Here is a 57488-nt window from a genome sequence, read left to right on the forward strand (position 1 = left end):
AGCGCCACTGGAGTGGGTGAAGGAGAAGGAGGGCGAACCACAGGCGCTGCCATCGATGGCCCCACAGCCGGTGGTGCTCCGCTGGACCTCGCCACCACGGGCCTGGCTGTCCCGGCTGGAGGGACCACGGGGTTGCTGGGCTGGTCGGAGGCCTCCAGCAACACCTGGCGGGGGCTGCCCAGGGCCTGGTCCAGCGCCGTTTCCAGCAGAGGCAGGCGGCTCTGCACCATGGCGATCCACTTGCTGCTCACCCGCACCACCGCCCGCTGATCATCGAGGCGCAGCAGGGAGGCCTGCTGGGAGAGCAGCATGCGGGTGGAGGGCAACTCCAGGCTGGAGAGGATCTGCTGCCAGAGCTCGCCGAGATCCTGAGGCTCCTGTCCGGGTGCCGGGCTGGCTGAGCTGCCGACTGGGACTGGGATCGGGACTGGGACCGGGGCAGGCGCTGGGACCGTGGCTTCGACGGCCCTTGGCGCTTCTGCCGGCTGGGGGACTGCCGGGGCCGGCGCGCGCGGTCGTGCCGCCGCCGTCGCCGAAACAGTCGCCGCCGTGGCTGCCGCCGCCGGCTCCGCCAGCAGTCCCAGCAGCAGCACCTCCAGCCACAGCCTGGGTTGGGCGCTCTGGCGCAGCTGCTGTTCACTGCCCTTGAGCTGGGCCTGCCAGTTCAGCAGCCGCGCTTTGCCGATGCGGCGGGCCTGCTCGGGCAACAGCGGTTGCAGCTGGACGCTGACCGCGGTCAGTTCCAGCCGGTCCGGGGCCACACCGGCCAGCACCAGATCCCGCAGCAGGCTGGCGAGCCCTTGCAGTACGGCTCCGGGCTCGCGGCCTCGCTCCAGCAGGCGCCGGCAGGTCTCGAGAAGGCCCAGGGGATCGCCCTCCCCCATGGCGGCCACCAGTTCGAGCAGCTCCTGCTCCGGTACAGCGCCCAGCAGCTCCCACACCGCCGCGGCCTCGATCGGCGCGCTCAGCAGGCTGAGCTGATCCAGCAGGCTCTCGGCATCGCGCAGCCCCCCCTGGGCCCGCAGGGCCACCACGTGCAGGGCTTCGGGGGTGATGCCGATCTCCTCTTCGCTGGCGATGAAGCGCAGATGACCCTCCAGAGCCTCCAGGGGAATGCGGCGGAAGTCGAAGCGCTGGCAGCGGGAGAGGATCGTGGGCAGCACCCGCTGGGGATCGGTGGTGGCCAGCACGAACACCACCCGTGGCGGTGGTTCCTCCAGGGTCTTGAGCAGGGCGTTGAAGGCGGCGGTCGAGAGCATGTGGCACTCATCGATCACGTAGACCTTCCAGCGGGCCTGAACCGGCGCGAAGCGGGAGCGCTCGATCAGTTCGCGGATGTTGTCGACGCCGGTGTTGGAGGCGGCATCGATTTCGATCACATCGAGGGCGTTGCCGGCGGTGATCGAGCGGCAGAGCTCACAGCTGCCGCAGGGCTCGGGGGTGGGCCCCGTGGCCGAGAGGCAATTGAGCGAACGGGCCAGGATCCGGGCGCTGGAGGTCTTGCCCGTGCCCCGGGGACCGCTGAAGAGGTAGGCCGGCGCGATCCGGTTCTGGCGCAGGGCACTGCTGAGGGTGGAGGCGACGGCCTCCTGGCCCACCAGCTGGTCGAAGCGCTGGGGTCTGTACTTCTGGGGCAGGGGCAGGTAGGCCCGGGTCTGGGTCATGGAGGCTGCTCCCCGGACGGCCTGGCCCCTGAGGCTACTCAGCGGGTTTGGGCGCCAGCAGCCGCTCCAGGCGTGCCTCCATCTCCTCCACCTCCTCGAGCTGGTCGGCCAGGTTCTGGGCCGCCAGGCGCAGCTGACTGAATGGCTCCGAAGGGCCGTCCTGGCCCTCCCCCCAGCGAGCTTCCGCCCGGGCCAGCTCTGCTTCCAGCTTCTGCTGCAGCTTCAGGCGCAGGCCATCGAGCTGCTCCAGGCTCTGCAGGGCCAGGGTCCGGCCCTTCTCCAGCTGCTCCCCATCCAGGTTGAGGCCCTGCCGAAGCAGCAGGCGCACGCCGGTGATCAGGGCCGCCGGCACCAGCTGGCCGAGCATCAGGGCCCCGAGGCTGCCGGTGTGCAGCCAGCCCTCCACCTGGGCGCTGCGGTGCCGGCCCGTCTTGCACCAGATGGCGAAGTGTTCGCAGTTGTTGAAGATCAGGTTGTAGCGCTGCTCCCCCAGCCGGCCCATGGCTCGGCGCAGGGTCATGCCCGGCGCCGAGATCTCGGCGGGGTCGTAGGCCACCACCGTCAGGGGCTCACCGCGGCTGAACTCCAGCAGCGGCGAACGCAGAATCGCCCGACCCTCCAGGTAATGGGCCACGCTGCCGTCGCCCAGGTCGATGCCGTGGTGGTTGAACAGCCCATGCTGCCTGGGCACCTGGAGATGGTCGGCGGCTGCCATGGGCCGTGATTGCGGAACAGGACCGTTTCAGCCTGCCGCCGGGCCTGTGGGCAGAGCAAGGACGGTCGAGGGGGGATTGCCGCTCAGGCCGATTCCTGCTGCGTGACCACGCTGGGATAGGGCAGCACCTTGGCTTTGCTGCGCTGCTCCACCAGCTCACGGGTGATCGTGTAGGTGCTGACCTCACTGTTGGAGGGGAGCTCGTACATCAGATCCAGCATCAGCTCCTCGACGATGCCGCGCAGGGCCCGGGCACCGGTGCGGCGGCGGTGGGCTTCGTGGGCAATGGCTTCGATGGCGCCGGGTTCGAACTCCAGGCGCACGCTGTCCATGCTCATCAGCGTCTGGAACTGCTTGACAAGGGCGTCGCGGGGTTCGGTGAGGATCGACTCCAGCGAGCGCACATCCAGGGGCTCGAGCACGGCGCTCACGGGCAGCCGGCCGGTGAACTCTGGAATCAGGCCGTAGCGCACCAGATCGTCGGGTTCCAGGTGACGCAGCACCTGGCTGGCCTTGATTTCGCGATGGCCCCGGCCGCGGCCGTCGGCAGGCAGGAAGCCGATCGAATTACGGCCCAGGCGCCGCTGCACCACATCTTCGAGGCCCACAAAGGCGCCGCCGCAGATGAACAGGATCTGGCTGGTGTCGATCTGGATGCAGTCCTGGTAGGGATGCTTGCGGCCCCCCTGGGGCGGCACGTTGGCCACGGTGCCCTCCAGCATCTTCAGCAGGGCCTGCTGCACCCCTTCCCCCGACACATCACGGGTGATCGAAGGGTTCTCGCTCTTGCGGGCGATCTTGTCGATCTCATCGATGTAGATGATGCCGCGCTGGGCCTGCTCCACATCGAGATCGGCCTTCTGCAGCAGGCGCAGCAGGATGTTCTCCACGTCTTCCCCCACATAGCCCGCCTCGGTGAGGGTGGTGGCGTCGGCCACGGCGAAGGGCACGTCGAGCAGTTCGGCCAGCGTCTGGGCCAGCAGGGTCTTGCCGCAGCCGGTGGGGCCGATCAGCAGGATGTTCGACTTGTGCAGGCGGGTGGCACTGCGGTCGGTTTCGCCCTTGCCGTCGCCCTGCCAGGCCAGGCGCTTGTAGTGGTTGTAGACGGCCACGGAGAGCACCTTCTTGGCCTCGTCCTGGCCCACCACCTGTTGATCCAGGAAGGACTTGATCTCCTGGGGCCTGGGGATGTTCGCCAGGGTGGGGGCAGGCTTGCTGCTCTTCTTGACGGCTGGCTTACGCCCGTGGTCGTTGTGGGGCCTGGCGCTGCCATGGCTCTCCACCAGTTCTTCATCGAGGATCTCGTTGCAGAGATCGATGCACTCGTCGCAGATGTAGACCCCTGGGCCAGCGATCAGCTTGCGCACCTGCTCCTGAGATTTGCCGCAGAACGAGCACTTGAGGTGGGCGTCGAACTTGGGCATCGGGCTGGGGCGTCCTGGTCAGGGGGTTGGGGCTTGGATCGGCCGTCCAGGATTGGCCGGTACCCGGAGTGTCTCAGCAGAACCTAGGGATCAGAGCGGAGTCGTGTCATCCACGACACGATCGATCAATCCGTAGCTGACGGCCTCGGGCGGAGACAAAAAGTAGTCCCGGTCGGTGTCTTCTGCAATCTTCTCGAGGGGCTGACCGGTGTGCTCCGCCATCAGACCGTTGAGGGTGTCCTTGAGGAACAGGATCTCCTTGGCCTGAATCTCGATGTCGACCGCCTGGCCCTGGGCGCCGCCCAGGGGCTGGTGGATCATGATCCGCGCGCTGGGCAGGGCCATGCGCTTGCCCTTGGCGCCACTGCAGAGCAGAAAAGCCCCCATGCTGGCCGCCAGGCCGTAACAGATGGTCACCACATCCGGTGCCACCTGCTGCATGGTGTCGTAGATCGCCAGCCCTGCCGTGACGGAGCCGCCCGGTGAGTTGACGTAGATCTGGATGTCCTTCTCAGGATCCTCGGCTTCGAGGAACAGGAGCTGGGCCACCAGGGAATCGGCCACCTGATCGTCGATGCCGGTGCCCAGGAAGATGATCCGCTCCCGCAGCAAGCGGGAGTAGATGTCAAACGCCCGTTCACCGCGTCCGGACTGCTCCACCACCGTGGGCAACACCCCTGGCGAGGCCTGCCAGCTGTTGTGGATCGGATGGGAGCGAAGGGCTTCGATCACGCGGCCGGGGCAGGGGAAACGGTGCAGGCGTTCAATCTATGGCGGCTTCAGGCCTGGTCGTCGGCGTCGGCCGCCGCCGCTTCGGCCTCTAGGGCCTTCTCGGTGAGGGTGCTGTGGGCCTCAAGCCACTCCAGCAGCTTCTCGCGCAGGAGGTCTTCGGCCACGGCTTCGCGCAGGCGCAGCGGATCGATCGAACTGGTGTCGCTCAGACCCTGACTCACCTCCTGCATCTTGGCCTCGATCGCGGCGTCCTCCGGGCGGATGTCTTCGGCTTCGGCCAGGGCCTTGAGGGCGAAGCTGCGCCGCAGGCGCTGCTCGGCCTCGGGACGGGAGCTGTCCACCAGGCTGCGCACCAGATCGGGGGTGAACAGCTTCTTGACATCCATTCCCTGCTGGGCGATCTGGGAGGCGGTCTGCTCGATCAGCGAGCGAACCTCCTGCTGGATCAGGGTCTCGGGTAGGTCCACCTCCAGCTGCTCCACCAGGGCCGCCAGCAGGGCGTCGTGGCGACCGCTGCGGGCCCGCCGTTCGGCGTCCTCGCGCAGGCGGGTCTCCAGGTCGGCTCTGAGTTCCTCGAGGGTCTCCTTGTCACTGGCCTCCTTGGCGAAGGCGTCATCGAGGGCCGGCAGTTCGCGTGCCTTGAGTTCCTTGAGGGTGATGCTGAAGCTGGCCTCGCGGCCCTGGGCTTCCTCCTGGGGGTAGTCGTCGGGGAAGCGGCAGCTCACCTCGCGCTCCTCGCCCACGGCCATGCCGAGGATCCCCGCCACGAAGCCGGGGATCATGCGCTGCTCCTCGAGCTCCACCTCCATGGCATCGGAACTGCCCCCTTCAATGGCCACGCCGGTGTCCACGAAAGAGCCGCTGAAGGACACCACCGCCACGTCGCCCGTGGCGGCCGGCCGATCTTCCACAGGCACCAGGGTGGCCAGCTGGCGACGCGATTGCTCCAGCATCTCCTCGACCCGTGCGGGGTCGTAGCTGATCAGCTCGGCTTCGGCTGTCAGCCCCTTGGTGGCCTTGAGGCTGGGGGTGGGCTGCACGTCCAGCTCAAGGGTGAGTGTGAGGTCTTCGCCGGGGTTGAAGCGCTCCAGCAGAGCCTCAAAGCCCTCGCTCAACTCGGGGCTGCTGAGGGCCTCGATCTTCTCCTGCTCCAGGGCGTCCCGCCAGACGCTGTCCACCAGGTCCTCCAGGGCGGTGGCCCGGATCCGCAGTGGTCCGATCTGCTGGAGCAGCACCGGACGGGGCACCTTGCCCTGGCGGAACCCGGGCAGGCGCACACTGCGGCTCAGTTTCACCACGGCGGCCTCATAGCTGGCCTGGGAGCGGCCGCCGGGGACGGCCACCTCCAGCGCCAGGCGGCTGCCGGGGCGGGGGCTGGTCTTGACCTTCAGGGCGGAGCTCATGGCGAAACGGTCGGGCCGCGGCGATGCAGCCCCGAATCCTATGAACTCGCCCTCCGGCCGATCCGCAGGACCCGTCGGCAGCCCAGGCAGCGTATTGTGTGCACAACGACATGTGGTCGTTGATAGCCACCAGGACCACAGGGTTCCCTTCCGAGCCTCAGGTCCAGCGCGCACAGCCTCCTCCGCTCCACGGAGCGTGACGCTGGCCCAGGCTCTCCCCAGATCTTCCCGTTCCTCTGCAAGCCTCCCGCCCTTTCCATCCAGCCCTTTTCTCCAGGGCACATCCCTCCCTAAGGGTCCCTCCGGCCCCAGCTGATTCAGCTTCCCTGCGGCCATGGCGTCCGCTTCCAGCCGAGCTCACGTCGTAGTCCTGGGCGTGCTCCTGGACCAGCCATCACCACCAGCGCTTTCACCCTTTTCCGCCGTTGTCAAACACCGCTCCTCTCCCACCTCTCCCCAGTCGTCCCCTGACGGTGGCGGTGCTCGGTGCGACCGGAGCTGTGGGAGAGGAGTTGCTCGCCCTGCTGGCGGAGCGCCGCTTCCCTGTGGGTGAACTGCGGCTGCTGGCCTCGGAGCGCTCCGCCGGCCGCCAGGTGGCGTGGCAGGGCCGTGAGCTGACGATCCAGGTCGTCGATGCCGCGTCTTTTGAGGGGGTGGATCTGGTGCTGGCCTCCGCTGGTGGCTCGATCTCACGGCGCTGGGCGCCGGTGGCGGTGGCGGCGGGCGCGGTGGTCATCGACAACTCCAGTGCCTTCCGCCTTGATCCCGAGGTGCCGCTGGTGGTGCCGGAGGTCAATCCCCAGGCGGCTCTGGGCCATCGGGGCATCATCGCCAACCCCAACTGCACCACGATCCTGCTCACCCTGGCCCTGGCGCCCCTTCAGGCCCGCCGTCCGATCCGCCGCGTGGTCGTGAGCACCTACCAGTCGGCCAGTGGTGCCGGTGCCCGGGCGATGGAGGAACTGCGCACGCTCACTCGCACCGTGCTGGATGGCGGCGAGCCGCTGAGTGAGGTGCTGCCCCATTCCCTGGCGTTCAATCTTTTCCTGCACAACTCCCCCCTGCAGCCCAGCGGCTACTGCGAAGAGGAGCTCAAGATGCTGCATGAAACCCGCAAAATCATGGCTCTGTCGGAGTTGCGGCTCTCGGCCACCTGTGTGCGGGTGCCGGTGCTGCGGGCCCACTCCGAGGCGGTGAACATTGAGTTCGAGCAACCCTTCCCGGTCGAGGAGGCCAGGGCGCTGCTGGCGGTGGCCCCAGGGGTGGAGCTGCTGGAGGATTTCGCCGCCAACCGCTTCCCGATGCCCACCGATGTCACCGGTCGCGATCCGGTGGCCATCGGGCGCATTCGCCAGGACCTCAGCGACCCCAATGCCCTGGAGCTCTGGCTCTGTGGCGACCAGATCCGCAAGGGGGCGGCCCTCAATGCCGTCCAGATCGCCGAAGTGCTGCTGGAGTCGGCCCAACTGGCGCAGTCCCCAGTCACTTCAGCCGCCCGAGGTGCTGTTTGAGCACCACAGCAGCACAGTTCGGCGCGGCGCAGCCCAGCAGGGGCCAACCACAACCGCCCTTCGGCCGGATGCTGACCGCGATGGTCACCCCGTTCAGTCCGGATGGTGCGGTGGATCTCGATCTGGCCTCACGCCTGGCTGAGCATCTGGTGAACCACGGCTCCGACGGGCTGGTGCTCTGCGGGACCACCGGTGAGTCGCCCACCCTGAGCTGGCAGGAACAGCACGAGCTGTTTGAAGCGGTGAAGCGGGCCGTGGCGGGCCGGGCCCTGGTGCTCGCCGGCACGGGCAGCAATTGCACAGCCGAGGCCATCGAAGCGATCGGACGGGCGGCCGATGAAGGCGCCGATGGGGCCCTGGTGGTGGTTCCGTACTACAACAAGCCACCCCAGGAAGGCCTCGAAGCCCATTTCCGTGCCATTGCCCAGGCGGCCCCCAGGCTGCCGGTGATGCTCTACAACATCCCGGGCCGCACCGGCTGCAGCCTTGAGCCGGCCACCACGGCCCGCCTGCTTGATCTCCCCAACGTGGTCAGCTACAAGGCCGCCAGTGGCAGCACCGATGAGGTCAGCCAGCTGCGGTTGCTCTGCGGCGACCGCCTGGCGATCTACAGCGGCGATGATGCCCTGACCCTGCCGATGCTGGCGGTGGGTGCCGTCGGTGTGGTGAGCGTGGCCAGTCATCTGGTGGGACGCGAGATCCAGCGCATGATCTCCGCCTTTCTGGCCGGCGAGCTGGCCGCGGCCCTGGCCCTGCACGAACGCCTGCTGCCCCTCTGCCGGGCGCTGTTCGCCACCACCAATCCCATTCCCGTCAAAGCGGCCCTTGAGCTGGAGGGCTGGCCCGTGGGCGCCCCCCGTCTTCCCCTGGTCTCCGCCGACAGCGACGTCCGTGCCCGATTGACCTCCGCCCTGGCTGCCCTGCGTCCTACCTGACGCCATGGCTTAGCTCCAGCGCAGTGCGGCCTGGAGTTCTCGCAACAGCAACACTCTGTTTCCGCTCCGTTTCCGTTCAGTTTTTCTTCAATCCTTCGATTCCAACCCCATGAGCCCAAGCAACACCCGAAACGCCCCCACCAACAAACAGCCTGCCCTGCGGGTCATCCCCCTGGGTGGTCTGCATGAGATCGGCAAGAACACCTGCGTCTTTGAGTATGGCGATGAGCTGATGCTGGTGGATGCCGGCCTCGCCTTCCCCAGTGATGGCATGCACGGTGTCAACGTCGTGCTGCCGGACACCAGCTATCTGCGTGAAAACCAGAAGCGCATCCGCGGCATGATCGTGACCCATGGTCATGAAGATCACATCGGCGGGATTCCCCACCACCTCAAGAACTTCAGCATCCCTGTGATCTATGGCCCGAGGCTGGCCATGTCGATGCTTCAGGGCAAGATGGAGGAAGCTGCCGTCACCGACCGCACCATCATCCAGACGGTGAGCCCTCGGGATGTGGTCAAGGTGGGCCAGCACTTCCAGGTGGAGTTCATCCGCAACACCCACTCGATTGCCGATAGCTTCAGCCTGGCAATCACCACTCCCGTGGGTGTGGTGATCTTCACCGGCGACTTCAAGTTCGACCACACCCCTGTGGATGGCGAGTACTTCGACATCCAGCGGATGGCTCACTACGGCGAACAGGGTGTGCTCTGCCTGTTCAGTGACTCCACCAACGCCGAGGTGCCCGGCTTCACCCCGCCCGAGCGCTCGGTGTTCCCGAACCTCGACCGCCACTTCGCCAATTCCGAAGGTCGGGTGATCGTCACCACCTTCGCCAGTTCGGTGCACCGGGTTTCGATGATCCTGGAGCTGGCCATGAAGCACGGCCGCAAGGTGGGCCTGCTGGGTCGCTCCATGCTCAACGTGATCGCCAAGGCTCGCGAGCTTGGATACATCCGCTGCCCCGATGAATTGTTCGTGCCCATCAAGCAGATCCGCGATCTTCCCGATCGCGAAACCCTGCTGCTGATGACCGGCAGTCAGGGCGAACCCCTGGCGGCCCTCAGCCGCATCTCCCGCGGTGAGCACCCCCAGGTGCAGGTCAAACCCACCGACACAATCATCTTCTCCGCCAGCCCGATCCCCGGCAACACCATTTCAGTGGTGAACACCATCGATCGGCTGATGATGATGGGAGCCAAGGTGGTCTACGGCAAGGGCGAAGGCATCCACGTGTCGGGCCATGGTTGTCAGGAAGACCACAAGCTGATGCTGGCCCTCACCCGGCCGAAATTCTTCGTGCCGGTCCACGGCGAGCACCGCATGCTCGTGTGCCACTCACGCACGGCCCAGTCGATGGGAATTCCCGCCGACAACATGCTGATCATCGACAACGGTGATGTGGTGGAGCTCACCCCCACCACCATCCACAAGGGCGATCCGGTCAAGGCCGGCATCGAGCTGCTGGATGCCTCCCGCAACGGCATCGTCGACAACCGCGTTCTCAAGGAACGCCAGCAGCTGGCCGAAGACGGCGTGATCACCCTGCTGACCGTGATCAGCACCGATGGCGTCATGGGCGCTCCGCCGCGGGTCAACCTGCGTGGTGTGGTCACCACCGCCGATGCCCGCCGGCTCTCGGTCTGGGCTGAGCGGGAGATCGGCTGGGTGCTGGACAACCGCTGGAATCAGCTGGCCCGCAACACCGGTGGCACGGCCCCCGAGGTGGACTGGGTGGGTGTGCAACGGGAGATCGAAGTGGGTCTGCAGCGCCGCTTGCGGCGAGAGCTGCAGGTGGAGCCGCTGATCATCTGCCTGGTGCAGCCGGCTCCGGCCGGCACCCCGGCCTACAAGGGCCGTGCCGATGCCGAGCCCGACAGCCGTCCGGCGCCCCGCGGTGGTCGCCGCGAGAGCTCAGGTCGTGAGCCGGTGATCCGCAATCACGCGGCTCCCCAGCGGGTTGTGGGCTCCGGTGCTGTGGCTGTTGCGGCCCCGGCCCCGGCACCTGTGGCTGTGGCTGTCACCACCCCTGTCAGTGCACCCGCGGCCCAGGTGGCTCCGGTCAAGCAGGAAGAGCCGGAAATGCCCGCCAACCGCGTGCGTCGCCGCCGCTCCACCGCCGCCGGCTGAACGGCTGTGGGCTGGGCGGCCCCGCTGCCGCTCAGCCCAGCACCACCCGCAGCCGACCCTTGGCCAGCTCGGCTTCCTCCTCGGGGCTGAAGCGGCTGAGGCCTTCGCCATCGCGCCCGGAGCTGTGGAGCTCCTCCAGCACCTCCACCCGCACCTCGTCCAGGCCGCTGTCTGGAGGCGCTGGATCCAGGCCCGCCGCTGCGCTCTGCTGGCAGAGCGCCAGTCCCTCGCCAGCCAGATCGCTGAAGGTGCTCCCGCCGCTGGCCGCGTCCCGGACCTGGCGATAGAGGGCGCCAGCGGCGAGCGGTTGGTGCAACCCGTAGAAATGAATGTGCCCCAGCAGCAACTGCAGACGCAGGATCTGGGGATCACTGGCCTCCAGTGCTGTGCCCTCCAGCAGGGTCAGGCCCTCTTGAAGGGCCTCCGTGAAGCGCCCCTGGCTGTAGGTCAGTTCCACGCTTCTGTAGTCCTGATCGAAGCCGCTGGTGGTCATGGCTCGGGGGAGGTGGCTCCGGGTTCACCAGGGTCGGATCGGTCCGCGTGCTGGCTGGATTCCGGCTGCAGCCAGAGGCTTTGCCGGTCCCAGGAGAGGCTGTTCCCTCCGGGTAGGTCCAGGCTGCCAGGCCCCTGCTCCAGGGGCAAGCGGCGCCGCAGCGATTCCAGGCAGCGCCCCCCCAGTCGCAGCCCGGCGCTGCGCTCCAGCCAGAGATTGAGCAGCAGGCCCTGACTGCTGGCGGAGAGCTCATTCAGCCGTTGGCGCTGCAGGGTCGGCCTCTGCTGAGGCTGGCCTGTGGCCCCGGCAGCCGCGGGCGCCTGCAGGGCCGTGAGGGCCAGCAGCGCCAGTTCTTCGCTGAGCGCCTGGGTGCTCTCCAGGCGCTCGGCCAGGTCCCCCAGGCGCCGCCAGGCCCCGGGGTGGAGGTCTTCAAGCACCGGCAGCACCTCCTGGCGCAGACGGTTGCGGCTGAAGCGGGGATCATGGTTGCTGGGATCCAGCCACAGGGGCAGCTGCTGCTGCGCGCAGAAGGCCGCGGTTTCCGCCCGCGAGAAGTCCAGCAGGGGGCGCACCAGTTCGAGGCTGCCGCTGAGGGGTCGCCGCCTGCGCAGGCTGCTCAGCCCGCGCAGGCCGCAGCCCCGGGCCAGGTTGAACAGCAGGGTCTCGGCCCGGTCGCTGCCTGTGTGGCCGCTCACCACCCGCGAGCAGCCGAGGCTGAGGGCCCGCTGACTCAATCGCTCGTAGCGCCAGCGGCGCCCAGCCGCTTCACGGCCGCCAGCGCAGCCGGTGCCGGCTGCCCCAGCGGGGGCCTCCTCCAGCAGCACCGGCAGGCCCAGGCCGGTGGCCCAGGCTGCCAGCTCCCTGGCCTGATCAGCCGCTTCCGCGCGCCAGCCGTGGTTGCCGTGCCAGAGCTGCAGCTCCCAGCCGTGCAGGCGCCGCAGCTGCAGCAGCAGCACCGTCAGAGCCATCGAGTCCTGGCCACCGGAGACGGCCAGCAGCAGCCGCTCCCCCCTGGGCAGCAGCTGGGGGTCTGCCAGCAGGCGCCGATGCAGCCGCTGCTGCAGGGGACCCCATGGGAGGATCGCTAACACATGCCCTGTTCGCCGATGTCGCGCCTCACCAGCCTGCCCGCCCCCCTGCAAGCGGCGCTGCATTCCCGGCGGCTGCTGAAAGTGATCAGCGGCCTGGCCAACTTCGAGGCGTCCAGCGTGGAGCGCATCAGCCGGGCCGCCGGTGCCGCTGGCGCCGACCTGCTCGATGTGGCCTGCGATCCGGCCCTCGTTCGCCTGGCCGCGGGGGTCTCGGGCCTGCCGGTGTGCGTTTCGGCCGTGGATCCTGAGCTGTTCGCCGCCGCCGTGGACGCCGGTGCCGCGATGGTGGAGATCGGCAATTTCGATTCGTTCTATCCCGAAGGGCGGATCTTCGGCGCCGAGGAGGTGCTGGCCCTCACCCGTCGCACCCGGCAGCTGCTGCCGCAGGTGGTGCTCTCGGTCACGGTGCCCCATGTTCTTCCCCTCGATCAGCAGCAGCAGCTGGCCATCGATCTGGCCGCTGCCGGCGCCGATCTGATTCAGACCGAAGGAGGCACCAGTGCCCGTCCCTTCAGCCCCGGGCTCCTGGGCCTGATCGAGAAGGCCGCGCCCACCCTGGCCGCGGCCCATGCCATCAGCCGGGCGGTGGAGATTCCCGTGCTCTGCGCTTCCGGCCTCTCGGCGGTCACCCTGCCCATGGCCATCGCCGCCGGCGCCCATGGCGTCGGAGTGGGCTCGGCCGTGAACCGCCTCGACGACGAGCTGGCGATGGTGGCGGTGGTGCGCAGTCTGCGTGAGGCCCTGGCGGCTGTGCCGGTGGCGGTGGGCTGAGGCCACCTGCTGCCTGTGACGGTTCCGCACCCCTGCCTTGGCCAACTCAGGGGGCTTTGTTTAGTCTTGAACACCGGTTGTTTCCTTTCCCATGGGCGCGTTCATCTGGCTCCTGCAATGGCCGATCCGCGCTGTTGTGCTGTTGATCGTGGGCGCCTTGCCCCTCGGAGTGGAGTTCAGCAGTTTCGGCACCGCTCTGTTGTCCGCAGCCGTGATCGGGTTGCTGGGAACGCTGCTGCTCTGGCCACTGAAGCTGCTGCTGGCGCTCCCCTGGGCATTCACCAGCCTGGGCGGGATGATCACGCCGATCACCGCTGTCTACAACTGGGTGATCACGATCGTGCTGTTTGCCCTGGCGGCCTGGTTGATCCAGGGCTTCCGGCTCAAGAACGGCCTGATCAGTGCGGCCCTGGGCGCCATCGTCTACAGCGTGCTCAGCACCTTGATCCTGGGCTGGCTCGGTCTCGATGTGAGCTTCACCCGGGCGGCGGCCGCGCTCAGCGCGTCGATGGGTGTGGCCTGAGGGTTCGCCCTGGGGGCGCTGTAGTTGTTGCCTGCCTCAGGACCTTTCCTGCCGGGCAGCGAACGCAGACCATGGCTGATTCCTAGGATCAGGGCTGTGTCTGACCAGGGATCACCTGGATCCAGCAGCCCATGGCGCGCTTTGAGCTCCAGGCTCCCTATGAGCCCAAGGGCGATCAGCCCACGGCGATCGAGACCCTCGTGGAGGGTGTTGATGCCGGTGAGCGCTACCAGACCCTGCTGGGGGCCACAGGCACAGGCAAAACCTTCACCATCGCCAATGTGATTGCCCGCACCGGCCGCCCGGCCCTGGTGCTGGCCCACAACAAGACCCTTGCGGCGCAGCTCTGCAATGAGTTGCGGGAGTTCTTCCCGAACAACGCGGTCGAATATTTCATTTCCTATTACGACTACTACCAGCCGGAGGCCTATGTGCCGGTCTCCGATACCTACATCGCCAAAACAGCATCGATCAACGAAGAGATCGATATGCTGCGGCACTCCGCCACCCGCTCACTGTTCGAGCGGCAGGATGTGATCGTGGTGGCCTCGATCAGTTGCATCTATGGTCTTGGTATCCCTTCCGAATACCTGAAGGCAGCTGTGCGCTTTCAGGTGGGCGAGGCCCTCAACCTGCGCACTTCCCTGCGCGAGCTGGTTAATAACCAGTATGCCCGCAACGACATTGAAGTGGGCCGCGGCCGCTTCCGCGTCAAAGGGGATGTGCTCGAGATCGGCCCCGCCTATGAAGATCGGCTGGTGCGCATTGAACTGTTCGGAGATGAGGTGGAGGCGATTCGCTATGTCGATCCCACCACCGGCGAAATCCTCCAGAGCCTCGAAGCTATCAATATCTACCCGGCCAAACACTTCGTCACACCCAAGGATCGGCTAGAATCCGCGATCGCCGCCATCCGCGATGAACTGCATCAGCGCCTGGAGGTTCTCCATGGCCAGGGACGCCTGTTGGAAGCCCAGCGCCTGGAGCAGCGCACCACCTACGACCTGGAGATGCTGCAGCAGGTGGGCTACTGCAATGGCGTCGAGAATTATGCCCGCCACCTGGCGGGACGCCAGGCCGGCACACCACCGGAGTGCCTGATTGATTATTTCCCCGATGACTGGTTGCTGGTGGTGGATGAGAGCCACGTCACCTGCTCCCAGCTCCATGCCATGTACAACGGTGATCAGGCCCGCAAGCAGGTGCTGGTGGAGCATGGCTTCCGGCTGCCCAGCGCCGCCGACAACCGCCCGCTCAAGGCCGAGGAGTTCTGGTCGAAGGCCCATCAGACCATCTTCGTGTCAGCCACCCCCGGGACCTGGGAGATGGACCAGAGCCACGGCCATGTGGCCCAGCAGGTGATCCGCCCCACAGGGGTGCTGGATCCGGTGGTGGAGGTGCGCCCCAGCGAGGGGCAGGTGGATGATCTGCTCGGCGAAATCCGCCTGCGGGCCGGGCGGGACGAGCGCACCTTGATCACCACCCTGACCAAACGAATGGCCGAGGACCTCACCGATTACCTCGCTGAAAATGGCGTGCGGGTGCGCTATCTGCACTCGGAAATCCATTCGATCGAGCGGATCGAGATCATCCAGGATCTGCGCAATGGTGAATTCGATGCCCTGGTGGGGGTGAACCTGCTGCGGGAAGGGCTGGATCTGCCGGAGGTGTCTCTGGTGGCGATCCTTGATGCCGACAAAGAGGGATTCCTGCGGGCGGAGCGTTCCTTGATCCAAACCATCGGCCGGGCGGCCCGCCATGTGGACGGCACGGCCCTGCTCTATGCCGACAATCTCACCGATTCGATGGCGCGTGCCATCTCCGAAACCGAGCGGCGTCGGGCGATTCAGCACACCTACAACGAAACCCACGGCATCACCCCCAGCCCCGCCGGCAAGCGGGCTGGCAATGCCATCCTCAGCTTCCTGGAGGTGTCCAGGCGCGCCCAGGATGAGGCACCCGCCGCTGAGGCTGAGCCGGCATCGTTTGCGATGGTGCCCCTCGATGCCCTGCCGGAGCTGATCCTGGAGCTGGAGGACAAGATGAAGGCCGCCGCCAAGAATCTGGAATTCGAGGAGGCCGCCAACCTGCGGGATCGCATCAAGAAGCTGCGCCAGAAACTGGTGGGCCGCACCTGAGAGCAGAGCCTGCTTCCGCCGCTGCTCCGAGCCGCGCCCAGGCTCAGCGGCCGGCGGCCTTGAGCACGATCTTGATCGTCTTGAGCAGGATCAGCAGGTCCAGCCAGACACTGCCGTTGCGCAGATAGAAAAGGTCGTAACTCAGCTTCAGTTCAGCGTCCTCCAGTGTGGAGGTGTAGGGCATGTTCACCTGGGCCCAGCCGCTCAGGCCCGGCCGGATCCAGTGGCGCAGCCGGTAGTTGGGGATGCAGCGCTCCAGGTCCGTTTCCAGTTCCGGCCGCTCCGGCCGTGGTCCGATCAGGCTCATCTCCCCCTGCAGCACGTTGATCAGCTGGGGCAGCTCATCGAGTCGGGTGCGCCGCAGCCAGTGGCCCACCGGCGTGATGCGCCTGTCGTTCGGACCTGACCAGATCGCCTCCCCTTCCTCCTCCGCATCGGAGACCATCGTGCGCAGTTTGATCACCTCAAAGCGCTTGCCCTGCAGGCCCGTGCGCCACTGGCGGTAGAGCACCGGTCCGCCGTCGCTCAGACGAATCAAGGCGGCGGCGACGGCCAGCAGCGGAGCGCAGAGCAGCAGCAGCAGCAGGCTCACCATCACATCGGCATAGCGCTTCAGCTGCCGCTCGAAGCTGCCACCGCCCTGCTCTCGGCGATCAGAGAACAGCAGCCACTGATCCCCGACCCAGCGGGGTGGGATGCGCTGCAGCTCCTTCTCGGCGGCCAGGGCCAGCGACGTGATCGGTCGGCCTTCCGCCAGGATCCGGGAGCAGGAGTCGAGCCCATCGGGTTGATTGAGGACCCCCTGGCTGAGCGCGAGTCCACTGCTGCCGGGCCTGCTCTCCAGCTGGCTGCAGCCTTCGGCCAACACATGGATGGATGGAGTGCGCAGGGCGCCGATGCGCTCCCATTCAGCCCGGATCGCCTCCTGCTCGCCAGGAAGACTGACGATGATCCAGGGGTCCTGCTGGGTGGAGTGGGCCAGCCGGCGCAGCCATAGCCGCACACCCCCACTCCAGAGGGCCGCCAGGGTGAAGAGCGGCAACAGGCTGCCTCGGTGCAGCAGCGTCACCTCGGGCGGGGCGCGCAGCAACCAGCCCAGGACGGCGCCGGTGGCGATGGTGGTGGCACTGGTGATGGCCAGACGCAGCACCAGCTGGTCCCAGCGCAGTCGTCGGATTTTGACCAGGGTGAAGGACCCGAACAGCCAGCCGAGGCTGAGATAGATCGCCACCAGCATCGCCAGCAGGCCCAGCTGAGTGCTGAGGAAACCAGCGCGCTCACGATCGATCCAGGCCGCGAACAGACAGACCCCAAGGGCATCAAGGCCCGCCGCCAGGGCCAGCCAGCCGCGATGGCGCAACCAGTGCACTAGGCCGTGGCCTCCAGCGCCGCGGGCGCGCTGCCGCCCAGCTCGAAGCAGGCATGCACCGCCTGAAGGGCCTTGACCCCATCGGCCTCCGCCACCACGCAGCTGGTGCGGATTTCGCTGGTGGCGATCATCTCGATGTTCACCCCGGCCTCCGCCAGGGCCCGGAACATGCGGGCGGCGGTGCCGTGGGTGCAGGGCATGCCCGCGCCCACCGCGCTCACCCGGGCGATGGCCAGGCCTTCCTCGAAGCTGGCCTCAGGCCAGGGGGCGAGCACCGGTTGCAGGGCCAGGCGGGCGCGGCTGAGGTCATCGCGACGCAGCGTGAAGCTCATGTCGCGGCTGAGCTGAGGGCCCGAGCCGTGGGTGCGCTCCGACTGGACGATGGTGTCGAGGCTGATGCCGGCATCGGCCAGGGCCCGGCAGACGGCGGCGGCCGTGCCGGGGCGATCGGGAATCTGGCGGACCACCACCTGCGCCTGGTGGCGGTCGAGGGCCACGCCGCGCACCGCCGGGTCGCTCACATCGCAGGGCAGAGGGTTCTGGCGCAGCTGGTGCTCCTGCAGCTCGAACACCTCGGCGGCGGCGCGCAGGGCCCGACCCCCCTGGCTGCCCTCCACCAGACAGCTCACCTTCACCTCACTGGTGGCGATCATGCGCAGGTTGATGCCGTAGCGGGCCAGGGTGTCGAACAGGCGCGCGGCGATGCCGGGGCGCCCCATGATCCCGGCTCCGGAAATGCTGAGCTTGGCCAGTCCGCCCTGGGTGCTCAGGGCGCTCTCCTCCACATCCAGCTGCTGAAGCAGGCTGCAGCAGACCTCGCGCGCCGCCTCCAGCTCGCTCTCCGAGAGGGTGAAGGCAATGTCGTTGCTGGCCCCCACATGGGTGGCCTGCACGATCAGATCCACGTTCAGCCCGGCCGCCGAGAGGGCCTCGAACAGCAGGGCCGCCACCCCGGGATGGTCGGGCACCCGGGTGAGGGCGAGCACCGCCTGCTGGCTCTCCAGGTCGGCTCCGTCCACCGGACGGCCCAGCTCCAGCCCCTCACTGCCGATCGGCCGGGGACTGCCGCTGGTGAGGCGGGTGCCGGGGGCGTCGCTCCAGCTGGAGCGCACCACCAGGGGCACGCCGTAGTTGCGGGCGATCTCGACCGCGCGGGGATGCAGCACCGCCGCGCCGAGGCTGGCCAGCTCCAGCATCTCGTTGCAGCTCACCTCCTCCATCAGCTGGGCATCACTCACCTGGCGCGGGTCGGTGGTCAGCACCCCGGCCACATCCGTGTAGATCTCGCAGGCGTCGGCCCCGAGGGCCGCGGCGAGGGCGACGGCTGAGGTGTCAGAGCCGCCCCGGCCCAGGGTGGTGATTTCGGGCGTGCCGGCACTGCCGCTGCTGGTGCCCTGGAAGCCGGCCACCACCACCACCTGGCCATCGTCGAGCCGTTTGCGCAGCCGCTCGGTGCGCACCTCAAGGATGCGGGCGCGGCCGTGGGCCGACTCGGTCACGATGCCCACCTGGGGCCCGGTCATCGACACGGCCGGCACGCCGATGCTGTGCAGGGCCATGGCCAGCAGGGCGATCGACACCTGCTCGCCCGTGGCCAGCAGCATGTCCATCTCCCGTTGGGGAGGCTCAGGGCAGAGTGCCCGCGCCAGGGAGGTGAGCTCATCGGTGGTGTGGCCCATGGCCGAGACCACGATCACCAGGTCGTGGCCCTGCTCGCGGCTGGCGGCGATCCGCTGCGCCACCGCCTGAATCCGCTCCACGCTGCCGACGGAAGTTCCTCCGTATTTCTGAACCAGCAGGGCCATGCCGCTCGGCGGATGCGATGGAATGTCGCGATTATCGGCCGGTGGCCAGCAGCAGCCCATCGCGGAAGGCCTCAGAGGCCTCGGCGCCCCGTTTGAGCATGGCTTCCACCTCCAGCACCTGGGCCAGCAGGGTCAGCAGATGGGCGGGGCGGCGCCCGCGGATCTGCCGGCGCATCACATAGATGCGCTTGGGGTTGCCGATGCCGGCGGCCTTGGCGATCACGGCCACGTCCTGCTCGCCGTGGCTCTCCAGCAAGCTGACCCACAGCCAGCCCCTGACCTGGCTGGTGAGCGAGGCCACCAGCCGCAGGGCCGGCTCCCCCGCCTGCAGCAGGTCGTCGAGCAGGGCGATCGCCGCGCCCGCATTCCCCTCCAGCAGGGCATCCCCCACCGCCAGGCTGGTGGTGCTGTGGCCCCCCACCAGGGCCGCCACCGCCGTCACCTGAACCGCGGCTTCGCCGCTGTAGAGCGCCAGTTTCTCCAGTTCGCTGCTCAGCCGGGCGCTGTCGCTGCCGATCGCCTCCGCCAGGGCTTCCGCCGCCCCCGCCGCCAGCTTCACCCCCAGTTCTCTCGCCGTGCGCGCCACCAGCTCCACCTGGCCGGCCCCATCCCAGGCCGAGGGCAGCTGAAAGCTCTTCTCCAGGGCCTGCTGCCGCAGCGCCTTGGTGGTGCGCAGGCGGGCATCGGGTTTGCCGCTGCTCACCAACACCAGGTGGCAACTCTCGGGAATCAGCTCCAGGCAGGCGTCCAGCTGGCCCGCCAGCTCGGCGGAGCAGGGGCTGGTGAAGGGACTGCGTTGCAGCAGCACCAGCCGGGCACCGCTGCCGAAGGGCGGGGTGCGGGCTTCGCTCAGGGCCTGGGCAGCCTGGGCGGCGTCTGAGCCATCGAGGCGGGTGAGGTTGATGCTGTGCCAGGCCGGGTCCACCTCCCTCTTGATCAGCTCGTCGATCGCCCGGGTCCTGGCGGCCTCGTCGTCACCCCAGTAGAGATGGATGGGCATGGAGCAGCCTGGCTTGGATCTGGATCATCCGATCTTCAGCGAAAGTGTGCGGCGCATCCGCAAGTGGTTGGGTCCCACAGATCTCGACTCCGTGCAGCAGGAGCTGCTGGAGCGTCTGGTTCACAGCAGTGGTGATCTGGCCATCGCCGCCGATCTGCGCTTCAGCGCCGGAGCCTGCGGCCTGGGCCTGGAGGCCCTCGCTGCGGGGGCCGTGATCCTCACCGACACGGCCATGGCGGCCGCGGCCGTGGCGCCGATGGCCCGGCGCACCTTCGCCAATCCGGTCCGCTGCATCCTCGAGTGGGCCCCGGCCGTGGCGCCCCCCGGCGGCACCCGCAGCGCCGAGGGCATGACGGCGGCCCTGGCGGCCTGCCCCGGTGCGGTGGTGCTGATCGGCAGTGCCCCCACCGCCCTGGAGCGCCTGCTGGATCAGCTGGATCAGCCGGGCGGCAGCCAGGGGCCGGCCCTGGTGATCGGCATGCCGGTGGGCTTCGTGGGAGTGGCCGAGAGCAAGCGGCGGCTGGCGGCCAGTGGGTGGCCCCAGATCCGGCTCGAGGGCAGCAAGGGTGGGGCCGGTCTGGTGGGGGCCAGCTGCAACGCCCTGCTGCGCCGGGCCTGGCTGAATCAGGCCGCGGTCCCGGGGCCCACGGCCTGAAGACCCACGGCCACATGGCTGTTGGCCTCGATCCGCCCCAGCACCTGGCGGGCCCGCTGCACCACCTCGGGCGGCACGCCCGCCAGCCTGGCCGCCTCGATGCCGTAGCTGCGGCTGGCGCCGCCCGGACGTACCTGGTGCAGGAACAGCAGGCGGTCGCCCGTTTCCTCCACCAGCACCTGGTAGTTGGCGACGCCTGGCAGCAGCGTGGCCAGTTCGTTGAGCTCGTGGTAGTGGGTGGCGAACACGGCCCGGGCCCGCAGCCCCGCCGCCAGGTGCTCCGCCACCGCCCAGGCGATCGAGAGGCCATCGAAGGTGGCGGTGCCGCGGCCGATCTCATCGAGAAGCACCAGGGAGCGGTCGGTGGCGTGGTGAAGGATGTTGGCGGTTTCGGCCATCTCCACCATGAAGGTGGACTGGCCGCTGGCCAGGTCATCGACGGCCCCCACCCGGGTGAAGATGCGATCGGCCAGGCCCAAGCGGGCTGAGCGGGCCGGGATCCAGCTGCCGATCTGGGCCATCAGCTGCAGCAGCCCGTTCTGGCGCAGGTAGCAGCTCTTGCCGCTGGCATTGGGGCCGGTGAGCACCACCAGGTCCGGGCGGCCCGGCTCCCCCAGGTGCAGATCGTTGGCGCTGAACGACTCCTCCACCAGCAGCTGCTCCACCACCGGGTGCCGCCCCGCCTCCACCTGCAGGCAGCGGCTGTGCTCCAGTTGCGGCCGGCAGTAGCCGAAGCAGGCGGCCACCTCCGCCAGCGACGCCAGGGCATCGAGGCCGGCCACGCCTCGTGCGGCCTGGCGGATCGGGGCGGCCAGCGCCCCCACCTGCTGGCGCAGCCGGGTGAAGAGGTCGTACTCCCGCTGGGCGGCACGGGCGCGCAGCTGCAGGATGCGGCCTTCGCGGGCCTTGAGCTCCGGGGTGACGAAGCGCTCCTCGTTGGCCAGGGTCTGGCGGCGGATCCAGTGCTCGGGCACCCGCTCGGCCCGCGCCCGGCTCACCGAGAGAAAGTAGCCGAAGCTGCGGTGGAACTGCAGCCGCAGGGTGGGGATGCCGCTGCGGCGGCGCTCCTCCTGTTCCTGGGCCGCCAGCCACTGGTCCTGGTCATCGAGCCGGTTGCGCAGCCCATCGAGGCGGCCATCGACGCCGTCGTGGATCAGGCCCCCCTCGCTGAGGCTGAGCGGTGGGGCCTCCACCAGGGTGTGGCGCACCAGGGCCGCCAGCTCTGCCAGCTCTGGTTCGGCCTGCTGCAGGGGAGCGAACACGGCCGCGGCCGCGGGCTCCAGCAGGGCGGCGAGGCGGGGCAGGCGCTCCAGTCCATCGGCGAGGGACACCAGATCGCGGGCGGAGGCGCTGCCGGCCCCGGCCCGGCCCGACAGGCGCTCCAGATCGCCCATGGGCCGCAGCAGCCGGCGCAGGGCGAGGCGCAGGGGCCGTTGCTGCACCAGCACAGCGATGCCCTCCTGGCGCCGCTCGATCGCCCCAAGGTCCATCAGAGGGGCCTCCAGCCAGCGGCGCAGCGCCCGGGCGCCCATGGCGGTCATGGTGCGATCGAGGGCCCAGAGCAGCGACCCCTGAAACTGTCCATCCCGCTGGGTCTGGGTGATCTCCAGGTTGCGGCGGGTCTGGGCATCGAGCACCAGCTGATCGCCGCGCTGCTGAAGGCTGGGCCGATCCAGGGGGATGCGGCCGGGGCTGGCGTCAGCTGGGTCGTCGCTGGCGGGCTGGGTGTCATCGAGATAGCGCACCAGGCCGCCGGCGGCCCTCAGGGCCAGGGGTGCCTCGCCCAGGCCCAGGCCTTCAAGGCTGGCGAGCTCGAAGCGCTCCAGCAGGGTGCGGCGCGCCTCCGGCAGGGTGAAGGGGGTAAGCGGCAGCTGGGTGCGCTGAATCGACTGCGGCGCCCAGGCCGGCTCGCCGGACTCCGCAGTGGGCCAGAGCAGCTCGGCCGGCTGCAGCTGCAGCAGGTCCTGGTGCAGCAGATCGCTGCCCTGGCGCTGCAGCAGCTGGAAGTCGCCGGTGCTGACATCAGCCACCGCCAGCCCCCACTGGCCCTGCTCCAGCACCACCGCCGCCAGCCAGTTGTTGCGCCGCGCCGCCAGCATCCCCTCCTCCAGCACGGTGCCGGGGGTGAGCACGCGGGTGATCCCCCGCCGCAGCAGGGCGCCCGGGGCGGGGGTGCTCTCCAGCTGGTCGCAGAGGGCCACGGCGAGGCCGCGGCGCACCAGTTCGCCGCAGTAGCGCTCGGCGGCGTGGTGGGGGATGCCCGCCATCGGCACCCGCCCGATGCGTTTGCCCCCCTCCTTGCCGGTGAGGGTGAGCTCCAGCAGCCGCGACACCCGGATGGCGTCCTCGAAGAAACACTCGTAGAAATCGCCGAGGCGGTAGAGCAGCACCCGCTCGGGGTGGGCCAGCTTCAGTTCCACGTAGTGGCGCAGCACCGGCGGCAGCGCCTCCGGATCCACCAGGCTGTGGTGATGCCAGGGGGGCAGGGCGTCAGCGGGGTCCGTGGGCTCGGCGGCCTGCACTGGCTCAGCAGATTCCATCGACGGCTCAGGGCCGTCTGATGACAGATCAGCCGCCTTCGCCGGCCGCAGCCTGGGCCGGGCGGCGGCCTCCGCCACCAGCTCGTCATCGCTCTCGTCGCCTGGGGCCGCTGCCGGAGTGGTTCGGGCGGGGGTGGCTTCAAGGCCCAGGGCAGCCACCAGCGAGAGCTGTTCTTCCGGCGGCGCGGCCACGGCGTGCTCAGGGGCTGGGGTGATCGTAGAAGGGTCCGCCGGTGCCCACTCCCGGTTGGTGCCCACAACTTGTGAAGGAAGCCCGCCATGGGCGCGGAAACCCCGGAAGCCCCATGGGAGAATCCAGCCACTGCCTGCCCCGGCCCGCGTGCCAGGGACCGCGCACTCCGCCCTCCCAACCATGCAGATCCTCAACACCCTCACCGTTCTGGCCTTGGTGGTGATGTCGTTTGCCCTCGTGGTTGCGGTCCCGGTGCTCTACGCCAGCACCGAGGACAGCGGTCGCTCCAATCGGCTGATCCTGCTGGGCGGCGCCGCCTGGGTGGCCTTGGTGCTGCTCAACTGGGGCATGAGCTATTTCGTGGCCTGAGTCCATTGACCGTTTTTGAAGGCCGCTTCACCAACATCAGCGGCTTGCGCATCGGCATCGTGGTGGGTCGTTTCAACGATCTGGTCACCGCCAAGCTGCTCAGTGCCTGCCTGGATGCTCTCTCCCGCCACGGCATCGACACCAGCCCCAGCAGCGAGCAGCTCGATCTGGCCTGGGTTCCCGGCAGTTTTGAGATTCCGCTGGTGGCCCAGCGCCTGGCGGCCACGGGTCGCTACCAGGTGCTGATCACCCTCGGCGCTGTGATCAAGGGCGACACCCCCCACTTCGACTACGTCTGCGCCGAGGTGAGCAAGGGGGTGGCGGCCGTCTCGCGCAGCACCGGTGTGCCGGTGATCTTCGGTGTTCTCACCACCGACACCATGCAGCAGGCCCTGGAGCGGGCCGGCATCAAGAGCAACCTGGGCTGGAGCTATGCCCTCCAGGCCCTGGAGATGGGCAGCCTGATGCAGGTGTTGCCGACCGTGGCGGCCCTGTGAGTGACAGGTTGGCGATCCCTGTCGACCAGCGGTCCCCTGCTGTCATCAGCGATCAGCCGCTGGTTGAGCTGGATGGGGTCTGCCTCGACATCCCGGTGGAGGGCGTCGGCAGCCGCTCGCTTAAGGCCGCATTGGTGGGTGGCCTGACTGGCGGTCTGCTGAACAGGGGCCGGAGCGGTGGGGTGTCGGTTCGCGCCCTCAATGACCTCAGCTTCACGATCAACAAAGGCGAGCGGGTGGCCCTGCTGGGGCACAACGGCGCCGGCAAGTCCACGCTGCTGAGGCTGCTCTGTGATGTGTACCGGCCCAGCAGCGGCCGGATCCGTCGCCACGGGCAGGTGGTGCCGCTGATCAACAAAGGCTTCTGGGTTGACACCGACCTCAGTGGCCGACACGCCGCCAGGGCCCACTACCTGCTCAATCGCAACACGATCGAGGGCTTCAACAGCTTCCTGGAGGAACTCACGGCCTTCACCGAACTGGCCGATTTCATCCATCTGCCGATCCGCACCTACAGCGACGGCATGCGCACCCGCCTTCAGTTCGGCTTGCTCACAGCCTTTCGCCATGAGGCCCTGGCCCTCGACGAGGGCATCGGCGCCGGCGACCAGTGGTTCCTCTCCCGGGCACGGCACCAGCTGACCCGCTTTCTTGGGGAGGTGGGTACCCTGATCCTGGCCTCCCATTCCAACGATCTGCTGGCTCAGTTCTGCAGCCGGGGGCTCGTGCTCAAACATGGCCACCTGGTGTTTGATGGCCCCCTGGAGCAGGCGATCGAGGCCTACACCCAGGGGCTGGACTGAGCGATGCAGACGCCGCTGCCGAGTGACATGGGCCTGCGCCAGGCCAAGCCGGCCACGGGCCATGGACTTCTCTATGCCTGTCGTACGGCGCGCGCCTGGTGGTACAGCGCTTGGCTTCGAACTCTGGCGCGCTTCAGCCGCACCACGCTAGGCAGCTTCTGGATGGGCCTGAGCAACCTGCTCAGCGTGGCGGTGCTGGGGGTGGTGTATAGCACCGTGCTCAAGGTGCCCGACCCACTCAACTACATTATTTTTCTCGGTTTCGGGATCACGATCTGGGGACTGATCAGCATGTCGTCGTTGGCCGGCAGCACCCTGTTCACGCTGCGCCGCGACCAGCTGGTGAATAATGCGCTGCCGAGCATTTTTTATTGCCTGGAGGAATGGGCCTTCCAGTTGCAGACCTTTGTCCAGGCGTTCGTGGTGATCCTGGTGGCCTTTGCCTTCGTGGATCCCGGACTGTTGCGGAACGCGGTTCAGTACATCTGGCTGCCGATGCTGAATCTGTCGCTGTTCTCCTTCTGGATCATTGTGTTGATGGCGGTGCTGGGAGCGCGCTTCAAGGATTTTGCCCAGCTGATGCCGATTCTTCTGCAGCTGCTCTTCCTTGTTTCCCCGATCCTCTACAAGCGTGAAGGGCTTGGCAGACTCAGCATTCTTGCTGACTTCAACCCCTTCTACCAGGCTCTTGCACCTGTGCGGAATGCCTTGATTGATGGTCAGCTGAATTTTGGTCGTGAGCTTCTCTCCTTGGGCATCAATGGACTTGGGGTGCTGCTAGCGGTGTGGGCCCTGAAGCGGCTTCGCTATCGACTCCCCCTTTGGGTCTGACGCATGAAAGCGGTGATCCTTGCCGGCGGGATTGAAGCCCGAATCAGCATGGAAACCCAGCTGAAGTCAAAGCCCATGACAGACATCGTCACCTTTGACAGGGCCAACACCCCAACAGAGTTGCACCAGCAGAAGAACCTTGAGCCCTCCGAGGCTCAATTCGGCTCGCTAGCGCTTGAGCGCAGCAGGGTGGGTGGTCGTGGCTGAGCCTGACTCTGACACCCGATTGCGCCTGCTGCTGTTTTTCGTGGCGTACCACCCCAGCGAGGAGGAGGTCGAGCGTCTGGCCGCCTGCCTGGCCAAGCTTCCGGCCCATATCGGCTACGCCGTGGTCGCCAATGACCACCGCGACGGGGAGCCGGTGGATCGGCTGGCGCCAGCCGCCGAGCTGTTCCTGCCCGTGGCGCGCAACCTCGGTTATGGGCGAGCTGTGAACAGTGCCGTGAGCGAGTGGCGCCGCCGCTTCCGCTTGCCGGAGTGGATCGGTGCCCTCAACACCGATCTCAGCTGGGCCCCCGGCAGCTTCGAGGCCCTGCTGGGTTGGCTGGAGTCGCAGGATCAGGTCACTCTGGCCGTACCGAGGATCACGGATCCGTCGGGGCAGCCGCAACAGCTGTGCAAGCAGGATCCCACCCTGCTGGGCCTGCTCAGCAGGCGTTTCCTGCCGGATGGGCTCAAACCCGCCTGGCTGCGTCGTTATGACAGTCGCTATGTGATGGCGGATCGCGACCTCGCCACGATGTTTGAGGTGCCTTACCTGAGTGGTTGCTGCATGCTGATTCGCACCGCCTCCTTCCTGGCGGTGGGTGGCTTTGATGAGCGCTACTTCTTATATTTGGAGGATGCCGACCTCACCCGCCGATTGCGTGCCCTCGGGCGCACGGTGCATCTGCCCGTGGCCTCGATTGTGCATGCCTGGGGACGGGGCAACCACCGCAGCTTGCGCCTGACCCTTGTGAATCTGCACAGTGCCTGGATTTACTTCAGCACCTGGGGATTCAGGTGCTGCTGATGAGGGCCCTGGCGGGTGATTCGGCCTCCGCCAGGGCGGCGTCGTAGATCCTGGTGTAGGCCTCCAGCATGGCCTGGGCGCTGAAGTTGGCGGCTGCCAGCCCAGCCAGCCTGCGGTGCTGCTGATGCTGCTGGGGATCCTCCACATAGGAGAGGATCGCTTCAGCGAAGGCCTGGGTGGGAACGCGCCCATGGCTGAGGGGAATCGTGATGCCGGCGCTGCCTTCCGGAGTGGACAACATGCTGGCGATCTCGCCGATGTCGGAGGCGAGGTAGGGCGTGCCGGCGGCAAGGCATTCGATCAGGGTCAGGGGTTGGCTTTCACCTTCGAAGAAGCTGGGTAGGATGCCAAGATCCGCCGTGGCGAAGAAATCCCGGCTGTTGGGCTGAAGACCCAGAAAGTGAATCCACTCCGTGGCCTCATGGGCGCGCAGGCGATGACGCTCCTTGCCCTCGCCGATGATCAGCAACTGCACGTCGCGGCTGGTGCCGGCCCGGGCCAGGCGAACGGCCTCAATGGCTTCTTCCCAGCCTTTTTCGCGGATGGCACGGCTCACCAGGCAGATGACGAAGGCCTCGTCGGCCAGTCCAAGGCTCGCGCGCGGCACCGGGCGGATCGGGGTGTCGTCAACGGCATTGGGGATCTTGGTGAGGCGTTCGGCGCTGATGCCCAGCTCCAGCAGCGCGGGACGGTTGTTATCGGCCACGTAGGTGGCCTGATTCACCCAGGGGCCCAGCATCGGCCTGAGCTCCTTCAAGCGATCTGGACCCAGGGTGTCGTACATGCCGTGGGAGGTGACTACATGGTTCACATCGCACACTCCCTGCAGCAGTTCGCAGAAGGTGACGTCGACCCAGCAATGGTGGGTATGCAGGATTTCGATGCCCAGGTTCTGAATCAGAATTGACAGACTCTCCAGTGATTCCAACTCGATGAGAGGGATGCCAGTGTGCAGCATCGAGCGGATACCAGGGTCGCTTGGATATTGCCGACAGTTCAACATGGTGACTGCATAGCCCGCCTGGTGGAGGATGTTCGCCAGGCGGATCGGCAGGATTTCGCCTCCGCCGGGGATCAGGGCATAGGTGGCGATCATCACGTTGGGTCGTCTGCCCTCCCTGCTGGGGTTGGGGGAGGCGAGCGCATCGATTCTTGAGTTCAGTGGTGCTGGGATCGCTTCGCTGCGATGCTGCTCCCAGCGTTTCACAAGGGTTTGCTGAAGGTGGGCTCGATGCTCCTGGCTGAGTGCATAGAGCCGGAAGACCGTTTCGGCCAGGAGAATGTGTTCTTCAAGATCGCGTTCGCTGCCATGCAGCGACACGGACGTGTTGCTGGGGTGTTGCCGGTAATGGTTGATGGCTTCGGGGCTGTAGGCCACCAGGCCGGATCGGATGAGGTGCAGGTAGAAAAACCAGTCGCCGCACATCCTCAACCCCAGCAGGCTGGGATCATCGAGCACGGGCAATCCTTCAATCCGCCGAAAAATGGCACCACTGGCATTGACGACCAGATTCTTGTAATTCCAGACACGCCAAACCAGCCGATGGGCTGATTCGACAAACGGCTGCTTCCAGATCCTGGCACCCAGCTCGGGCAGGTACTCCGCCAGGCTCCAGACTGTCTGCTTGCCGTCCTCGCTCACGAATTCCGTGTTTCCGAAGGCCAGCATCACGCCTTGATTACGGAAGACCGGCACCAGCTTCTCGAGGAAATCCTCAGCGCAGAAGTCGTCACTCTCCGCGATCCAGATCAGATCCCCGCTGGCGGCCTGGATGCCCTTGCGCCATTGGCTGAACGGTGATCCTGAGTTGGTGTCGTTGGCCAACAGCCGGGTGATCTCCGGGTGCTCCTGCTGGAACCGTTGCAGCAGGGCCAGGCTGCCGTCGCTGGAGGCATCATCGAGAAGAATCACCTCCAGGTTGGTGTAGGTCTGGGCGGCGATGCTCTGGAGCCGCTGCTCCAGAAATTCAGCGTGGTTGTAGCAGGGGACCACCACGCTGACCTTGGGGGTGGCCAGCTCGTCCGCTGATGTTTCGCTGCGGAGGAAGATGGCCGGCAGGCTCTGGAATGGCTGGGAGCGCAGGCGTTGCAGCACAACAATCGCCCGCCGGCGCAGGTGCAGGAAGAGCAGATCGTGGAGCCCTGGCGCCACCGGCCTCACGTGCATGAAGGAGAAGCGTCGGGTCTTGCGGGCCAGACGCCTTGCCAGGTGGACCGGGCGGAGCGTGCCGATGCTGCTCAATCAACCTCCTGCTGGAACTGATCGGTGGCCCAGGGGAGTTTCAGCCAGGGATGACGGGACTGCAGCAGGCGGCTGATTCGCCTCAGCCCGCGGGTCGTGATGGTGGCGGTCATTGACTGGTCGTGGGCTCGGTAGGTGGCCAGGGGCTGAGGACAAAGCACGCCGTGAAAGCCGGAATCGATGAGTTTGCACCAGAAGTCGTAATCCTCCCAGCCGCCCTCGATGTGGCTGTACCCTCCCACTGCTTCCCAGGCCGATCGTCGGATCATGGCCATGGCATCGATCTGATTGCCACCTTCCAGCAGCCCACGCTGCCAGCTCACCCGGCTCAGGATGGATCGGTCCGTGGGCTGGCCAGCGGGGCCCTCTCGATGGACCATGACCAACGGATGCACGACGGCGGTTTCGGACGGGGAGGCTTCAGCCACCGCGAGGCAGGAGTCCACGGCCCGTGGATGCAGTTCGTTGTCGGCGTCCAGCACGAAGCACCAGGGCGCTTCGGCGGCGGCGAAGGCCGTGTTGCGCGCCGCCGCCAGGCCGCCATTGCTGGTGTGTGCCAGTAGGGATGAGCGGCTGAACCGGTCGCTGTGCGACTCCATCCAGGTTCGGGCCAGTTTCGGTCCCCCGTCGCTGGAGCCATCATCCACCACGATCAGCTCGAGCTCCAAGGCGCTCTGGCGCTGAACGCTCTCGAGGGCCGCAAGGATTCGATCGGCGTAGTTGAAGAGGCTGATGCAGACGGCCGCTTTGGGGGCCGCCTCCCCGCTGCCCCCCTGCCACAGGGTGACAACCTCGGGTCTGGGCGTCATTGGGGCTGTTGGCGCCGGGCGGCCACTCCAGCGCCAGAGGAGTTCCTCGCGCAGTTCCGAGGGGCTGAGCGGAGCGCTCAGGTACTGGGTCGGGAGCCAATGCGGCCCAGGAGGGAGATCCGGGGGCCGCAGGGCCCTGCCTACCCGCGCCGCGATCTCGCCGCTGAAGGCGGCGTCGGCCCCTTCGCGCGGATCGAGGCGTACCAGCTGGAGGCCCAGCCGCGTGGCTGCATCCAGCCAGCTGGCGAGCAGTCGGGCGTCCTCCATGGTCGGCAGCTGGAGCTGGTCGAACCCGGGCAGGCAGAGCAGCGATGGATCCAGCTCCAGCTGTTTCTCCCACGCTTCACCGGCTGTTCCGAGGCAGAGGATCACGGTCTCACCCCCCCCGGCTGCCTCGCCCAGGCCGCCTCGAAGCGCTCCGGGCGGTGGCAGACCCAGGCGGGCACTGGCCGCGGCCAGATCGTCCGCGCGTCCCAGCCAGCCCGCTGCGCCATCGCCGGGCACCAGGGGATGGGCCTGGATTCCCAGCCGCTGGAGCAGAAGGACCCTCCCCGGGTCGGGATCCAGCACCAGGGGAAGGGTGCTCCAGGCCACCAGATCCAGGCTCTCGGCTCCGGTGGGCAGCTTGCGCAACTGCAGAGCCATCACCGCCTCGGTGCCGGGGTCGTCCTGATCCGGGTCCAGGGGCTCGAAGCCTTCCGGCAGAGGACAGTGCTGCAGCCAGGCCTGCAGGGTCCAGTCCCTGAGATGGGTGCCCAGAGCCACCACCCGGCAGCGTCGCGGCCACTGGGCGCCGGGGTCGCGCCCCGGGGGCCGCTCGGGGAAGCATGCGGCCGGAGCCTGGCGGATCCGCTCCAGATCGGGGGCGCTCAGCCCGTGCCTCAACCAGTGCTGGAGCAGGGCTTCCCCCGCGGCAGGGTCGCCCCCGGCGCAGGCCAGGGCCGCGGCACGCCAGGGATGGTAGGCAGGGGCCGCCGCCGCCTCGTCGGGGGGGGAGGACGGCTGGCTCCAAAACCTGCTCCAGCGGTGGCGCAGCCGCCGCCGCAGGCTGGGCTCGGGCTGGAGGAGCTCCAGGCGCGATGGGGCGAGGGCCGCGTGCAGCCGCTGCCAGCGCCGCTCCCCAGCCGGACCCGGGGGGCCCGCGAGAGCCTGGAGCCGATGGTGAAGCCGGCGCACCTGGGGGTGCAGCGCCAGGGGCAGGCGATCCCGAGGCAGGCTGCGGCGATGTTCGGGCCGGATCCGCCCCAGGATCTCGGCTCTCTGGAGCGCAGGTGTCGTCTCCAGCCCGCAGAACCGAGCAAGCCGATCCAGCTGCCGGTCGGCCGCAGTCGGCTCGAACCAGGCGTCGTGGTCGACGATCAGCAGCGGCAGGCCCGCGCCATCGAGCAGCACCTGCCGGTTGTGCTTCCACCAGAGCTGCTGGGCCCGCCAGGGGGTCATGCCTGCCGCCTGGCCGTCGCGGGGCACCAGGGAGAGCATCACCTCGGCAGGATCGCGCACCCCCAGCACCAGCCTCAGGGGCAGATCCAGCTGTTCGGCCAGCTGGCGCCACAAGGGCAGCAGCAGGCTGGTGCGGGGATCCTTCACGGCCCAGGGCCCGTCCTGCTGCCGTGCCGCGCTGGCGAGCACCTGCAGCAGCCGCTCCCCGACCGTCCGGGTGGAGGGCGCCTCCAGCCAGCCGGCGGGCAGGGGCAGAACGCCATCCGTGCTGGGCCACCACCGCCCCAGGTCGATCAGCAGCTGCTCCTGAAGGGCCGTGATGTCCTCCCGCTCGTAGGAGCCCTCAGGGTTGTGCGGGTCCCGATCGATGAGCGTTCCGGGCAGGGAGATCCCCAGAGCCGACAGCAGGGACCCGAGCAGGGATGTGCCGCTGCGGTGCATGCCCACGAGCAGGATCAGGGGGGGCGCTGTGCTCATGGGCCGTAGACCCAGTGCTCTATGGCGGCCCAGAGGTGGTTCACGCAGCGCTGCCTGGCGAGATCCTTGCCGTTGAAGGGGAACGCCTGGGCGGGATCGTTGATGGTGTTGCCCATGGGTCTGGCGTAGCCGCGGGGCAAGTCGTCCTGCAGCAGGGGCAGCGCGAGGTGATGAATCGGCGTCGGTTGCCGGCTCACTGTACGGATCATCCCGACGACAACGATCTGCGGTGGACCGCCCGGTTTCTGCGGATGATTCCCTTGCGGCTGAGGTCAAGCAGGGTTTGCAGGGCCTGCTGCCAGGGTTGATGCTGAAACAGTGGAGGGTTGATGCGTTCCACCACCCGGGCCAGATCCGAAACGTTTCCGTGGTGGTGAACCAGGAAGGGCGTTTTAGGAAGATAGTTGAGTGTTATCCCTTGTCGTACTAACTCATCCATGGCCGAGAGTTTGTCGCAGAGCATGTTGAGACAGTCAGGCAGCTCATGGATCCTGACTCCCTGGGCGGTGGCTGCCAGCGGCAGGGCCAGCTGATCCAGCCAGGGAAAAAGATGCATGGCTGGATCATGGTGGTGAGCAGCATGGATGTGAAGCGCCATCGCACTCCAGCCGAGGCTGCTGGCCAAGTGCTGATGCACCCACACCACACCGGCATTGAAATAGGCCGGACCTACCGCGTAGCCGGAGGATGAAATGGTGAGATAGTCTGGTTGAATGCCGGCTTCAGCATAAAGCTGATCCCAGTTTCCGTGCCAGCCGTAGTAGTGCACCGGCATGGCGGCTATTTTATGACAGGCCAGGTAGGTGAGGGGCAGATGGCGCAGCAGCACCAGGTCTGAGTCGAGCAACAGGTGGTGACTGGAGGACCATTGCTGACTGGCTTTTTCCAGCAACAGGATCTTGTTGAAGTGTCGGTAGGGTTGTTGCTTGCGGGTGTCGAGGAGGGTGGGTGCCGGCAGCGACACGAAATCGGCCAGTTCGGCCCAGGGGCGCTCCCTCAGGGTGAGTCCCACAGGTGCATCCTCAGGCACCCCGATCACCAGCCTCACGTCGTTGCGGCGGGCATGGACAAAGTGGATGGAGGAGGCCAGCAGATCGGCCATGGCCGTGTACTTCTCACCATCCGCCACGATGGAGATTCGGGTGGGTTCAGGCATGATGATGTGGAAAGGAGAAGGAGGGTGGTCAGGCGAAGGCTCGCTGAGCCACCAGCTCAATCAGGGCCCGATGCTGGGGCAGGCAGATGTTGAGGCTATAGCGGCGTTGAATCGTTTGACGGGCCGCTGCACCGAGGCCATGGGCATGGGCCGGTTTCTGAAGCAGCTCAGCCACCGCTTCGGCGATCGCCCTGGGCTGAAAGAAGTCCACCAGCAAGCCGTTGCGGCCATCCTCAATCAGCTCCTGCACCGGTGGAGTGGCGGATCCCACGATCGCGCAGGCGCAGCTCATCGCCTCCATCAGGCTCCAACTCAGCACGAAGGGGTAGGTGAGGTACACATGCGCTGAACTGCGCTGCAGCAGCTGGATGAACTCGGGATAGGGCAATGGGCCGGTGAGATGCACCTTGGCAGGGTCGTACTGGCCGTCGATCTCCGCGAAGAACTGCTCGTGCCACTCACCGGAGGCGCAGCGCCTGCCATAGGACACACCCTGTTGTGCGCCCACCATCACGATCTCGGCTTCAGGGTTAAGGCGTTGGAGCTCGGGGATCGAGCGGATGAAGCTGTGGCAACCACGGTAGGGCTCGAGGCTGCGGTTCACGAAGGTGACCAGCGGGGTGCCGGCGGGCAGCTGGAGGCCGCTCTTGAGGGTCAGGCCCTGGTTCGCTTCAGCGGGCCTGGCCACCTCGGTGTCGATGCCGTCATGAATCACGCTGAAGCGGCTGTGCCAGTGCTGGGGGAAGGAGCTGAGCTGAAATTGGGTGGGCGTCACACTCCAATGGCTGGCCTCGAGGCTGAGCAGCACAGGCCCATTCTTCATGCGGACTTTCGACGCATCGAACCAGGTGTCAGACCTGCCGAACTCGGGATCGAAACCCACATCGAAGTCTTGGGGATGGTAGAAGAATTCCTGGTAGGTGAGCAGCTGGGCTGATGGCCACACATCGCGCAGGAACAGGGGCTCCCCCCAGCCAGGATGGGCGCAGATCAGCTCAGGGTTGAAGCCGTGGCCGGCGAGTTGATGGGCGGCGTGGGCGCAGGCCTCCGCCCGCAGCATCTTGGATTCCGTTTCAACGGCCAGGGGATGAATTCCCTTGGTGTTCCCACGGCGAATCGAATAATGAACATAGGCAACACCTCTGGGTAGGCCAGCAGGTTTAGTGCGCAGCCCCATGGCCACTAGGCGGTGTCCACCTTCCTGGGCCAGCCGACGGACAATATGCAAGTATTGTCCTGGAAAAGACTGGTGAACAAAGAGGATGTTCAAGTTCCAGGCAACCGGTGAGGAGGTTCAATCTTGACAGGATTTGGCGCTCCTGGCAAAGGGGAGACCTTTGGACAGGAGTTTTCTTCTAAAGAATCTGTGATCCCCAGGCCAAGGAATATACTTTTTATTCATGGCAATTATCCTGGCCAGTTCAGAAATATAGCATCCCTGTGCGGAGCGGATCCAGCTTTTAGAGTTGCGTATCTTACCGAGCACGATCATCCCAACAAGTGGCAGATCAAGGGGGTAAGGGTTCACACCTATCAGCGTCGTCGCCGAGCCCATTCCGGTACGCACATGTACGTGCGCTGTGTGGAAGACTCCGTACTTACGGGGCAGGCTGTCCTCCGCAGCCTCCATACTCTGCTGAAGAGCGGCTTTCAGCCGGATGTGGTGGTCTTTCACGCTGGATCAGGTCTGGGGTTGTTCCTGCGGGATCTGCTGCCGAAGGCGAAGCTGATCGGCTACTTTGAATGGTATTTTCACGCTTCCACATCCAGGTATCTGTTTGCCAAGTTCGAGTTGGATCAACAGCTTGGCGTTGGCATCCGCAATCTTCCGATCGAGCATGAGTTGTTGCTGGCCGACCATTGCATCGTCCCCACCCAGTGGCAGTTTTCCCAGTTTCCCCTTTTGCTTCAGCAGAAACTCTCCGTTCTGTTTGATGGGATTGACACCCGCTTTTTTCACCCACGGCCAGCTGGGCCAATCGCTCCATTGCATCTGCCATTAACTGAGCGTACAGAAGAACTTGTCATTGAACCATCTGATTCCCTTCTTACCTATGCCACAAGAGGGATGGAGCCATTGCGTGGCTTCCCTGAGTTCATGCGATTTCTACCCCATCTCCTGGGAAAAAATCCGAATCTTAAAGTGGTGATTGCAGGAGATGATCGCCAAGCTTACAGTTATGCGGCGCCGAGTCATGAGGGCTCTTGGAAGCGAAAACTGATGCACGAGCTTGGGCTATTTCCTGGCTCCGAACGCATCTTCTTTTGCGGGTCACTTCCTTATCAGCGCTATCGAGAACTTCTATGGCGATCAGATCTCCACTGCTATTTTACGAGGCCCTATGTAACAAGTTGGAGTTTGTTTGAAGCGGTGGCCTGCAAAACTCCGCTGTGCATCAATCTCAACGGGGCAACGGAACTGTTTCGGGATCGAGCCCATGTGGTGGTGGACCTGGACGCCCCATCAAGCATCCAGGCTGCCGCCATCGATCAAGCACTTGCTCAACCCGACGTGCTGCAAGATGTCTCTGCTGAGTTCCCCGTTCAGTTTAGGTTAGAGAGTTGCATGTCCCGCTGGAGAAGGCTGCTGCTGGAGGCCTGACTATCCCATAAAAAAAGGGCTCCCAATGGGAGCCCCGAAGTACTTAGCTTAACAGAAATCAGGAGATAGCAATAATATCCCCACCATCGAAGGTGAGGCCATCGACTTTTTTATTAAAGGCAATCAGAAGGTCATCGGTATCTTGGACACCGTTGCCGTTGCTGATGAAGACGAAGTCTCCAGCGTCAATACTGATGCCAATCGCCGCACCTTCGGTTGTCAGGCCACTACCTGCAGCGATGAACTGAGACAGGTTGTCGACTCCCCCGGTGATCACAGCATCCCCATCGATGGTGATGCCTCCCGATAGACCGGCAATATCGAAGACGATGTCGCCGCTGGTCAAGTCGATGGAATCATTGTAAAGGAAAGTTAGTATATTGGAGCTGACGAAATCATTAATGGAATCAAAACCAGCGGTTCCAATCAGAGCTGTATCACCAAAGCTATAGGTGAAAGCATCGGCACTAAAGGTTCCACCTGTTAGGGTGTCAGCTCCAAGGTTGCCGAAAATTGCACCTTCCTGAATAGCGAGGAGTTTGGCATCGCCTACCTCAATATTGTCAAGACCCTGGCCGCCATAGACGGAACCCGAGTTCCTGTAGACGAAGATTGAATCGTTGCCATTGTTGCCATTGACATAGCCGCTATCGCTTTTCTTGACCCAGATTGAATCATTGCCTTGGCCGCCGTGAACGGAAGCAGTGTCTTCAACGGTACCATAAATGAAGATGGAATCGTTGAATTGGTTGCCGTTGATGTCAGTGTTTTGGAAAAGGTCGCCATAGATGTGGATCGTATCGTTTCCGTCAGCGCCGAACACTGACGAATTGAACAAATGACTATAGACATAAATAGAATCGTTGCCGAGGTCTCCGGACACAAGAGTGCCAGAAAGATCCTCTACTTCAACATAAATGGAATCATCGCCTTTGCCACCAAAGATATTGCTGTCGTTGATCGGAGCAGTATCTGAAAAGATATGGACAGTGTCATTGCCATCGTTGCCATTGATATCCCCCCCCCTGGATAACATTATTGAAAAAGAGGGTCATCGTGTCGTCGCCCTGGCCGCCCCAGACCGACGTATTGATCAGAGTATTGGCATACTCAATGAAGATCGAATCGCTTCCAGCGTTTCCTTGGAAAACGGAATCCTGGATAAGGTTAAAATCGTTCCTGTCTACTGAGATCGAATCATTGCCGTTTCCACCCTCGACAGTCGTCGCGATGATGTTGGACAGTTGGCTGCCGGTGTAATCGCTAGGCCGGAAGAAATCAATTCCATCATTGCCATCGCCACCTTCGACCGAAGAGCCTTCGGAATTGAGGTAGAGGTCAAGCGTGTCATCGCCGCCAAGTGCAATGGCAGTTAAAGCGGTTACATCGCTTTGATCAAATCTGAAAGAATCGTTGCCGGCGGAGCCGGTCCAGGAGCTTGAGAGAACCATGGTTTTACTTGGAAGTACAGCAGTGCTGAGGGTCGGGCCCGCGATTAAACTTAAATGTTTGAGAGGCCATTGTCAATGTTGTGTGATGGTGCCATGACATCGATCGGACAGTTTGCCAGTTGGCATGGCTAGTTCCTGCGTTGGAGCGCTGCTACGGATTTCATCCGCTAGGTCGCTGAATGTGAAGAATGTGAGCATCCTCCTAGGGCTTGGAGCTGCGCAGCGGGGTGTGGAGGAGGTCTTGTAGAAGGCCTGGTTCATGGAGGGAGTCTATCACGTTTGATTGATGATGTCGGGTTAGACTCCGCGATCCAATGCCAAGAACTATGCCAGTGACTCATTGGCGGAACGGGCTGCCACGTCAAGGCATGTATCCCAGGGACTTCAGTAGTGACAGCGGTCCCGAATCGCACTGAGACAGCATCGCTGGGGTGAAGTGATTCTGCCAGTCTCCAATAACGCCTTTGCGTAGGAACGAGCGGGAATCTTCTATTCCCTCGAGCCGGCCCGTGCGCTTGCTGAAGCTGTTTGCCTCAATGCAGCGCTCAACGCTCGACTTGGAGACGGTAGCTGAATCACCCAGAAGATACTCCAGGACGGACGTCAGGGTGGACGATGTATTTAGCTTGAGGTCTTCATATCTTACGGGCAGCACATCGCCTTCCCTTGATTGCATGGAGTATTCCACGCATGGTTGGCAGTAGCTATGCCATTTGGACAGGAGTGGGGAAGCCAGTGATTCCCATGGGGGAACTTTATTGGGCAGTTTGTCGACTTCTGTGACACGCTTCATGTGAAAGTAGGCGGAGACTGCCACATCCCTGCCGTCCCTGATGAGATGAATAAACTTGGCCTCGGGAAATACTGCTTTGATCAAGCGAAGATGAAAGGAGTAGGCAGGTGTTTTGTCCCCGAATACCAAGGCGCCTGGCTGGCCGAGTTCCCCGATCATCCTGGACTCGATCCAGGTGCGTAAAAACTTCTTAAAATCAGAATCGGAAATAGGTTGATAGTATCCCGCCCCCTCGTACACTGTTCTTTGGACGGTATCCATTAGTTCGTTATAGTCTGTAACTATCTTTGCAATTGGTAGGGCAAGGCGATCAAAAAAGTGACCCTCCCCCTTGCATGAAAATAAAGGGTGTGAATCGATGAGGCGTTGGAGCCACGTAGAGCCAGACTTTTGGGCGCCTATGATGAAAAAGTATCGGCTCATTAGTGGCTACCGAGGACCAGCTCTTGATGGGGCTGATGCATTGGCGTACGCAGAGGGCCTCTTGTTTGGCAGGGGCGCTTCGGTGCGTTTTGATTGTGGCGGCCCGATAATCTTGTAACTTTGAAGGTCTTGTCTTCAAGAAAGGACCGAACAAAAGCCTTGGAGTGAGCGTTCTCTGCTTCAGAGCAAGCAGGGCTTTGCTCAAGCTGATCGCTGTTGGCCAAGGTCTTGCCAGGGTTTGGATATCTTGCTGGATCATTTAATGTGGCGGGGATGCAGGCAGATTTGGCGTAAAACTTTAGCGGCGCAAGGCAAGAGACTTCGCCTATTCCAAGCTGCTTGTTGTACTTCCTCCTTCCTGAGCTAGTCTGCCGCTGAAGAAGATCTTTCCAGAGGTACGTACCCATCTTGGTCGCCGAATGAAATGTTGATCGTGCGTGAGTGAATCAGATCCTGCGGATGGAATCTGCTTTGTCGCGGAAGCTGCCAAGGAGAAGTTGAAGATAGCTCACACTTCGCAGCTTGATGTTGGCTGTCAGTGACATCCCCACCTGCAGAGGTAACGTGCTGCCATTCTGTAGTTTGAGTTGCTGGCTGTTCAGCTGGATGCTGGCTGGGAACCGATATCCACTGCCTGGCGTCTGAGGATCCGGTGGTAATGCGTCTGAACCCAGTTGGCGAACAGTTCCCTCCAGTACGCCAAAGTCTGTCGCTGGGAAGGAGTCGATGCTGATTTCAGCAGGCTTTCCGACACTCACGAAGCCAATGTCTGAGCTGTTGATCTCCACCCGTGCCTCCAGTTTATCAAACGGAACAATTTTCATCACAGGCTCGCTTCCCTGGGCCACGAATCCGGGTGATCGCGATTTCAGCTCAAAGACAATGCCGTCCACTTGTGAGCGGATTTCCTGATAGCGCAGGCTTACACTCAGCTCGGTCAGCTGACTGCGAAATTCAGTGATCTCCCCACGCAATTGTTGGATTTGTTGGCTCAGGATAGCTATTTGGCGTAAGCGTTCTGCCCTGCTCTGCTCTAGCTGCCCTGCCACATCCTGGGAGCGGTTGCGCTGCTGCAGCACCTGCAGTTCGGCGCTGGCGCCCTCTTTTTCGAGCACTTCAAGCCGCCCGAGAATCTGTTGTTCCAACTCGAACTTTCGGGCCAGCATCTTCTGTTCGGTGCTGTTCTGATCCAGATAGCGCGCCAGTTCCTGTTGCTTCAGCCCGAGTTGCTTCTCCTTGAGGTCCATGGCACGACTCACATTTTTCTGTCGATCGGTGTTGGCTTCGGTGTCCAGCCGCAGCAGCACATCCCCCTTTTTGATCCGATCACCTTCCTTCACCATCACCTGCTGCACAACCCCTCCAACGGGGACCTGCACGTCGTTGACGGTGCCCAAGGGCTCCAGCTTACCTGGAGCCACCACGATCTCCTCAGTCTTGGCCAGGGCCAGCCAGCCGATGGCAAAGACTGTTGTCCCGATCAGGGTCCAGGTGATCGCCACGGCCCACCCCTGGGATGGTTTAACGGCGTCGGAATGGAGGTGGTCGCTGGTCACCTGTTGTTCCACCGACGACTGGGCCTGGCGGAACATCGCGAGTGGATTGGATGATCGGCGCGGCGCGTTTTTCATGTGGCCTCCTGCTGGCGATACAAGGCGTAGTAGCGACCGCGTCTGGCGATCAGCTCGTCGTGCGTGCCGGTTTCGACAATCGCTCCCTGGTGCATCATCACAATCATCTGGGCATTGCGCACGGTGGAGAGTCGGTGCGTGATGAAGAACACGGTGCAGTGCTCCAGCGATTCCCGTAGGTTGTCGCACACCAGGCGCTCCGTTTCATAGTCGAGGGCGCTGGTGGCTTCATCCATGACCAGCAACCTGGGATTGCTCAGTAATGTTCGCGCGATTGCCAACCGCTGGCGCTGGCCGCCGCTGAGCGAGGCACCCCTCTCACCCACCGGTGTGCTGTAGCCCGAAGCCAGCTCCATGATGAAATCATGGGCGCAGGCGATCTTGGCGGCCCGCACGATGTCGTCGCTGCTGGCGTCGGGGTTGGTGAGGGCAATGTTCTCAGCTACCGAGCCGGAGAACAGCAGTGGATCCTGCGGCACGATCCCGATCTGACGCCGCAGCGAATACAGCTCCACTTTGTCGATGTCGGTGCCATCGATGAGAATGCGACCCTGGGTAGGGCTGTACAACCTCGGGAGCAGCTTCATCAGGGTGCTTTTGCCGCTGCCGCTCTGGCCAACAATTCCCACATAGCTTCCTGGAGGTACATCTAGATGGATATCTTTGAGCACCTCTGGAGAGGAGGGTGAAAAGCGGAAACTGACCGCTTCGAAGCGGACGTGACCCTCGATCGGCGGCAGGGGAATCTTGGCCTGGTCACTGGCGTCAGATTCCTGGGGGGTGTCGACCACATCGGCCAGTCGCTCGAACGACACCTTCAATTCCTGGATGCTCTGCCAGATCGTGGAGAGCCTCAGCAGGGGCTGGGTGACATAGCCGCTGATGATCCGGAAAGCGATCAGCTGGCCGAGGGTGAGCTTGCCTTCCAGCACAAGGGTGGCGCCCACCCAGAGCACCAGCAGCTGCGAGATCTTCTGCAGCACCTGGCTGGTCTGGGTGAGGGCCGTTCCCGTGATCGTCTTGTCGAAGGAGCGGGCGATGTAGCGGCCGTAGCGTTCCTGCCACTTCCAACGGCTCACCATCTCCACGTTCTGAGCTTTCACCGTCTGAATGCCGGTGAGCACCTCCACCAGATGGCTCTGGGTACTGGCATTTTCTTCCGCCGCCTGGCGGAACTGACGGCGGAAAAGGGGCGCTCCCAGCAGGGTGAGCCCCACCTGAATCGGCAGCACCGCCAGGGCCACCAGGGTGAGCACCCAGCTGTAGAGCAGCATCACGGCGATGTAGATCACCGAGAAGGCCGCATCCACCACGGTGGTGAGGGCCTGGCCCGTGAGGAAGTTGCGGATCTTCTCCAGCTCACCGATGCGGGTGCCCAGTTCCCCCACCGGCCTGCGATCGAAGTACCCCAGCGGCAGACGCAGCAGGTGGTCAATCACTTCCGCCCCCAGGCGGCTGTCAATGCGGTTGGTGGTCTCGGCGAACAGGAATGTGCGCAGGCTGGTGAGCACACCCTCAAGCAGCGTCACCACCACAAGGCCAATGCCCAGCACCTGCAGGGTGTCAAGGCTGCGCTGGCGGATCACCTTGTCGATGATCACCTGGATGAGCAGGGGGTTGGCCAGGCTGAACAGCTGCACCACGAAGGAGGCCACCAGCACCTGGAGCAGCACCTTGCGGTGCCGTTTCAGGGCTGGCAGGAACCAGCTGAAGCCGAAGGTCTGATTCGGAGTGGTGTCGGTGCGCTCCACCAGCAGCAGTTCGATGCCCTTCGGGAAGGAGGCCTCAAGGTCGGCAGGGGGCACCATCACCCAGCCCTGGCTTGGGCTGGCCAGCTTCAGCCCCGCCGCGTTGCTGCTGACCGCCAGGGCGAAGGTCCCCTGCCAGGGAATCAGGGCCGGTGTTTGCAGGCGTGTGCCGGATCCGGCCGGAATCCTGGCCCCCACCACGTGCAGTCCGAGTCCCGCCGCCAGCTGGCCCATCATGGGGAGGCTCGGTGTCTGGCCACGGCGGAGGGCGTCCCGCAGCACCTTTTCGATCGCATCGCGCCGAAAGGGAAGCTTCAGCTGTTGGGCCAGCATCTGGAAGCAGGCCAGGGTTTCCTCCACCGTGCCCTGGGCTCGAATCAGACGGAGGGCCTCACTGGGATCGCTCTGGCCCAGCTCAATCGCCGTGGGCAGGGGCCCGGGCTGGTTGCTCTCCCGGGTGCTCGCCTCGGCTGGGGCAATTGAGACGTCCTCGCTTTTCTCGGGTTGATCATCTCTGGTGTTGAAGAAATCGGCCGGAAAGGCGATGAGGCGTAAGGGCAGGGGGGGGCGGGCTTTTGGCAGGGGCTCGCTTCGCTGAAGGATGTCGCCGAGGTCGGCACCGCTGGCGTTGGCACTGGCGAGGATCAGCTCCTGATCTGCCCCGATCTTCTGGATCTCCGTGGCCAGCGGCGGGACCAGACGTGCGTTCGCCATGGCCGCACGCATCAGACGCGCAAGGGGAAGGGCCGGCTGGGCCCGATGCTCGAGCTGAAGGCGAAGGAGTGCGTGCACCTCGGCGGGAAACAGGGTGCGATTGGTCCAGTCACGGAACCCCGGCTCCGTTCTGTAGAGCTCAAGGATCAGACCGTCTGGAATGGATAGAGCTATGACTTCGCTGCTTGCTGTCACGTGCTCGCACGGCGCGGCGCGGAGCATCGAGGGCAGCCCCACGAAGGCTCCGGGCCCTAGCCTGGCCAGGGTGAGCAGTCGCCCAGCCTCCTCCGCCAGCAGGCGGGCCTGACCCTGCAGAAGCAGCAGGGCTCGGCTGGGGATCAACTGGGGCTCACACAGCGACTGGCCGAGGCCGAAGCGCACCAGTTCACCTTCCGTTTCCAGCCGTTGCTTACCGGAGGGTCCCAGGCCATCAAAGGCCGGATGACGCAGGCTCCCTGGGGTGATGGACGAGGTCATCGGTTCATTCCCTCGAGGCCATGTGCCTCAACCCGTGCAAGAGCAGATTTCATCGTATCGGTGGTCTGCTTCGCAAGCCATTCGTTGAATTGCTCCAGGTTCATCTGCTCCGCCATTGCCGCATCGAAGCTCGCGGGCAGCCGCCGCTCCACCCGCACCACCAGCCACCACTCGCCCAGGTGGAGAGGCCCGATCGTTTCTCCCTCCTGACTGGTCCGTAACTTCTCGGCCAAGGCTGGGTGGGGCTGGGTCAGCGGCACCGGCCCGATCACGCCATTGGTGAGGCGCTCTTGGCCTTCGGAGTAGCGGGCGGCCAGTTCGGCGAAGCCGGCTTCACCGCCGCTGATGCGTAGGTAGAGCTCCCGCGCCAGAGCCCCATCCTTCAAGCGCAGCAAGCTGTAGACCACCCTGTCGAGCTGATTCTTGCGGGCCAGGAATCGGGACTCCGCCTTCAGCCCGAACTCTCGGGCGCTGAAACGCCGGATGCGCTGTGGCAGCAGCACCTGCCACTCCCAGTCGTCGTGGCTGAGCCCTTGCTGCTTCAGGTAGGTGGCCAAGGACTCCTCTCCCTTGAGGTTCTGCTGCTCCAACCAGCCGGTGAGGGTGCCAGCTCTTTCTTCGTCGCTCATCGGCTCATCCGCGACGGTCCGGGCGATCAGCTCAGCCCGGACCAACGGTGCCAGCAAGTTGTGTCGATGGAGTTGCCGCAGGACCTCTGCTGGGTAGTCGCAAGAAAAATCGCTCAAATTTCGGGCGACACCGGCCATCGTTCAGAGCACAATAGAGCCAGGTCCCTGGCCTTTCGGCAAGAATTGACCGGAGGCACCTCCATGGGGCATGCTTTTAGAGCCGGCGGCTTACTGCCGGACAGCTCTGGGGAACCGGCTGTTTGCGGATGTAGCTCAGTGGTAGAGCATCTCCTTGCCAAGGAGAGGGTCGAGAGTTCGAATCTCTTCATCCGCTTGATTTTGTTGATTCCTGGTCGATCAGCAGCAAGTTCTGGCTGCCGACGTCCTTGAAACCGAGCTCCCGGTAAAAGGTCCGGCCTCTTGTCGTCATCAAGTACACCCGTTCAGTCCTCGCCAGGGCAGGTGCCTCCAACAACGCACGTACCACGAGACGGCCGATGCCCTGGCCCCGGTGGCTGTCGGTGACGACCACATCCCAAAGCACGCCCCGAAACATCCCGTCGCTGGTGGCCCGCCCGAACCCCACCAGCTGCAAAGGCTGGCCGGAGCTGTCTTCATGCCGTCCCCAGGCGGTCACCACAGCGTCGCTGCCGCGGAGCATCCGACGGAGTTGGTCGTGGCTCCGCCCCTGGGCCCAGAAACTGTCTTCATCCAGCAATTGCTTCAACTGCCGGATCGCTCCCAGCGGGGTGCCGCAAGGTCCAAGCCCCAGGCGAAGTCCGGGGGCCCCTGGGCGGTGACGGATCAATTGCAGCCGGCCAGGATCGTTCTGGATCCGCAGGCCGTCATTTGATGCAGAGGGCTGGCTCAGCGGTGTCAACGGAGGGCGGGTTGCGTCGGAGTTGTTCCTTCAGCCTATGGAAGTGGCCTCTTCAGGGACCCGGTCAGGGTCTGTCAGCGAGCAATGCCTTGAGCCTCTGCCGAATCAATCGGGCCCGCTGCTCCGTGCTTGTGGGCGTAGGGGGCAAAGCCAGAATTTTTGCCAAAGGAGAAATCTGATAGGCAAGGCCATAAATCTTTGCTTGATTGGAAAGATCTGGGTAGCCAGTCATGACTCTCTTCATGCCTGATTCATTGCTGGCTTCGATGGCATCGTGAGAAACCCTGGATTCCAGCGGCACCAGCACCAGCAGATCCAGATGGGAGCAGAAGCCCTGCATTTTTCTGAAGGTCGTCTGCCAGGCCTCTGGAGGTACCAGGCTCCAGTTCAGCCACAGGTGGAGGACGTCCACAGGACCCCGGTCCATCACAAAGCTCGCCTCTGTCGCCAGTAGTTTTTCGGTCCGCTCATTGATCCATTCAATCGAGCGATTCACAAGAATCTTTTTGCCCTCGGGCGAGCGTGGATCGCCGTTGAAAATCCATGCCAAGTCTTCTTCAATGTGCTCCTTCACGATTCCTTCGCTAACGAGATATCGGGCCAGCGTGGTCTTGCCGAGTCCGCTGACGCCGGATAGAAGAATCTTCATCGTTCGACTGATTGCGGGATTGATGAATTCGCTGGTATTGCTAAAGCTTGATCAGCTTTGCTGTGAGGGTGGATCCGATCCGAAGGGGGACGCACGCCTCTCCCCGGAGCCATGTCCATGCTGCCAGCCTGAGGAACTCCCCCGGTTGCCATCGGTGATGGGTGAGCCTGACCAGGGCGGTTAGGGCCTTAGGGCGAGCTCCAAGCGCCCCTTCTTGTCTTGTGGCATTCCTTGAAAAGCCTTGCCACGCCTTCGGTCTGCCCCACTGGAGGGATGTTGCCAGTGGTAAGGTGGAACGATTCGACTGGTCCTTCTCCATGCTCAAGCTGCTGCTTGGTGATCCCAATGCCCGCAAGCTGAAGCGCTACCAGCCGATCGTTTCGGACATCAACCTGCTGGAGGAGGAGATCGCCCCCCTCAGCGACGATCAGTTGCGCGGCAAGACCGCCGAGTTCCGCCAACGGCTCGAGCAGGCCAGCTCCCCTGCCAACCAGCGTCAGCTGCTCGATGAGCTCCTGCCCGAGGCCTTTGCGGTGGTGCGCGAAGCCGGCAAGCGGGTGCTGGGCATGCGTCACTTCGATGTGCAGCTGATTGGCGGCATGGTGCTGCACGAGGGCCAGATCGCCGAGATGAAGACCGGCGAAGGCAAAACCCTGGTGGCGACCCTGCCGGCCTACCTCAACGCCCTCACCGGTGCCGGCGTTCACGTGGTGACCGTGAACGACTATCTCGCCCGCCGCGACGCCGAGTGGATGGGGCAGGTGCATCGTTTCCTGGGCCTTTCGGTGGGGCTGATCCAGCAGGACATGGCCCCGCCCGATCGGCGGCGCAACTACGGCTGCGACATCACCTACGCCACCAACAGTGAGCTCGGGTTTGATTACCTGCGCGACAACATGGCGAATGATATCGATGAGGTGGTGCAGCGCAATTTCAACTACTGCATCATCGATGAAGTGGATTCGATCCTCGTGGATGAGGCGCGCACGCCGCTGATCATCTCCGGTCAGGTGGAGCGCCCCCAGGAGAAATACATGCGTGCGGCCGAGATTGCCGCCGCCCTGGATCGCGCCGAGGGCATGGCCAAGGACGGCATCGATCCCGAGGGCGACTATGAAGTGGATGAGAAGCAGCGCAATGTGACCCTCACCGATGAGGGCTATGCTAAGGCCGAGCAGATGCTGGGGGTGCTGGATCTGTTCGATCCCGCCGATCCCTGGGCCCACTACATCACCAACGCCCTCAAGGCCAAGGAGCTGTTCGTGCGTGATGTGAACTACATCGTGCGTGGCTCCGATGCTGTGATCGTCGATGAGTTCACCGGCCGGGTGATGCCTGGCCGGCGCTGGAGTGACGGCCAGCACCAGGCGATCGAGGCCAAGGAGGAGCTGCCAGTCCAGCCGGAAACCCAGACGCTGGCCAGCATCACGTACCAGAATTTCTTTTTGCTCTATCCGCGCCTGGCCGGCATGACCGGTACCGCCAAAACCGAGGAAGTGGAGTTCGAGAAAACCTACAAGCTCGAGGTCACGGTGGTGCCCACCAACCGGTCCCGCTCCCGGCAGGATCTGGTGGATCAGGTTTATAAGAACGAAGTGGCGAAGTGGCGCGCCGTGGCCAATGAAACCGCCGAGATTCACCAGGCCTCCAGGCCGGTGCTGGTGGGCACCACCAGCGTCGAGAAGTCTGAGTTGCTCTCGGGTTTGCTGGCTGAGCAGGGCATCCCCCACAACCTGCTGAATGCCAAGCCTGAAAACGTGGAGCGGGAGGCCGAGATCATTGCCCAGGCCGGGCGAGCGGGAGCCGTCACCATCGCCACCAACATGGCCGGTCGCGGCACCGACATCATCCTCGGCGGCAACTCCGACTACATGGCCCGCCTCAAGTTGCGGGAGGTGCTGCTGCCGCGCCTGGTGCGGCCCGAGGAGGACCATCAGCCGCCGGTTCCTCTGCCGCGCCAGGCCGCTGCGGCCGGTTTCGGAGCTGATGCCCCAGCGGCACCAGTGATGGCTCCGAGCGAAGCGCGCGCCATCGGCGCCCTCTACCCCTGCGCCCTCAGCGAGGGCAGCGAAGTGGAGTTGGTGGAGCTGGCCCGCGAGCTGGTGAAGGCCTGGGGTGATCGGGCTCTCACGGTGCTGGAACTGGAGGACCGCATTGCCCAGGCGGCAGAGAAGGCTCCGGCTGAGGATCCCCAGATCCAGCAGCTGCGCCGCACCATTGCCCGGGTGCGCGGCGAGTACGAGGCGGTGGTGAAGCAGGAGGAGGAGCAGGTGCGTCAGGCCGGTGGCCTGCATGTGATCGGCACGGAACGCCACGAGTCGCGCCGGGTCGACAACCAACTGCGCGGCCGTGCCGGCCGCCAGGGCGACCCAGGCAGCACCCGCTTTTTCCTCTCGCTGGAAGACAATCTGCTGCGCATCTTCGGCGGCGATCGCGTGGCCGGGCTGATGAATGCCTTCCGCGTGGAGGAAGACATGCCGATCGAATCGGGCATGCTGACCCGCTCCCTGGAGGGGGCCCAGAAGAAGGTGGAAACCTATTACTACGACATCCGCAAGCAGGTGTTTGAGTACGACGAGGTGATGAACAATCAACGCAAGGCCGTTTACACTGAAAGACGGCGGGTACTTGAGGGCCGTGAGCTCAAGCTGCAGGTGATCGGCTATGGCGAGCGCACGATGTCCGACATCGTTGAGGCCTACGTGAACCCCGATCTGCCCCCCGAGGAATGGGATCTGGGTCAGCTGGTGGCCAAGGTGCAGGAGTTCGTTTACTTGCTGGAGGACCTCACCCCCGATCAGCTCGCCGGCCTCAACACCGAGGAGCTCAAGGCCTTCCTGCGCGAGCAACTGCGCAATGCCTACGACCTCAAGGAAAGCCAGATCGAGCAGTCAAGGCCGGGGCTGATGCGGGAGGCCGAGCGCTTCTTCATCCTCCAGCAGATCGACACCCTCTGGAGGGAGCACCTCCAGGCCATGGACGCCCTGCGCGAATCCGTGGGTCTGCGCGGCTACGGCCAGAAGGATCCCCTGATCGAATACAAGAACGAGGGCTATGACATGTTCCTCGACATGATGACCTCGATGCGGCGCAACGTCATCTACTCGATGTTCATGTTCCAGCCCCGCCTTGAAGCCTCTGCTGCAACTGCCTGAGCGGTCGGGTCAACGTCCAGCTGCGGGAGCTGCGCATGGCCGCCAGCTCAGCCGCCAGGACGGCATGGTTTGCTTCCCACTCGTTGATGCCTTGGTTCAGCCGGGCGATGGAGGCCATCAAGTCCTGCCGTTGTCTCTGAAGCTGCCTGGTCTGTTCAACTCGTTGAATCTCCTTCTCGCTCAGGCAGGCGGCCAGGTCGCTCGCCACCGCTGACTGCTGCCGGCAGCGTTCGGCCATCAGGCTGATGCTGCCCATGTAGATCTCGGGCAACGGCTGCCACACACTCAACCGCTCCCCTGCAGGGGCGGCCCCGCCACTGGGCTGCGGAGCCAGGGCCCAGTGGTACCCCTCCGCCTCACAGAAGTGGGCCGTCAGCCGCTCCAGCGCGTGCAGGACGGTGCCATCGATGCCGAGCGGCTCGGGCGGCAACGGCTGAAGATGCTGGCAGGCAGCAGCCAGGCCGCTCAGCGCCTGGGGCCGGAACCAGAACATCATTCCCGCTGGAAACACCAGCGGGGCCTGGGGATCCAGCTGCCAGTCCGGCAGGCACTGCTGGCAGATCAGGCGCGAGACCTCAAAGTTGGCCCCCCAGTTCACGACTGCCCGCACCGAGGCCGCGGTACCGGGCATCACCAGACCGAGGCGTGGATCCGCGGCGAAGGCCCGCTGGATGCTGCTGGTCTGGTTGGCATCACCAAGGAGTTCCTCCAGCAGCTCCGCCAACCAGCTTGCGCCGATCGATTCGTGGCTGCTCTTCTTGGTGTGCAGATGCAGGACAAGGTCGTAGGCCTGCAGACGGGCATGGAGATCCACCAGCAGCGGGCCCAGATTCCGCCCCCGGTTGCTCAGCACCACAACTGAGGTGTTGCCCGGGGCCTTGAGCCTGAGGCTGAGGCTGTGGCCGTTGAGCAACCCCTGGATCTCCGCTTGTTTGGCGCTGCTGTCGGTGCTGATCAGCAGGTCGAAAGGCCCGCTGATCACCATCAGGGCATCCAGCAATGGGGCCAGGCTGTCGGGGTGGAACCCGTGGATGTGTACCGCTGTGCTCAGAGCTGCGGCTGATGCAGAAGCCCCTGGCTCTGGCGCCGGATCCTGATCGAGCAGGGGCAGTCTCAGCCGGTCTTCCAGGGCGGGGGATGGCCTGAGGGTGGGCAGGCCACAGGCGCAACCGTAGTTCAGTTCATAGTCGCCGTGGGGGATCCAGAGGTCTGTCATGGCCGTTCGTCGCCGCCGATGAAATAAGTCCCGGGCCAGAGCTCACCGTGGAAGTGAAAGCGAACGGACCACTGGCGGCCGGCTTCGATCGAGGCCACCAGCCCGCCACGCTCGGGATGGACCTGACCCGTGACGCGGCTGCCCGTGTGGCTTGCCACATGACAGCCGAAGGCCACCTGGCTCAGATGCTGCTCGGCTCGGTAGCGAAACTCGGGAATGAAGGCTTCCCCGTAGGGGAGCACGTTGACGAGCTGCTCCTCCATCGTCAGGATCTCGAGCCCTTCGATCACAGCCCCGTGGTTTGGATACACCATCGTGGAGGACGGCTGCAGGCCAGGGTCCAGATGGGCGGTGAGGATGACCTCGGCCTGGCCTGCCAGCTGCAGCGACTGTCCTCGTGACCCGTTGGTCTCATCCAGGCGTCTTCCGCCTGTGGCACCTGCGCCGCCGCCGCTCTCGAGCGACTCCTGAGCTGATCCGAGCAGGGCATCCCACTGGCTGTCGTCGGCATAGCTGAGCTGCTGGTACAGCGTGGTGATCTCCGCCGGTTTCCCCCAGCGTCTGGCCTGGCCCTTGTGCATCAGCAGAGCGACATCACAGTGCTGAACGATTTGCGGACAACTGTGGGTGACCAGCAGAATTGAGGTGCCATTGGCTTTGAGTTTCTCCAGATGTGAATAGCATTTCTTCTGGAAGAGCTCATCGCCAACGGCGAGCGCTTCATCCACCACCAGCACATCCGGATCGATGTGGGCCTGCACAGCAAAGGCCAGCCGAACTGCCATTCCGCTGGAATAGGTCTTCACCGGTTGATCGATGAACTCTCCGATGTCGGCGAAGGCAAGAATATTCTCGAGCCTGCTCGCGATATCCGCCTCACTCAATCCCAGCACGGCCCCATTGAGAAACACATTCTCCCTGCCGCTGAACTCCGGATTGAAGCCGCTGCCCAGCTCCAGCAGGGCCCCCACCCGACCATGCACGTTCACTGCCCCGCTGCTGGGGGTCAAGGTGCCGCAGATCAGCTGGAGCAGGGTGCTTTTGCTAGATCCGTTGCGACCAACGATGCCCAGGGTTTGACCGCGCCCAAGCTGGAAGCTGAGGGATTGAAGCGCCCAGAATTTGCGGTAATAGCGTCGGCGCTCGCCCCAGAATGCCTGCAGAAGTCTGTGTCTCGGATGCGGGTAAATCCTGTAGCACTTGCTGAGGGAGTTAACCTCCACAGCCACAGTCTGGCGCTGTTCAGGCCCTTCAGAGGACATCGGAAATCCACGGCGTGCTTTCTGGAAGCCCCGGTAACTCAGTTCACAGGCCAGCAGAGCCAGGGTCGTTCCCAGCAGAAGGTAGAGCGGAGTGGGTTGAAGTCCGCTGATGGCCACTCGGCGGGTCTGCTCAATGATGATCACCAGTGGGTTCAGAGATAAAATGGGCTGCCAGCGCTCAGGCAGGGCGCTGAGTGGATAGAACACGGCACTGAGAAACATCAGCATGCTCAGGGTCACACCAACGGCCTGGTCGATGTCGCGCAGATAGACACCCAGGGCCGAGAGGGTCCAGTTCACCGCCAGGCAGCTGCCGATCAAGGGCAGCCAGACCAGCGGCAGCCACAGCATCGTGAACGGGATGCCGCCTTGAGCCAGAATTTCGAAGAGGGCGAGCACCACCAGGCTGGTGAGGGCATGGAAGCAGGCGGTGGCCACATTCACCACGGCAAGAAGATCTAAAGGGAAGATCACCTTCGTGACGTAGTTCTTGTTGGACAGGATCAGATTCGGGGCCTGGCTGGCGCATTCCGCGAACAGGTTGAACACAATCAATCCGGCAAAGAGATTGATCGCAAAACCCAGTGGCCCTGCATCGTGCAGATTCCCCCAGCGCGCCTGAAACACCTGTGAAAAGACGAAGGTGTACACCGCCAGCATCAGCAGCGGCGTCAGGAAGCTCCAGGCCCAGCCCAGCATGGGCCCGCGGTAGCGGCCGGCAACATCCCGCTCCACCAGACGCCAGAGCAGCTGACGGTTGGCCAGCAGGCTGTGGTGAAAGGTGAAGCGCGGCCAGCGCGGCTTCGGCGCCCCTCTCACCCTGCTCCGCCGGGACGGTCACCCAGGAACTCCAGGATTTCCCGGTCCTTGAGGCTCTGGGCGCGGCCGCCGCAGGCCTCCTGGATGGGCCGGCCGGCCGCCACTTCGCGCAGGCAGGTCTGCAGGCGGCTGAGTTCGCTCTCGAGGGTGTCGATGCGCTCCATCAGGTTGCGGATCACCTTGGCTTCGGCGTCCGGCAGCTGGGAGTGGGCCAGCGGATCGATGCGCACTCCCGACTGATGAATGACACGCCCCGGCACACCCACCACCGTGCTGTCAGGCCCCACATCCCGCAGCACCACCGAGCCGGCGCCGATGCGGGTGTTGGTGCCCACCGTGATCGCCCCGAGCACCTTGGCCCCCGCTCCCACCACCACGTTCTCCGCCAGGGTGGGGTGGCGCTTGCCGTGCTCCTTGCCGGTGCCCCCCAGGGTGACCCCCTGATAGAGCAGGCAGCGATCGCCGATCTCGGCCGTTTCACCGATCACTACACCCATGCCGTGGTCGATGAACACGCCGTGACCGATCGTGGCGCCCGGATGGATCTCGATGCCGGTGAACAGGCGCCCGATCTGCGAGCACAGCCGAGGCAGCAGCGGCACCTGCAGGGTCCAGAGGCGGTGGCTGAGGCGGTGCAGCACCAGGGCCTGGAAGCCCGGGTAGCAGAGCAGGATCTCGAGGGTGCCCCGGGCGGCCGGGTCCCGTTCCTTGATGATCCGCAGATCCGCCAGCAGGGGGCTCAGGTAGCTCCTGATCATCCGGCCTGTGTGGCTGGGCCTTCGCTGTGGCTGTCACGGGGGCCGATCAGGCCGATCTCCTTGCGCAGCAGATCGATGGTGGCGGCCCCCAGATAGCTCTGGGCACAGTGCACCTGGGGCAGGCGCATCAGCTGGGAGCGGTTCTGGCGCAGGGTCTGCTCCACCAGGGGCAGGCTGGGGCGGTCGCAGAGCACGTGGCTGGCGGCCCGCAGCAGGGCCAGCAGGCGGCTGCCCACGTCTGGGTTGGCGGTCATCACCAGCAGCTCATTGCCGCGCATGCTGTGCAGGATCACCTCGGCGGCGCGCAGGATTCCAGGGCTGATGCTCACCAGGCCCACGCAGCTGCCGGGCCGCAGCTCCTTGAGCAGGTTGAGCTCGTGGTGGAAGTCGTTGAGGTCGACCGCCACGGCGCGCACACCGAAGCGCTGGGCCAGCTCCTCCACGGGCTGGAGGAAGTAGCGGCTGGTGACCACCGTGCCGTTGCTGGAGCTCTCGAGCACGGCTTCGAGCTCCTCCATCGGCACCACCTCCACGGGCACCTCCAGGACGGGCACCAGTTCCTCGGCGATCAGCATCGAGGCGCCGATGTCCTCGCGGGGGGTCGACACCAGCACGCGGGCGCCACAGCGCAGGCGCCAGTCGATCTCGCGGGTGAGCAGCTCGCGGGCCTGCTGCAGGGTGCAACCGGCGTTGAGCAGCCCGTCGACGCACTGGCGCACCTCCCGGTCGATGTCGGGGCGCAGGCGGTTGCGCAGGCCCGGCGGCACCTTGAGCTCCCGCGGCTTCTGCTGGTCGCGCACATAGATGCCGGAGCCGGCCATCGCCTCCACCACCCCGTCGTTCTCCAGCTGGCGGTAGACCTTGCTGATGGTGTTGCGGTGCAGGCCGGTCTGCATGGCCAGCTGTCGCGTGCTGGGCAGGCGGTGGCCCGGGGGGTAGTGCCGGGCGGCGATCGCAAAGCAGATCTGGTTGTAGAGCTGGGTCGACGCCGGGATATCGCTTTCCTGCTGGATGTGGAATCGCACGCCGGAGGGAACCAGTACGGGTGGGGCCACCCTACGGAGCTTCGGCGCTGGTGACAATTCCCCCTGTGGCATACGAGCCTGTGCCGGTTGCTTCCGTCACAGTGCAGAGGCCGGAGTGCAGGGGCCGGATCAGGCGTCGCTGGTGGCTGGTTCGGCGTTGCTGAGCTGCCGGACCGGGGAGGGGATGGTGCGCACGGCCTTGGCGGCCAGGGCGGCGGCGTCCTTCTCCTTGGTGAGCGGCGTCTTGCGCGGAGTCAGGAACATGATCATGTTCCGGCCTTCCCGCTTGGGATCCTGCTGGATCTCGGCGCTCTCCTCAAGGTCTTTGGCCATGCGGAACAGCAGTTGCTCGGCCAGGGCCGTGTGCTGGATCTCGCGGCCACGGAAGATCACCGTGCACTTGACCTTGTCGCCGTCCTTGAGGAAGCGCACCGCCTGGCCGATGCGCACCTGGTAGTCGTGCGAATCGATCTTGTAGCGCATCTTGACTTCCTTGACCTCGGTCTGGTGCGACTTCTTCTTGGCTTCCTTGGCTTTCTTTTCCTGCTCGAACTTGAACTTGCCGTAGTCCATGATCCGGCAGACCGGCGGATCGGCTTTCTCGCTCACCAGCACCAGATCAAGGTCGCGGTCCTTGGCCACCTCCAGGGCTTCTTCCCTGGTGATCACCCCGAGCTGGCTGCCGTCGGCATCCACCACCCTGAGCTGGGGGTAGCTGATGCGGTCGTTGATGTTGGGGAGCTCCCGGACGGGGGCGCGGCGATCGAAACGGGGACGAGGTGGCATTCAGAGAGGCGAGGGGACGGGCAGTGGTGTCGTTGACTCTGGTTAGACCAGAGAGTCACCCTAGGACGCGCTGCACCGCTGGCAATGCCTGTAGTAGGGGATCGTCGCCCTCCAGCCACAGGGGCTGATGCTGGCGCCGGAACCAGGTGCGTTGTCGTTTGGCGTACTGGAGGGTGCGGCGGCTGGTCAGGGCGATGGCCTCCGCTTCCGTCAGCTCTGTGGCCAGCAGCGAGCGGGCTTCGCCGTAGCCGATGGTGGCCAGCAGGGGCAGGCCGGCGCCGTAGCGGCTGATCAGTTGCCGGGTTTCCTCCACCAGGCCATCGCTGTAGAGCTGCTGGCTGCGCCGGCTGATGCGCTCGCGCAGGTCCGGGGGGTTGAGGCCCAGCTCCAGCAGCCGCCAGGGGGGCGGGCAGGCTCTGGGCTGGGCCGTGTGCGGCCGGCCCGTGGCATAGATCACCTCCAGGGCCCGTTGGGTGCGCACGGCATCGGCGGCGGCGATCCGCCCGGCGGAGAGGGGATCGGCCTGAGCCAGGAGCTGGTGGCAGAAGGGCTGACCGAGCTGCTGCAGCTGGGCCCGCAGGGCGGGCTGGGGTGGCACCGCCGGTGGTTCGAGCCCCTGGGTCAGAGCCCGCAGGTAGAGGCCGCTGCCGCCCACCAGCAGGGCCACACCCCGGCGGCGGTGTTCGGCGGCGATGGCCGCCCGGGCGACGGCGCAGAACTCCTGCAGGTTGATCGGCTGGTCGGGATCGCGCAGGTCCAGAAGCTCATGGCGCACCCGGGCGCGCTGCTGGGCGCTCGGTTTGGCGGTGCCGATGCTCATGCCCCGGTAAAGCTGGCGGGAATCGACCGAAAGCACGGCCAGATCCAGGGCTTCGGCCAGCTCGATCGCCAGGGCGGTCTTACCGCTGGCGGTGGGTCCCATCAGGGCGATCAGCAGGGGCGGCAGGGGCATGGAATCCTGGGGGGTGCATCCCTGGCCTGAACGGGCCGTCAGAGGCCCCTGGGGGCGGCTGTGAGCCTTCGGTGGTAATCTTGAGGCCTCGGGCAGGGGTTCAGGCGCTGTATTCGCCCTTCAACCCCACTTTTCATTGCCCAAGCCTTTATCTTCCCCCATGGACCTCGCCGTCCGCCTGGTGTGACCTCCGGAATGAGCGACCCCTCCAAGATCCAACACGCCTACGGCGCCGAGCAGATCCAGGTGCTCGAGGGCCTGGAGCCGGTGCGCAAGCGCCCGGGCATGTACATCGGCACCACGGGGCCGAGGGGGCTGCACCACCTGGTCTATGAGGTGGTCGACAACTCCGTCGACGAGGCCCTGGCCGGCCACTGCGACGCCATCCTGGTGCGCCTCTGCGAGGACGGATCCGCCGAGATCACCGACAACGGCCGCGGTATCCCCACCGACGTCCATCCCCGCACCGGCAAGTCGGCCCTGGAAACGGTGCTGACCGTTCTGCATGCCGGCGGCAAGTTCGGCAGTGGCGGCTACAAGGTCTCCGGCGGCCTGCACGGCGTTGGCATCTCCGTGGTCAATGCCCTGAGTGAATGGGTGGAGGTCACCGTGCGCCGCCAGGGCCAGGTGCACCGCCAGCGCTTCGAGCGCGGCGCCCCGATCGGCAGCCTGCGCTCCGAGGACGACTCCAGTGGCGCCACGGGTACGGCGGTGCGCTTCAAGCCCGATATCGAGATCTTCAGCGGCGGGATCGAGTTCGACTACACCACGCTGTCGGGGCGGTTGCGTGAGTTGGCCTATCTCAACGGCGGCGTGCGCATCGTCTTCCGCGATGAGCGCGAGGCGGCCAAGGAGTCTGATGGCACCCCCCACGAAGAGGTCTACCACTACGAAGGCGGCATCCGCGAGTACGTCACCTACATGAATGCCGGCAAGGATCCCCTCCACCCCGACATCATCTACGTCAACGCCTCCAAAGATGGCGTGCAGGTGGAAGCGGCGCTGCAGTGGTGTGTGGATGCCTACTCCGACAGCATCCTCGGTTTTGCCAACAACATCCGCACCGTTGACGGCGGCACCCACATCGAGGGACTGAAAACGGTGCTCACCCGCACCCTCAACACCTTTGCCAAGAAGCGTGGCAAGCGCAAGGACGCCGACTCCAATCTGGCTGGTGAGAACATCCGCGAAGGTCTCACGGCCGTGCTCTCGGTGAAGGTGCCGGATCCCGAGTTCGAAGGTCAGACCAAGACCAAGCTCGGTAACACCGAGGTTCGCGGCATCGTTGATTCGGTGGTGGGCGAGGCCCTCGGTGAATTCCTGGAGTTCCATCCCCAGGTGATCGACCTGATCCTGGAGAAGGCGATCCAGGCCTTCAATGCGGCTGAGGCGGCCCGCCGGGCCCGCGAGCTGGTGCGACGCAAGTCGGTGCTGGAGAGCTCCACCCTGCCCGGCAAGCTGGCCGACTGCAGCTCCCGCGACCCCTCCGAATCGGAGATCTACATCGTGGAGGGTGATTCAGCTGGTGGCTCCGCCAAGCAGGGCCGTGATCGCCGCTTCCAGGCCATCCTGCCCCTGCGCGGCAAGATCCTCAACATTGAGAAAACCGACGACGCCAAGATCTACAAGAACACCGAGATTCAGGCCCTGATCACGGGCCTGGGCCTGGGGATCAAGGGTGAGGAGTTCAACCTCTCGGCCCTGCGCTATCACCGCATCGTGATCATGACTGACGCCGATGTGGACGGCGCTCACATCCGCACGCTGCTGCTCACCTTCTTCTATCGCTACCAGAAAATCCTGCTGGAAGGCGGCTACATCTATATCGCCTGCCCGCCCCTCTACAAGGTGGAGCGCGGCAAGAATCACACCTATTGCTACAACGAACAAGACCTCAAGAAAACCCTCGAAGGATTTGGCGAGAAGGCCAACTACACGATCCAGCGTTTCAAGGGCCTAGGCGAGATGATGCCAAAGCAGCTGTGGGAAACCACGATGGATCCCACCACCCGCACGATGAAACGGGTGGAGATTGAGGATGCCGCCGAAGCTGATCGCATCTTCACGATCCTGATGGGCGACAAGGTGGCGCCGCGCCGCGAGTTCATCGAAAAGCACAGCGCTGAACTGGATTTCGCCCAGCTCGACATCTGATGGACTGGCGGCTGCCATGGGTGCTGGGGCTGGCCCTGATGGCTCCGGCGGCCCTGCCGGCCGGGGGTGGTGAGCGGCGGTCACCGGAGCTGCGGCGACGCCAACAACGTGAGCCTCTGCTGGCGAGCGGCTCCCTGGCCCTGCGTTGTGCCCCCCAGCACTCCGCCCCTGCCCTGGCCCAGCTGGAGCGCAGCGAGCCCCTGCAGCTGCTGCGTACGTGGTGGGAACCCGGAGGGGGCCGGTGGCTGCAGGTTCAGATCTCCAGCCCGGCGGCCGGGCAGCCGAGCCGTGGCTGGCTTCCAGGCTGATGGGGCCTTGGACCGGGCTGGATGTCCTGGCATGACGTGCTGCTGGTGGCTCTCGGAGCCGTCCCGGGGGCCTGGCTGCGGCTGCGGCTGATCAACCATTTCGAGCCGATGCTGCCCCGCCGGCACTGGGGCACCTTCGGCGTGAACGTGGCCGCTGCCTTCGCCCTCGGCTTGCTGGTGGCCCTGGAGCGGCGTTGCGGTCTGGGAGGCAGTGGCCTGTGGCTGCTGCTGGCCACCGGCTTCCTGGGCAGCTTGAGCACCTTCTCCACCTTGATGGTGGAGGTGCTGCAGGTGGTGCGCGAGGGGCAACCAGCGGCGGCGTTGCTG

The 57488-nt window shown here is 64.9% G+C and carries 48 protein-coding genes and 1 tRNA gene (2 of these 49 only partly in view); 19 read left to right on the forward strand and 30 right to left on the reverse strand.

Features of this window, described 5'->3' with window-relative positions; all coding sequences use genetic code 11:
- The 5 genes from KQ304_RS07565 to tig all read right to left on the reverse strand — a co-directional run.
- Positions 1-1664 carry the 5' portion of a DNA polymerase III subunit gamma/tau gene (locus tag KQ304_RS07565; protein ID WP_259736486.1) on the reverse strand. 133 nt of this gene lie to the left of the window's left edge, so only the first 1664 of its 1797 coding nucleotides appear in the window; its start codon is at positions 1662-1664; its stop codon lies beyond the left edge, outside the window.
- 34 nt (positions 1665-1698) lie between these two features.
- Positions 1699-2379 (reverse strand): lecithin retinol acyltransferase family protein, encoded by a 681-nt coding sequence (locus KQ304_RS07570; protein WP_259736487.1) that lies wholly within the window; start codon positions 2377-2379, stop codon positions 1699-1701.
- A gap of 83 nt (positions 2380-2462) precedes the next feature.
- Positions 2463-3803: an ATP-dependent protease ATP-binding subunit ClpX gene (gene clpX / locus KQ304_RS07575; protein ID WP_259736488.1), complete on the reverse strand. Its 1341-nt coding sequence runs from the start codon at positions 3801-3803 to the stop codon at positions 2463-2465.
- Positions 3804-3893: 90 nt separating this feature from the next.
- On the reverse strand, positions 3894-4535 hold the full coding sequence (clpP, locus tag KQ304_RS07580) for an ATP-dependent Clp endopeptidase proteolytic subunit ClpP (protein WP_259736489.1): 642 nt from the start codon (positions 4533-4535) through the stop codon (positions 3894-3896).
- A gap of 47 nt (positions 4536-4582) precedes the next feature.
- The gene (gene tig / locus KQ304_RS07585) at positions 4583-5938 is read right to left on the reverse strand and encodes a trigger factor (RefSeq protein ID WP_259736490.1); all 1356 of its coding nucleotides are present in this window, start codon (positions 5936-5938) and stop codon (positions 4583-4585) included.
- Between the two features lie 425 nt (positions 5939-6363).
- On the opposite strand from tig, the gene KQ304_RS07590 reads away from it, so the two are divergent.
- The 3 genes from KQ304_RS07590 to KQ304_RS07600 all read left to right on the forward strand — a co-directional run bounded on the left by KQ304_RS07590 (position 6364) and on the right by KQ304_RS07600 (position 10515).
- Positions 6364-7449, forward strand: coding sequence for an aspartate-semialdehyde dehydrogenase (locus tag KQ304_RS07590; protein ID WP_259736491.1), 1086 nt, complete (start codon positions 6364-6366; stop codon positions 7447-7449).
- Between the two features lie 68 nt (positions 7450-7517).
- Positions 7518-8384 carry a 4-hydroxy-tetrahydrodipicolinate synthase gene (gene dapA, locus KQ304_RS07595; RefSeq protein WP_259736492.1) on the forward strand — a complete coding sequence of 289 codons (867 nt, stop codon included), beginning with the start codon at positions 7518-7520 and terminating at the stop codon, positions 8382-8384.
- A gap of 109 nt (positions 8385-8493) precedes the next feature.
- Positions 8494-10515: a ribonuclease J gene (locus tag KQ304_RS07600; protein ID WP_259736493.1), complete on the forward strand. Its 2022-nt coding sequence runs from the start codon at positions 8494-8496 to the stop codon at positions 10513-10515.
- A gap of 31 nt (positions 10516-10546) precedes the next feature.
- Here the strand turns inward: KQ304_RS07600 and KQ304_RS07605 are convergent, their stop codons facing one another.
- The gene (locus KQ304_RS07605; RefSeq protein ID WP_259736494.1) at positions 10547-11008 is read right to left on the reverse strand and encodes a hypothetical protein; all 462 of its coding nucleotides are present in this window, start codon (positions 11006-11008) and stop codon (positions 10547-10549) included.
- Complete coding sequence (gene tilS, locus KQ304_RS07610) at positions 11005-12099, reverse strand: tRNA lysidine(34) synthetase TilS (RefSeq protein WP_259736495.1); 1095 nt, start codon at positions 12097-12099, stop codon at positions 11005-11007. The genes KQ304_RS07605 and tilS overlap by 4 nt, the downstream gene beginning before the upstream one ends.
- A gap of 15 nt (positions 12100-12114) precedes the next feature.
- Here tilS and KQ304_RS07615 point away from each other — a divergent pair, with 15 nt between their 5' ends.
- The 3 genes from KQ304_RS07615 to uvrB all read left to right on the forward strand — a co-directional run bounded on the left by KQ304_RS07615 (position 12115) and on the right by uvrB (position 15531).
- Positions 12115-12870, forward strand: a complete 756-nt coding sequence (locus KQ304_RS07615) for a DUF561 domain-containing protein (RefSeq protein ID WP_259736496.1) — start codon at positions 12115-12117, stop codon at positions 12868-12870.
- A 91-nt stretch (positions 12871-12961) separates the two neighbouring features.
- Entirely contained in the window at positions 12962-13393 is a 432-nt protein-coding gene (locus KQ304_RS07620) for a phage holin family protein (RefSeq protein ID WP_259736497.1), read from the forward strand.
- 131 nt (positions 13394-13524) lie between these two features.
- Positions 13525-15531, forward strand: a complete 2007-nt coding sequence (gene uvrB / locus KQ304_RS07625; RefSeq protein ID WP_259736498.1) for an excinuclease ABC subunit UvrB — start codon at positions 13525-13527, stop codon at positions 15529-15531.
- 43 nt (positions 15532-15574) lie between these two features.
- On the opposite strand, the gene KQ304_RS07630 is transcribed toward uvrB, so the two are convergent.
- The 3 genes from KQ304_RS07630 to holA are packed head-to-tail and all read right to left on the reverse strand — an operon-like array spanning position 15575 to position 19705.
- On the reverse strand, positions 15575-16891 hold the full coding sequence (locus KQ304_RS07630) for an exopolysaccharide biosynthesis polyprenyl glycosylphosphotransferase (RefSeq protein ID WP_259736499.1): 1317 nt from the start codon (positions 16889-16891) through the stop codon (positions 15575-15577).
- An 8-nt stretch (positions 16892-16899) separates the two neighbouring features.
- The gene (locus KQ304_RS07635; RefSeq protein ID WP_259736500.1) at positions 16900-18705 is read right to left on the reverse strand and encodes an aspartate kinase; all 1806 of its coding nucleotides are present in this window, start codon (positions 18703-18705) and stop codon (positions 16900-16902) included.
- Positions 18706-18736: 31 nt separating this feature from the next.
- Positions 18737-19705 carry a DNA polymerase III subunit delta gene (gene holA, locus KQ304_RS07640; protein ID WP_259736501.1) on the reverse strand — a complete coding sequence of 323 codons (969 nt, stop codon included), beginning with the start codon at positions 19703-19705 and terminating at the stop codon, positions 18737-18739.
- On the opposite strand from holA, the gene KQ304_RS07645 reads away from it, so the two are divergent.
- Positions 19698-20360: a precorrin-8X methylmutase gene (locus KQ304_RS07645; protein WP_259736502.1), complete on the forward strand. Its 663-nt coding sequence runs from the start codon at positions 19698-19700 to the stop codon at positions 20358-20360. The genes holA and KQ304_RS07645 overlap by 8 nt on opposite strands.
- Here the strand turns inward: KQ304_RS07645 and mutS are convergent.
- Entirely contained in the window at positions 20330-23092 is a 2763-nt protein-coding gene (mutS, locus tag KQ304_RS07650) for a DNA mismatch repair protein MutS (protein WP_399228807.1), read from the reverse strand. The two genes, KQ304_RS07645 and mutS, sit on opposite strands and share 31 nt — an antisense overlap.
- A gap of 181 nt (positions 23093-23273) precedes the next feature.
- Here mutS and psbZ point away from each other — a divergent pair, with 181 nt between their 5' ends.
- Genes psbZ through KQ304_RS07680 form a run of 6 tightly spaced genes read left to right on the forward strand, consistent with a single transcriptional unit; the run spans position 23274 to position 26605 of the window.
- Positions 23274-23462, forward strand: coding sequence for a photosystem II reaction center protein PsbZ (gene psbZ, locus KQ304_RS07655; protein WP_255107321.1), 189 nt, complete (start codon positions 23274-23276; stop codon positions 23460-23462).
- A 5-nt stretch (positions 23463-23467) separates the two neighbouring features.
- Positions 23468-23959, forward strand: coding sequence for a 6,7-dimethyl-8-ribityllumazine synthase (gene ribH / locus KQ304_RS07660; protein ID WP_259736503.1), 492 nt, complete (start codon positions 23468-23470; stop codon positions 23957-23959).
- Between the two features lie 8 nt (positions 23960-23967).
- Positions 23968-24762, forward strand: coding sequence for an ABC transporter ATP-binding protein (locus tag KQ304_RS07665; RefSeq protein ID WP_259736504.1), 795 nt, complete (start codon positions 23968-23970; stop codon positions 24760-24762).
- A gap of 3 nt (positions 24763-24765) precedes the next feature.
- Positions 24766-25593 (forward strand): ABC transporter permease, encoded by an 828-nt coding sequence (locus tag KQ304_RS07670; protein ID WP_259736505.1) that lies wholly within the window; start codon positions 24766-24768, stop codon positions 25591-25593.
- Between the two features lie 3 nt (positions 25594-25596).
- Entirely contained in the window at positions 25597-25800 is a 204-nt protein-coding gene (locus tag KQ304_RS07675; protein WP_259736506.1) for a hypothetical protein, read from the forward strand.
- Positions 25793-26605: a glycosyltransferase gene (locus KQ304_RS07680; protein ID WP_259736507.1), complete on the forward strand. Its 813-nt coding sequence runs from the start codon at positions 25793-25795 to the stop codon at positions 26603-26605. Before KQ304_RS07675 ends, KQ304_RS07680 begins: the two co-directional genes overlap by 8 nt.
- Here KQ304_RS07680 and KQ304_RS07685 read toward each other — a convergent pair.
- From KQ304_RS07685 to KQ304_RS07705, 5 genes are all read right to left on the reverse strand, one after another.
- Positions 26592-28847, reverse strand: coding sequence for a glycosyltransferase (locus tag KQ304_RS07685; RefSeq protein WP_259736508.1), 2256 nt, complete (start codon positions 28845-28847; stop codon positions 26592-26594). The two genes, KQ304_RS07680 and KQ304_RS07685, sit on opposite strands and share 14 nt — an antisense overlap.
- Positions 28844-31573 carry a glycosyltransferase gene (locus tag KQ304_RS07690; protein ID WP_259736509.1) on the reverse strand — a complete coding sequence of 910 codons (2730 nt, stop codon included), beginning with the start codon at positions 31571-31573 and terminating at the stop codon, positions 28844-28846. The genes KQ304_RS07685 and KQ304_RS07690 overlap by 4 nt, the downstream gene beginning before the upstream one ends.
- Positions 31570-31770 (reverse strand): hypothetical protein, encoded by a 201-nt coding sequence (locus KQ304_RS07695; RefSeq protein ID WP_259736510.1) that lies wholly within the window; start codon positions 31768-31770, stop codon positions 31570-31572. The genes KQ304_RS07690 and KQ304_RS07695 overlap by 4 nt, the downstream gene beginning before the upstream one ends.
- An 8-nt stretch (positions 31771-31778) precedes the next feature.
- The gene (locus tag KQ304_RS07700; RefSeq protein WP_259736511.1) at positions 31779-32675 is read right to left on the reverse strand and encodes a hypothetical protein; all 897 of its coding nucleotides are present in this window, start codon (positions 32673-32675) and stop codon (positions 31779-31781) included.
- A gap of 82 nt (positions 32676-32757) precedes the next feature.
- Complete coding sequence (locus tag KQ304_RS07705) at positions 32758-33912, reverse strand: glycosyltransferase (RefSeq protein ID WP_311133896.1); 1155 nt, start codon at positions 33910-33912, stop codon at positions 32758-32760.
- 117 nt (positions 33913-34029) lie between these two features.
- Here KQ304_RS07705 and KQ304_RS07710 point away from each other — a divergent pair, with 117 nt between their 5' ends.
- Positions 34030-35331 carry a glycosyltransferase gene (locus KQ304_RS07710; protein ID WP_259736513.1) on the forward strand — a complete coding sequence of 434 codons (1302 nt, stop codon included), beginning with the start codon at positions 34030-34032 and terminating at the stop codon, positions 35329-35331.
- A gap of 58 nt (positions 35332-35389) precedes the next feature.
- On the opposite strand, the gene KQ304_RS07715 is transcribed toward KQ304_RS07710, so the two are convergent.
- The 6 genes from KQ304_RS07715 to KQ304_RS07740 all read right to left on the reverse strand — a co-directional run bounded on the left by KQ304_RS07715 (position 35390) and on the right by KQ304_RS07740 (position 43335).
- Entirely contained in the window at positions 35390-36367 is a 978-nt protein-coding gene (locus KQ304_RS07715; protein ID WP_259736514.1) for a calcium-binding protein, read from the reverse strand.
- Positions 36324-36782 (reverse strand): hypothetical protein, encoded by a 459-nt coding sequence (locus KQ304_RS07720; protein WP_259736515.1) that lies wholly within the window; start codon positions 36780-36782, stop codon positions 36324-36326. The genes KQ304_RS07715 and KQ304_RS07720 overlap by 44 nt, the downstream gene beginning before the upstream one ends.
- Before the next feature lie 361 nt (positions 36783-37143).
- Positions 37144-37998 (reverse strand): sulfotransferase, encoded by an 855-nt coding sequence (locus KQ304_RS07725; RefSeq protein ID WP_259736516.1) that lies wholly within the window; start codon positions 37996-37998, stop codon positions 37144-37146.
- 446 nt (positions 37999-38444) lie between these two features.
- Entirely contained in the window at positions 38445-39629 is a 1185-nt protein-coding gene (locus KQ304_RS07730; protein WP_259736517.1) for an HlyD family secretion protein, read from the reverse strand.
- Positions 39626-42568 carry a peptidase domain-containing ABC transporter gene (locus KQ304_RS07735; RefSeq protein WP_259736518.1) on the reverse strand — a complete coding sequence of 981 codons (2943 nt, stop codon included), beginning with the start codon at positions 42566-42568 and terminating at the stop codon, positions 39626-39628. The genes KQ304_RS07730 and KQ304_RS07735 overlap by 4 nt, the downstream gene beginning before the upstream one ends.
- Positions 42565-43335, reverse strand: coding sequence for a peptidylprolyl isomerase (locus KQ304_RS07740; protein ID WP_259736519.1), 771 nt, complete (start codon positions 43333-43335; stop codon positions 42565-42567). Before KQ304_RS07740 ends, KQ304_RS07735 begins: the two co-directional genes overlap by 4 nt.
- A gap of 124 nt (positions 43336-43459) precedes the next feature.
- Here KQ304_RS07740 and KQ304_RS07745 point away from each other — a divergent pair.
- Positions 43460-43531, forward strand: a tRNA-Gly gene (locus KQ304_RS07745).
- On the opposite strand, the gene KQ304_RS07750 is transcribed toward KQ304_RS07745, so the two are convergent.
- The gene (locus KQ304_RS07750; RefSeq protein WP_311133892.1) at positions 43523-43924 is read right to left on the reverse strand and encodes a GNAT family N-acetyltransferase; all 402 of its coding nucleotides are present in this window, start codon (positions 43922-43924) and stop codon (positions 43523-43525) included. The genes KQ304_RS07745 and KQ304_RS07750 overlap by 9 nt on opposite strands.
- A gap of 217 nt (positions 43925-44141) precedes the next feature.
- Entirely contained in the window at positions 44142-44726 is a 585-nt protein-coding gene (locus KQ304_RS07755) for a hypothetical protein (RefSeq protein WP_259736520.1), read from the reverse strand.
- 317 nt (positions 44727-45043) lie between these two features.
- On the opposite strand from KQ304_RS07755, the gene secA reads away from it, so the two are divergent.
- Positions 45044-47881, forward strand: a complete 2838-nt coding sequence (secA, locus tag KQ304_RS07760) for a preprotein translocase subunit SecA (protein ID WP_259736521.1) — start codon at positions 45044-45046, stop codon at positions 47879-47881.
- On the opposite strand, the gene KQ304_RS07765 is transcribed toward secA, so the two are convergent.
- The 6 genes from KQ304_RS07765 to miaA all read right to left on the reverse strand — a co-directional run bounded on the left by KQ304_RS07765 (position 47838) and on the right by miaA (position 54699).
- The gene (locus KQ304_RS07765) at positions 47838-49097 is read right to left on the reverse strand and encodes a rhamnan synthesis F family protein (protein ID WP_259736522.1); all 1260 of its coding nucleotides are present in this window, start codon (positions 49095-49097) and stop codon (positions 47838-47840) included. The genes secA and KQ304_RS07765 overlap by 44 nt on opposite strands.
- Positions 49094-51178, reverse strand: a complete 2085-nt coding sequence (locus KQ304_RS07770) for an ABC transporter permease (RefSeq protein WP_259736523.1) — start codon at positions 51176-51178, stop codon at positions 49094-49096. The genes KQ304_RS07765 and KQ304_RS07770 overlap by 4 nt, the downstream gene beginning before the upstream one ends.
- On the reverse strand, positions 51175-51936 hold the full coding sequence (gene cysE, locus KQ304_RS07775; protein WP_259736524.1) for a serine O-acetyltransferase: 762 nt from the start codon (positions 51934-51936) through the stop codon (positions 51175-51177). Before cysE ends, KQ304_RS07770 begins: the two co-directional genes overlap by 4 nt.
- Positions 51933-52961 carry a GntR family transcriptional regulator gene (locus KQ304_RS07780; RefSeq protein ID WP_259736572.1) on the reverse strand — a complete coding sequence of 343 codons (1029 nt, stop codon included), beginning with the start codon at positions 52959-52961 and terminating at the stop codon, positions 51933-51935. Before KQ304_RS07780 ends, cysE begins: the two co-directional genes overlap by 4 nt.
- Positions 52962-53090: 129 nt before the next feature.
- Entirely contained in the window at positions 53091-53747 is a 657-nt protein-coding gene (gene infC, locus KQ304_RS07785; RefSeq protein WP_255111703.1) for a translation initiation factor IF-3, read from the reverse strand.
- Between the two features lie 55 nt (positions 53748-53802).
- Entirely contained in the window at positions 53803-54699 is an 897-nt protein-coding gene (gene miaA, locus KQ304_RS07790; protein ID WP_259736525.1) for a tRNA (adenosine(37)-N6)-dimethylallyltransferase MiaA, read from the reverse strand.
- A gap of 195 nt (positions 54700-54894) precedes the next feature.
- Between miaA and gyrB the strand changes: the two genes are divergently transcribed.
- The 3 genes in view from gyrB to KQ304_RS07805 are tightly spaced (at most 21 nt apart) and all read left to right on the forward strand, a layout consistent with a single transcriptional unit that may run on beyond the window.
- Entirely contained in the window at positions 54895-56853 is a 1959-nt protein-coding gene (gyrB, locus tag KQ304_RS07795; protein WP_259736526.1) for a DNA topoisomerase (ATP-hydrolyzing) subunit B, read from the forward strand.
- Positions 56853-57161, forward strand: a complete 309-nt coding sequence (locus KQ304_RS07800) for an SH3 domain-containing protein (protein ID WP_259736527.1) — start codon at positions 56853-56855, stop codon at positions 57159-57161. The genes gyrB and KQ304_RS07800 overlap by 1 nt, the downstream gene beginning before the upstream one ends.
- A 21-nt stretch (positions 57162-57182) precedes the next feature.
- Positions 57183-57488 carry the 5' portion of a CrcB family protein gene (locus KQ304_RS07805; protein WP_259736528.1) on the forward strand. Its footprint extends 69 nt past the window's final position, so 306 of the gene's 375 nt are visible here — the first part of the coding sequence; it begins with the start codon at positions 57183-57185; its stop codon lies beyond the right edge, outside the window.

The organism is Synechococcus sp. CS-1329, from assembly GCF_025128055.1.
GTDB lineage: Bacteria > Cyanobacteriota > Cyanobacteriia > PCC-6307 > Cyanobiaceae > Regnicoccus_A.

Bases quoted from the DNA above. Each gene is read 5' to 3' on its own strand.
- KQ304_RS07570 (WP_259736487.1), bottom strand. From the start codon at position 2,379: ATGGCAGCCGCCGACCATCTCCAGGTGCCCAGGCAGCATGGGCTGTTC.
- clpX (WP_259736488.1), bottom strand. From the start codon at position 3,803: ATGCCCAAGTTCGACGCCCACCTCAAGTGCTCGTTCTGCGGCAAATCT.
- tig (WP_259736490.1), bottom strand. From the start codon at position 5,938: ATGAGCTCCGCCCTGAAGGTCAAGACCAGCCCCCGCCCCGGCAGCCGC.
- dapA (WP_259736492.1), top strand. From the start codon at position 7,518: ATGCTGACCGCGATGGTCACCCCGTTCAGTCCGGATGGTGCGGTGGAT.
- KQ304_RS07600 (WP_259736493.1), top strand. From the start codon at position 8,494: ATGAGCCCAAGCAACACCCGAAACGCCCCCACCAACAAACAGCCTGCC.
- KQ304_RS07605 (WP_259736494.1), bottom strand. From the start codon at position 11,008: ATGACCACCAGCGGCTTCGATCAGGACTACAGAAGCGTGGAACTGACC.
- KQ304_RS07615 (WP_259736496.1), top strand. From the start codon at position 12,115: ATGTCGCGCCTCACCAGCCTGCCCGCCCCCCTGCAAGCGGCGCTGCAT.
- KQ304_RS07620 (WP_259736497.1), top strand. From the start codon at position 12,962: ATGGGCGCGTTCATCTGGCTCCTGCAATGGCCGATCCGCGCTGTTGTG.
- uvrB (WP_259736498.1), top strand. From the start codon at position 13,525: ATGGCGCGCTTTGAGCTCCAGGCTCCCTATGAGCCCAAGGGCGATCAG.
- KQ304_RS07635 (WP_259736500.1), bottom strand. From the start codon at position 18,705: ATGGCCCTGCTGGTTCAGAAATACGGAGGAACTTCCGTCGGCAGCGTG.
- KQ304_RS07645 (WP_259736502.1), top strand. From the start codon at position 19,698: ATGGGCATGGAGCAGCCTGGCTTGGATCTGGATCATCCGATCTTCAGC.
- holA (WP_259736501.1), bottom strand. From the start codon at position 19,705: ATGCCCATCCATCTCTACTGGGGTGACGACGAGGCCGCCAGGACCCGG.
- psbZ (WP_255107321.1), top strand. From the start codon at position 23,274: ATGCAGATCCTCAACACCCTCACCGTTCTGGCCTTGGTGGTGATGTCG.
- KQ304_RS07670 (WP_259736505.1), top strand. From the start codon at position 24,766: ATGCAGACGCCGCTGCCGAGTGACATGGGCCTGCGCCAGGCCAAGCCG.
- KQ304_RS07675 (WP_259736506.1), top strand. From the start codon at position 25,597: ATGAAAGCGGTGATCCTTGCCGGCGGGATTGAAGCCCGAATCAGCATG.
- KQ304_RS07690 (WP_259736509.1), bottom strand. From the start codon at position 31,573: ATGAGCACAGCGCCCCCCCTGATCCTGCTCGTGGGCATGCACCGCAGC.
- KQ304_RS07700 (WP_259736511.1), bottom strand. From the start codon at position 32,675: ATGGCCGATCTGCTGGCCTCCTCCATCCACTTTGTCCATGCCCGCCGC.
- KQ304_RS07715 (WP_259736514.1), bottom strand. From the start codon at position 36,367: ATGTTATCCAGGGGGGGGGATATCAATGGCAACGATGGCAATGACACT.
- KQ304_RS07720 (WP_259736515.1), bottom strand. From the start codon at position 36,782: ATGGTTCTCTCAAGCTCCTGGACCGGCTCCGCCGGCAACGATTCTTTC.
- KQ304_RS07725 (WP_259736516.1), bottom strand. From the start codon at position 37,998: ATGAGCCGATACTTTTTCATCATAGGCGCCCAAAAGTCTGGCTCTACG.
- KQ304_RS07730 (WP_259736517.1), bottom strand. From the start codon at position 39,629: ATGAAAAACGCGCCGCGCCGATCATCCAATCCACTCGCGATGTTCCGC.
- KQ304_RS07735 (WP_259736518.1), bottom strand. From the start codon at position 42,568: ATGACCTCGTCCATCACCCCAGGGAGCCTGCGTCATCCGGCCTTTGAT.
- KQ304_RS07740 (WP_259736519.1), bottom strand. From the start codon at position 43,335: ATGGCCGGTGTCGCCCGAAATTTGAGCGATTTTTCTTGCGACTACCCA.
- KQ304_RS07755 (WP_259736520.1), bottom strand. From the start codon at position 44,726: ATGAAGATTCTTCTATCCGGCGTCAGCGGACTCGGCAAGACCACGCTG.
- secA (WP_259736521.1), top strand. From the start codon at position 45,044: ATGCTCAAGCTGCTGCTTGGTGATCCCAATGCCCGCAAGCTGAAGCGC.
- KQ304_RS07765 (WP_259736522.1), bottom strand. From the start codon at position 49,097: ATGACAGACCTCTGGATCCCCCACGGCGACTATGAACTGAACTACGGT.
- cysE (WP_259736524.1), bottom strand. From the start codon at position 51,936: ATGATCAGGAGCTACCTGAGCCCCCTGCTGGCGGATCTGCGGATCATC.
- infC (WP_255111703.1), bottom strand. From the start codon at position 53,747: ATGCCACCTCGTCCCCGTTTCGATCGCCGCGCCCCCGTCCGGGAGCTC.
- miaA (WP_259736525.1), bottom strand. From the start codon at position 54,699: ATGCCCCTGCCGCCCCTGCTGATCGCCCTGATGGGACCCACCGCCAGC.
- gyrB (WP_259736526.1), top strand. From the start codon at position 54,895: ATGAGCGACCCCTCCAAGATCCAACACGCCTACGGCGCCGAGCAGATC.
- KQ304_RS07800 (WP_259736527.1), top strand. From the start codon at position 56,853: ATGGACTGGCGGCTGCCATGGGTGCTGGGGCTGGCCCTGATGGCTCCG.